This is a genomic window from Bacillus sp. AFS015802 (genome assembly GCF_002561455.1).
GTDB lineage: Bacteria > Bacillota > Bacilli > Bacillales > Bacillaceae_B > Rossellomorea.
In genome coordinates this window covers 169814-227484 of sequence record NZ_NTUP01000066.1, presented here as the reverse complement: position 1 = coordinate 227484, position 57671 = coordinate 169814, and the positions used below count along the sequence as shown (strand labels likewise).

The following is a 57671-nucleotide window of genomic DNA, read 5'->3' as shown; positions in this document are numbered from 1 at the left end:
TGCGCAGGGTCCCCCCCGATTCCATTGCCTCCAGCCCGTTTTTCATGATGTTGATGAGAACCTGCTGGAGCTTGTTCGGATCACCCATGATTGAATGATGGTGCAGGATGTTCGCCTTCAGGATGATGCCTTTTTTGACCGCCAGGGGCATGATGATGTCCGTTGATCGGTTGATCTCATCCCGGATTCCCACTTCCTCCTCGAGCTCAGGGTGGGGCCTCGCAAAGTTCAAGTATTGGTTGATTACCTCAGTGGCCCGGTCGATTTCACTGACAGCCACCTTCGACAGTTCACTGTTGGTGCTGACGTTTGCCGGGTCCTCCTGAATGAGCTGCAGGAACCCCTTCACCGTTGTGAGGGGATTCCGCACTTCATGACTCATGCTCGCTGCCAGGTGACTCACCACCTGCATCTTCTCATATTTGATTGCTTCCAATTGAAGTATGTATATGGTCCGGATCATTTCACACAGGTAAAAGACGAAGAATGTCGAACCGCTCAGGACCGCCGAATAAACCAGGAATGAGTTCGTATAATGGAAGTGAAAGATCAAGGAAGGAACCCACAGTGACAGGATCGAGTAAACAAACGCCAGGAGTGTATACCAATACACCTTCGTTTTCCATGCTTTATTCTCCAATCGCTGACGCATATACATGATGACAATCGCGAATAGAACCGCCATGACCACCGTGACCCATAAACCGGGACCCATCATCGGGACACGGATCGCAATCATCGTGACAGCAAGCCAGGGCAGGACCCGGTTCCCGCCGTAGATGCCTCCAAGTAAAAAGGGAATGAACCGTAAATCATATAAAAACCCATCTTCCAAACGAACGGACATACCGAGACTGAATACCAGTAGAAGGGAACACGCTAAAAAGATCGACAGGGGCTGAATATGAAGCTTATGTACTTTATTTCGGGAAAGATATTGAAAACTTATCAGTAGAATGACTATCAAAATGACAAGAAGATTAAGAAGTAAACCGGTCAACAAATCAAGATGACTCATCGGCATTGCTTCCCTACTTTCCATTATTTTTATAAAATTTACAAAAATCACTTTTCTTTCATTATAACGGAAACGGAGGGATTGAGCCAGAGGGACGGGTACCATGGCTCCTTTCTAAGGGTGGGCCATGGTGCCTGTCCCCGTGCTCCCCTACAACGGCAGGCGGATCACAAACGTCGTCCCCTCACCCTTTTCACTGAACACATCAATCGTCCCCTCGTGCATGAGCACCAACTGCTTCACGATGGAGAGGCCGATGCCGAATTCACCGTATGGATTGTTTGTCCGGGACAGGTCCGCTTTGTAGAATCGGCGCCAGATCGACTTGATTTCATCGGGATCTATGCCGATTCCCGTGTCCTGGATTTGGATGACGGTTTCTTTCTCATCGGAGGAGCCGCTTAGGGTAATCGTTCCACCTGAGGTAAATTGGATGCTATTTTTTGTGATGTTGATCAGAATCTGGATGAGCCGGTCGTAGTCAGCATGTATCATGGCTTCTGAGTCTGCCAGGATTCTGATGTCATTCCCTTTCTCTTCCGCCTGGAAATCAAGCTGCTCCTTGATGACTTCGAAGACATCAAGTAACGGCAGGGTCACTTTCGACAGGACCACCTGATTGGAACGGATTTTTTCATAATCCAGATTCTCGTTCACGAGACGGATGAGCCTCTTCGTCTCCTCGCTGACGAGACCAAAGCTCTTCTCCTTCTGTTCTTCGGGGATCATATCGTTCCGGATGCCCTCGATGACGCCGCGGATCGTCGTGAGCGGGGTTCTCAGTTCATGGGACACATCCGCCATGAACTGCCTTCTCCGATTTTCCAGGGCGTCGATTTCTTCTTTCGATGCCTGAAGTTTCGTGACCATTTCATTAAAGTCTTCGGCCAGATCCCCGATTTCATCAAAGTTGGAGCTTGGGACCGACACATCGTAATGACCTGATGACACCCGTGAAGTGGCCTCCCTTATCCGCTGAATCCGTTTGACATGAAGCTTCGACAGGAACAGGCTGACCAAGATCGAAATCGCGAGTACCAGAAGTGCAATCGACAGAAGGTAGTGATTGATCTCACTCAGCACCTCCCTCGAACCGCTGATCGGTGAAATCAGGATCAGTCCGCCCGTCAACTGATCATTGACGACCCGTGGCATGATGACAAGGGATACCGCCTGGTCAAAGCGGCCGAAATCTTTTTTTAACGGAACGGTTTCACCGCTTTCGATCTTTTGCCACTCTTCCTTGGAAAGCTCGATCCGAGGGTACACCCCACCGCTTGAAAAAGATACCTCTCCCTGGCGGTTGAATGTGATCACGTCGATGTTCCTCGCATGAAGCAGGTTGCTGTATTCGTCGAGATACAGAGGCCTTCTCGGGCTTGGCCGTTCAAGGTCGGATAAAATCTTCTCTCCGTACGTACTCAGTTCCGTGACTTTATTTTCATACACAAGATTTTCGACATAGTGGGAAAACAGGAGGCCGAGGATCGTGAACGCGATGAGGAGGACGCTCGTATGACTGAGCAGCAACTGATAGAGATACCTAAACTTCATCCCCGACCGCCGTCTCATCGAATTTATACCCTACTCCCCACACCGTATGCAGATAGGGCTTATCCTTGCTGCCGATTTTATTTCTCAAACGTTTGATATGGACATCCACTGTCCGCTCGTCCCCATAGAAATCATATCCCCATACCCGTTCAAGAAGCTGTTCCCTCGAGAACACCTGCCGCGGATGCCGGGAAAGAAAATGAAGCAGTTCAAATTCCTTTGGGGTCAGGTTCGTTAAGGGGACCCCATTCAGGAACACTTCACGTGTTTCCTTACTGATCCTGATGTCAGACGTAGCCACATCCTGCGTTCCCGTACTGTTTTTCTCCCCTTGATACCGTCGGGTGACGGCCCGGATCCTTGCCATCAGGGCAAGGGGCGAGAAAGGCTTGGTCACATAATCGTCGGCCCCGAGCTCAAGACCGAGCACCTGATCCGACTCACTATCCTTCGCCGTCAGCATGATGATCGGAACCTGTGACCCTTCCTCCCTGATTTTCCGGCAAATCGTCACGCCGTCCATCCCCGGCAGCATCCAGTCCAGGATGACGAGATCCCACTCCCCTTCCCTGTAACGACGGTACCCTTCAGCCCCGTCGTGGACAAACTCCCCCTGAATATCTTCTTTCGTAAAAAACATCTCAAGCATGCTTGTGACGCTTTGATTATCTTCCACCACCAGCACGTTCATGAACATCGCTCCCTTCTGAGCCATGGGGACAGGTACCGTGGCCCGGCCTGGGACCTGTCCCCCATGGCTCCCTCTCTACATAAAGTATAGTCGTTTTCCCCGATCCGTTCTATGTATTTACTCCCAATGGAAAAACCCCCGCTCACTTGGCGGGGATTCCCTGACTTATAACGCTACACTTTCAGATCCTGCTGTTGTTTCATCACTTCGGTCAGCATCGTACCCTTTTCCATGTCCCGGTCCGTGATGCCCCTTACCTCCCTTTCGGAAAAAGAAGCCTTCTTCCTTATTGAAAGGGAAGAAATCCAGTTTCTTTGCTTCAACCCCATGCTCGGTCATGATTTCCTTCATCAGTTCCCTGGAGGTTTTGCCTTCCGTTTCAAGACCTAATTCTTTCGCCGCTTTCAGTACGGAAGCTTCAAATACCTCCTGCTTCAACACATGACGATCTTTTCCATCTGTCTTGATGCCAAGATCCTTTGCCTGTTTCATGAGAGCGGCTTCTCTTACTTCATCGGCAAGTGCTTCGAGGTCCTTGCCGTCGGTTTCCACTCCCAGTTCTTTGGCTTTTTGTTTCACCAGGGCTTCCCTCACTTCTTGAGCCAATTCCACCTGATCTTTTCCTTCCGCGGAGATCCCCAGTTCCTTCGCTTTGTTGTTCAGCTCCACTTGCCGGATTTCATCCATGACGGCACGATGATCTTTTCCTTCGGTGTCGATTCCCAATGCTTCCGCTCTTTTTTCAAGTTCGGCATCCATGATCGCCTTGGCGAGTTCCCCGGCATCCTTACCTGTGCTGTCGATCCCAAGTTCCCCGGCTTTTTCCTTCAACTGCTCTTCATTCAGGTGGAACTTCCCGTGACCGCCTTGATGCTTGCCGAATACCTGTCCCACCTTTTCACTGACAACCGTCTGGCCCTCTTCTTCCGCGGCAAAAGCCGGAATGGCCCCCGCGATCCCAATCGCCAATACACCGGCCAACGCAAATGTTCTCTTGCTCTTCATTTGATTTCCTCCTTTTATAGGTTGCAGCTGCACTTACAGTATTTCCGGAAAATATGACGAAATCATGAACAAACCATGGCCGGTTTATGAATCTTTCAACAGATTTTCAATCTTATAATCCTCTTTCTTTTCCTGGAGCCACGTTCCATACTCCGTTTGGAGGGCTTGATCAAAGAGGATGTCTTTGATTTCATCTTTATGATCGGCAAGAACCGCTTCCTTCGCTTCTTTTTTGCCCGTTACCTTGATGATATGGTAGCCGAATTCCGTTTTGACCGGCTCACTGATTTCCCCTTTTTTCATGGAGAATGTCTTGTCATCAAACGCCTGCACCATTTCCCCTTTGCCGAAATAACCAAGCTCCCCGCCTGACTCGGCATTCGAGGTATCAGTGGAATATTTCTTGGCAAGCTCGGCAAAATCTCCTCCGTCATCAAGCTTCGCCTTCACTTCATTTGCCGTTTTTTCATCTTTCACTAAAATATGGCTCGCCTCTACCTGTTCTGCCTGAGCAAACGTATCCTTATTCGCTTCAAAGTATTCCTTTATCTGATCATCCGTAATCGTAACCCTGTCCTTCAACAATTTTTCCGTCAGCAGGAACGTCCTGATATTCTCTTTGACACTCTCAAGACTCGTCCCGCTTGAAGCCAGCGCCTCCTTGAATGCCTCATCGCTGTCATACTGTCCTTTGATGTTCTTCAGCTCTTCATCAATCTCACTATCCTTCACCGTGAGATCTTTCTTCTCACTCTCAAGCTTCACAATCTTTTCGGCGATCAATGTATCCAGGGCGCCATCCCCGTACTGATCCACAAGGGTCGTATACAAATCCTCTTTACTGATCGACTCGCTCCCTACCTTCGCCACGACTTCCTCTTTAGAAAAACCAAACACGGCAAGCAGTGAACCGAGAAGGACAATGCCTCCGATGATGCTCCATAATGTGATCGATCGTTTGTTTTTACTCACTTATTCGTACTCCTTTTTCTGTTCAATTTATTGGCAGGTGTTTTGGTACCAGGTACATTTGGGGATGGTTTGTACCTGGTACATCCTGCTCTAATTGTGCCTGGTACAACTCACCCGGTTTGTACCAGGTACACACACATCACACCTTATCCATTCATCATCGCATTACTGGTAAGTGTCAGGCTCACCGTCATTTTTTTCCCGTCACGGTAGATGGTTAAGTCGATTTTATCCCCGACTTTCAAATCACCGTACAGCTGTCTTCTTAAGTCGGCGACATTCTCGACTGATTTGCCGTTCATCGCGGTGATCGCATCGCCTTCTTTGATACCGGCATCAGCGGCTGCGGATGTCGGGTCGATATTGGCAATGACCACTCCGGACTCAACTGATTCCGGGAGATTCGGCAGGTACGAGCGTGGAATATCAGCAAGGTTCTTCATTCCGATTCCGATATACGGCCGCTCCACTTTTCCTGTTTTGATGATTTCGCTGACGATCGGCATGAAGTCCTTGCTTGGAATCGCAAATCCAAGTCCTTCCACACCGGAGTTCGAGATCTTCGCGCTGTTGATCCCGATCAATTCACCCTTGGAGTTCAGGAGAGCCCCTCCGCTGTTACCAGGGTTGATCGCTGCGTCGGTTTGGATGACGTTGAGTTCAGACTCTCCTTCTGACGTTTGAACGGGAATCGTACGGTCGACGGCACTGACGATTCCTTGTGTCACGGTTCTTGATAAGTCCAGTCCAAGGGGGTTCCCGATCGCGATCACCTGTTCACCTGCACGCAGGGCACTTGAGTCCCCGACTTCCAACAGGTTGTCTGCATATTTCCCGTCAATTTTCACGACGGCAAGGTCCGTCAGTGGATCGGCACCGATCAGTTCACCCTCGGTCTTTTCACCGTCATAGAGTGATACTTCAATTTTCGAAGCCCCCTCGATCACATGGTTATTGGTGATGATGAACGCACTGTCCCCTTCTTTTTTAAAAAGAACGCCCGAACCTGTACCGGCCGGAGCCGCCTGTGATGATCCCATGTTGCTCTGCTGCTGATAGTTGACGATTCCAACGATGGACTCTGAGGCATCCTCCACAATACTGGCTACATCCCCACTGCCCGCAGTGGATACGGACGTTGGCGTGATCCCTGAATCCGCTGCCGTGTCTGTCTGTCCTTGATTGGCTGATTGTTGGATACTGTTCTGGGCCAGGTTCTGATAGTAATCCGTTTGAGGCAATACGGTCAGCGTCAGGACCGAACCGATGATTCCGGCACCGACCGTGTTCAGGAATCCACGTCCTTTAAATGTCTTTTTCGGTTTGGGGCTTCTTTGCATACCCTCTTTCGTAACTTCATTCTGATTGACCTCTGTATCATTTATTTCTGTATGATTCAATTCTTCATTATGATTGTTATGTTCCAACATGTTATTTCCTCCTCTATTGATTTTGCCTGTTGAACTTTGCTGTTGATTTCATCTTAAGAGGTAAATATTACGAAACTATTAACAATGTGTGTATAGGTTGGGAAGATTTCTGGTTGAATGAATCGATTTCGTGAACGATGCACCATATCTCTTGGGTTTTTGTCATGGCTTTGTTTTAATTGTAATAAAGTCAAATGGATAAAATGGTGATTGTAATGAAGGAAAAAAACAGAACAGAGCGGACCATAAAGAGGGTACTTCCTAAACGGATGAAGATTCTCTTTATTACCGTGTTTTTTTTATTCAGCGCGCTGATCGTAAGGCTCGGCATGGTTCAGATTGCGAACGGACAGTCTTATGAAAAGGCGGTTGAGAAGAAGGAAAGCCTGACGGTGGATTCTCCCGTTCCGAGAGGGAGCATATATGACCGGAACGGAAAGGTGATTGTCGATAATAAACCACAGCGGGCGATCACCTTTACCCGGACGTCGGATTCGACTCAGAAGGAATTGATGCAGGTGGCCAAGAAGCTGGCTGGGATGATTGACGTCGAGACCGAATCGCTCACGACAAGGGATAAGAAGGATTTCTGGATCCTGATGAATCCATCCAAGGCAGAGAAGAAGGTCTCCCCTTCTGAAGTCGACCGCATCCAGGGTGAGAAGGGGCTTTCAGCGAAAGAAGCCGATCAGAAGATTTATCAACTGAAGCTTGACCGCATCAGTGAAAAGGAATGGTCTTCTTTTACCCAAGAAGAATGTGAAGTGCTCGCCATCTATCAAACTATTTCAAAAGGGTATGCCCTTTCCCCTCAAATCGTGAAGAACAAAGGGGTGACCATCACGGAATATGCACAGGTGAGCGCACATCTCGATCAATTGCCGGGGGTGAACGTCACCACGGATTGGACCAGGGCTTATCCCCTTGATCACACTCTACGTTCCGTGCTTGGAGACGTATCGTCTACCAGGGAAGGGATTCCGAAAGATCTCATCCAAAAATATCTGGCAGAAGGATATAACCGGAATGACCGTGTGGGAACAAGTTACCTGGAATTAAAGTATGAAGACTTATTGAACGGTCAGAAAAAGAAGGTAAAAAACATCATCAAGGATGGGCAGGTCGTCGGGACAAAGGTCATCCAGAAGGGACAGAGCGGCAAGGACCTTGTGCTCAGCATCGATGTTGAACTGCAAAAAGAGATCGAGAAAATCGTACAAGAAGAACTATCGAAACACATCGGTACAAAGGGTTCTCCTTATCTGGACCGTGCCTTTGTCGTCATGATGGACCCTCACACGGGGGAAATCGAGGCGATGGTCGGTCAGAAAGTGAAGGAAATCCATCCAAACGGAAAAATTGAATTTGAGGATTATTCTTTAGGAGCATATACCACTTCCTATGAATCAGGCTCCGTCGTCAAAGGGGCCACCCTTTTGACCGGGTACATGACCAATCACATTGAGCCTGGTGAAATGATCGTGGATGAGCCCCTCTATATTAAAGGAACACCTAAGAAAACGTCATGGTTCAATGTATGGGGACAGCAAACGGGACCGATCAGTGATCTCTATGCCCTGGAGAAATCCTCTAACGCATACATGTGGAAAGTGGCTCTCCGGATTGCCGGGAACCGATATCTCCCTCACGAACCGATTCACCTGAAAGGCGACCCATTCCGTACCTTCAGGGAACATTTCGCCCAAATGGGTCTGGGTGTGCCAACGGGAATCGATCTCCCCGGGGAGTCTCCCGGATATCAGGGAACCGCTGAACATCCGGGACTGCTCCTTGACTTTGCGATCGGGCAATATGACACCTACACACCCATGCAGCTGGCACAATACGTTTCCAGCATCGCCAATGGAGGAGAACGGGTTCAGCCCCATCTGTTAAAAGAAGTACGTGAACCTTCCAACCAGCCGCACCGGTTAGGGAGCGTCGTGTATAAGCAGGAACCAGAGGTGCTGAACCGGATCGATGCATCCCGTAAAGAAATCGAACACGTTCAAAAAGGATTCTACCGGGTCTTTCACGGGGCAGAAGGTACGGCCAATCTGTTCAAGGATGCTCCGTACAATGCAGCCGGGAAATCGGGAACAGCTGAGGCCTTTTACAAAGGACCGGATATGGAGAGTGCCGAACCAACCTACAACACGACTCTTATCGGATATGCACCATTCAACAATCCGGAAATCGCCTTCTCAACCGTCGTCCCATGGTCCCACCAGGAACATGATCCTTACATCAATAAAGTCATTTCCAAACGGGTCATGGATACGTATTTTGAATTAAAAAAGGAAGAGAGCGAATAAATCAAAAGAGAGGCCCCTAAGCAGCATGTGCTTGGGGGCCTCTCTTTTTTGATAGACAACTACTGTAAATCGCTAAGCGTTAAGGTCGTCGTCTTCTGTTCTCCATTCCGGTAGTAGGTCACTTCCACTTTGGAGCCTACTTCCTTTTCGTTATAAAGATATTTCCTCAGGTCACTGACTTTCGTCATTTTCTCACCATCCAGCATGGTAATGACATCATATTGCTGCAAACCAGCTTCTCCTGCAGGTGTACCAGGCTCCGCTTGTCTGACGACGATTCCTTCCTTCACTTCATCAGGAAGATTGAGTGGTTCATCATAGTATTGAGACGGAATCTGCGATAATGAAACCGGTACGATGCCGATGAATGGGCGCTTCACTTCCCCGTACTCCCTCAGATCCTTCAGAGCGGGAAGGGCAATATCCACAGGAATGGCGAATCCGATTCCTTCTACATTTTCCATCGCGATCTTGGAGGAATTGATGCCAATCAGCTCACCATCCATATTAATCAACGCGCCTCCTGAGTTCCCGGGATTAATGGAGGCATCCGTCTGAATCACTTCGGACTGCCAATCCACTGCCCCATCCTTATTGATATCAACAGGCATGGAACGGTCGGCGGCACTGATGACCCCTGCCGTGACAGTCCCGGCCAGGAACCCTAATGGATTCCCGATGGCAATGGCACGTTGACCCGGCTTAAGACTTGATGATTTCCCTATTTCAATCACATCCTTCACTTTCCCCGAATCCACTTCCAGAACCGCCAAATCCAACAGTGCATCGGAACCAAGCAGTTTAGCAGGGATCTTGGACCCATCATTCAACGCGACTTCGAGCTTAGAAGCCCCTTCCACAACGTGATGGTTGGTGACAATGTAAGCCTTATTTCCTTCTTTTTCATAAATGACACCCGAACCAGATCCTGCTGGTTGAGGTTCAGAGCCTTCGAACATATTTCCGCCTTTAAAATTTACCACACTGACGACGGATGGCCGGCTCTTCTCAACCGCTTCTGCAATGGAACCTCCTCCATCAACACCCTCAGCACTAGCCTTCACGGTCGTCGACTTAGAAGTCGCCTCTTCTGTCCCCTCCTTACCGGGGATATTGAAACCTTCAATCACCAGGAACATCACCAGCACGCCAAGAACAAAGGACACAATGGCCGTTCTCACTGGTTTTACCCTTGTCTTCCTTCCCCTCTTGTCATCATTCATTTCGTTCACCATGTATCAACCCTTTCTATACATTTATTCCTTCTTCCAAAATCAGAATAATAGGAATACATAGTTCTTCTTTACCCTTTATTAAGAGAAGATAAAAGTGAAATGGGCATTTTGAAAGCCACGGGGACAGATCCCGTGGCTCACAAATCCATTTTTAAACGGGGACAACGCGCCTGTCCCACTCTCTCTTAAACTCCGTAAGCGACTGCTGACGCTTTTCCCGGTCATCACTCACCGCTCTCAGCGCCACTTCATATAACTCTCCGCTCAGTCTCCATTTTCCCATGGAACGATCCTTCTCGCCGCCAAACAACGCAAAGGCCGTGGCTCCCATCACATACACGTTCGTGATTTCATCAATCGCTGCACCTTCCTGGAATTCTTCAGGCGACATGAAGCGTGATGACCCCCACATCCTGCCCATTGTGTTGATATAGGGGCGTTTAGAATACAGGTCGATATCACAGATCACGGTCTCTTTTTTCACAAAATCATATAAAATACTGCCGTCGTAGAAATCGATGGCCACATACCCTTTCTCCACTGTATGAATGTGAAAGTCGAGGATGGCATGGAAGACGTTCAACCTTGTGCTGTCTGTCATCTGCATGAACTTCTCCCGTGACCGGGGATACATCCTCCCCATGCATTCCCCGTCCGTCCATTCAAAGATGGCGGCAAACCCTTCACCGACTTCCTCGGCCCGGATCAATCTCACTAAATGGGGATGAGCCAGATCTTCATACACGTTCACGGCAGACTTCAACCCGGCGATCGCCTCTTCCGGTTTGCCTTCAAATCGCACGGTCGGGGCACCGGCGAATTTGATGAACCGTCTCTCTTCACCGTCCCTGACCCCGAAACAGATATTGCCCGAGTCCTGATCGTCATAGACTTTAAAGACTTCTCCGTACTTTTTTATAAAAGAGAAATCGAACAGTGCCTTTAATTTATACGGAATGCCATCGATGTACTGAACATAAAAGTCCTCCACATACCACGTCGGCACAGGATTTGTCATCCCGTCAAACCAGCCGATCACTTCCTTCGCCTGCTTCTTCATGACGGCAATTTCCTCTTCACCGAACCTCATCGCCCACGGGATGGAGGACAGCATATTGCTGCTGATGTAAAAGGCCATGAGCTTGAAGAAATCCTCCGGCGGTCTTCCGTTGAAATAGCCATCGAGCTGTCCCGTGGCAAAATGGGGACTCGCCGATGCACTGAAGGCGATGCGGTTGAACTCTTCCCAAGGATCACCGAAATCATGGCGGTTGAAATCGATGATGGAGAGTTCACCAGCTTCGGAAATGACCATATTCCCCACGTGGTAATCACCGTGATGGAAGGTTTGCGGACGGCCGGCGAGGAGATGCCTGTTTGCCTCTATGTATTCTAAGATAAGGTCACCGCTTTCGATCTTGAGGGGACAATCCTGGTACTGCTCTATCTTCTTATCCACTTTTCGATTGAACTTCGTTTCCCACCTTTCCTCCTCTGGAGGCGCAGGTGTGGAGTGGACTTCCCGCAGATAACGGCCCGACTTCAGACCAAGCTCATATTGCTCCGTATCCGTCAGCTTCGGGAGGATCTCCGCAGCATCTTCTCCCTCACACCAGGTAAAAAGGGTATACACTAGTTGGCCATCATCACACATTCCAAATTCCAAAGGCTTCGACATCGGAAGGCCCGATTCAGCCAAACGCTTCATCGCTTCAAATTCGCTCTTCTTACTCTCATATTCGGAGGCGTCCGCCGTCCGGAGCAGCAGCCTTTCTCCTGTTTCTGCTTCCACATAATACTTCTTATCACTCGACCAGCCTTTGGTGATCGGGTCAATCTTTTTAAAAACGAAATTCGTTTTGATCGTATGCATACAGCACCTCCAGTGAGCCACGGGGACAGGTCCCTCGGCCTGTTCAGTTTACCAGATTCATAATCCTAATTTTACCAGAAGGGAGTTCGACTTGGGAACGGTAAAGAGGGATATTAGAAGGATATATTTGGGTATGTTAAAATAATCCAAGAATTGAATTTTTTACAAGAGATGGGAGCAGTAACAATGAAGAGAAGGAACATGTTTACCACGGTGACCTTATCCGCTATGTTATTCGCGGGAATGTCCGCCTGTAGCCAATCTTCCGGAGAGGATGCTGCCAATCAGCCTGAATCGGAGGCAGTTCCCGCAAGCACAGAGAAGGATGACTCATCCGTATCGGATATCAATGAAAAGGACCAAACAGAAGAACCATCCGCAGAAAAGAATGACACAGACAGCTCAGAACAGGATACTCCAGTCAAAAAAGCAGAAGGTAAACAAACCTACATAGAAAAACTGGACAACATCCAAAAAGAACTCGATGCCATGCCGGAAAAGAAGGATTCAGATAAAGGCGTCACCAACGCCATGAAAAGCTACTACGGAGTATCTTACGAAAAATATGATGATGCCTTGAATGAGATGTATGCCCTGTTGAAAAAAGAGCTTTCGCCAGAGGTCATGGCGGAACTACAAACGGAACAAGTGAAATGGATTAACCTGAAAGAAGAAAAGGCAGAGAAGGAAAGACTGAAGTATGAGGGTGGCACGTTTGAATATGTCGCTTGGTACATCTCGTTGTATGAGTCGACGAAGGCTCGGTGCTATGAATTGGTGGAGGAGTATATGACGGATTAAATGAAGTAAGTTTATGGAGGGAAGTTTCGGGACTTCCCTCTTTCTATTGGACATTCAGATTTTCTTTGTTGATCCGTTCACTGTGCATACTTAGAACCGCCCCCTTGTTCAACTGTCCTAAAGGGACGGCTTCCTCTTTTCCGCCAGGTTTAATAATGCATCAAGCTTTTGGCTGATGTGGATGGTTTGTTGACTATTTATACCGCTCTGCTTAACGGACTGTCTTAACTGTTCTTTCATTTCTTCTATCTGCTCATAAATGGCAGGGCGTTCACTAATCATGTGGATCCTCCAGCTTCTACTTATAAGACTGCTTCATGCAACCCTCTCCTCTGAATGTATGGGATATCCCCCGGTCATCCATCCTGTTAATGAGAAGCGGCTTCAAGCAACCTATCACTAGTATAATTCCCTGAACTTATTTAAGTAAATTTAATCAAATTTAACATATAATAAAGAAAAACTTAATGGAGTGTTTAACTGATATGAATATGGACCAAATCAAGTACATCTTAGAGGTCACGAAAGAACGTTCCATAACAAGGGCTGCCAAGAAGCTGCATTTATCCCCTTCTGCTGTCAGCCAGTCGATCACTCAGCTGGAACGGGAACTCGGCGTCACAATTTTCAACCGCTCTAGGCAAGGAACGGTGCCCACTCGAGATGGCAAAAAGATCATCCATACGGGAATCGATATTCTGGAGAAGCTCGAGGAACTGCAAACTGAACTTTCGGAAACCCCTCCCTCGACTTCTTTGAAAATAGGGTGCGGGCCCTCCATGACATATGTTTTGTACGATGCTTTCGTGCTCTTCAATCAGGAACATCCTTATGTAGAGATTGAAATCATTGAGATGGATCAGGATGAAGTATGGGAAGCGTTTTCCTGCAGGGACGTTGATCTCGCTTTCTCCCCGTTTACGAAGGAAGAATTACGGAAGCAGTCTTTGCGTGAATCCATTGGCTATGAACGCTTATACACAGGTGAGGCATGTGCGTGTGTCAGCAAGCACTCCCCTCTTTACCATAAGGAATTCCTCTTGGAAGAAGATATCCGCAACGAGAAGATCGTGATCTATAACTCCAAGCGGGCCAAAGCCCTGAACGAGCAGTATATCAAGGATTCTTCCATCCTCTTCACATCAAATAATATTGAAGTATTGAAGAAAGCCGTCCTTGACGGGCAGGCGATCTGCATCATCTATGATTTCACCTTTAAGAATCACCAGGACGTCCTGAATGGAAACCTGGCGATTATCCCTTTGAGAAAGGAACACGTCACCGGGTACGATTTCTGGGCTATGTATCCCAAGAAGCCTTCCCTTTCCAAAGAAGGCCGACAGTTTACCAAGATCGTCAGAGAGTTGATCCAACGGTAAAAAAACAGCCGCACATCACCCATGAGTGACTGCGGCCGTTTTCACGTTCACGCTTCCTTTTTCGGAAGCACAAGAACCGTCTCCGTGCTCCTAATACTCTTTCTTGATGTCTTTCGTGCTTCTGGTCGTATCGATCGGGCGGACTCTACTCTCAATTTCTGCTCTCTTGGATTCGAGGAAAGGAGGCAGTGACAACTTTTCTCCCAGCGTCTCGTACGGTTCATCCCCCATGAAACCAGGGCCATCGGTGGCAAATTCAAACAGGATATGAGGAGAAACTCTGACATAAAGGGATTCAAAGAAGAATCGATTCACGTAGCCTGATGTGTGGAATCCCATCCCCTCGATCCGGTCAATCCATTGGTTCAGCTCCTCGCGGTCAGCGACGCGGAAGGCAACGTGATGGACTGTCCCATATCCTTGTTGGGACTGTGGCATAGAAGTATCATGCTCAACTATAACCTGCGCCCCATTACCTCCTTCACCTGCCTCGAATAGGTGGGATTTGCCCTCACTTCCAATTTCCCTGAATAGAAGGACTTCCTCCAGCATCCCTTTAAAGAAATCGAATTCCCTGATCCGGATGAAGACCGGGCCCAGACCCGTGATGGCGTACTCCAGTGGAATCGGTCCATCCTGCCACGGAGTACCGGATGGGACTCCGTTGTTTCCTTCATCTGATATCAATTGATACTGCTGATCATCAAAGTCTGTGAACGACAGTGTTTTCTTATTGAATTGAACGCGGATACCGGAATGATCGATATTCAGCCGATCGAATCTCTTTACCCAGTAATCCAGTGCTTCATCACTTGGAACACGGAAGGAAGTCTTTGAGATTTCATTCGTTCCATGAGTTCCTTTCGGGATGTTCGGGAAATCGAAAAATGTCATATCAGTTCCCGCACTTCCCTTATCGTCGGCAAAGAACAGATGGTACGTCTGGATGTCATCTTGATTCACCGTTTTTTTCACAAGGCGCATCCCGAGCACATAAGTGAAGAACTCATATATTTTCTCGGCACTGCTTGCGATGGCCGTAACATGATGGATCCCTTTTAATTCATTCATCTAACATTCTCCTTTTTCAATTATTTGACCGTGACGAACGCATACACAATAAAGAAGCAGGCAAGTTCAATGAAGACCACGGTTTCTTCAACGGGCAGAAAGAAGCTTCCTGACCATAGCAGCGCAATCAAACTCAACAATGTGATAAAATGCTTCATGCCAAGGCGTGTCTGTGGATGCCTGTATTTATGAAAGACAGACGTCGTCCCGATAAAGTATAGAAACGTGGCGCCAAACGTCAGTGAAACAAATAGCTCTTTATTCAGGGAATAGAGGAAACCTACCTGGATCATGGCAGCGATGACGCTCATTGACATGAAGATGACCAAATGACCGTAGATGATCAACTGCCCGGACGTTTTACTTTCTTTATCGATCTTCTTCTCCATATTCTCAAAGTACTGCCACCACATGGCCATCACCAGGGTGAAAGAAATGAAAAGCACAAACAGCCCTTTTCCAAGATCCCCCGCTCCATTCACGATGGCAACGATACTGACAATGAACTCCCCAAACAAGATGATGGTGAGAAGACCGAATCTCTCCAATAAATGAGGCGTATGGATCGGGACCCTCTTCAGATGCTTCCGCCCAATTATAGGAATGAGAATATCGATCGCGATTCCCATATACAGCACAAAATATCTGAACCAACCATCAAACAGGATCGATCCGAGGGAAATCATCCCCCCTATCAGGAACCCGAATCCCAAATACCTTGCCAGGGCTTTCCGATTTCCTGCTTCCATTCTCGCTGTCATCAAGTATTGAATGGCGGTCACAAACCGGATTCCTAAATACCCTATCAAAAAAGGAAGGAAATAGGCATCGAAATCAACGGAAAGACTGGCAGTCATGAGTATGACGAACATCATCTGGACCGTCATCCAAATCCGGTCTTTCACCGAATCCTCTCCATACCGGTTAATGTAAAGAGTCTGCCCGACCCACGCCCACCAAATCGGGATGAAGATCAGGATAAATTTCATGAAGTATTCCGGGTGGATATGCCCATCTTCAACATGCACCAATGTATGCGTCACGGTGGCAATGGCCGCGACGAAAATCAAGTCATTAAATAATTCAATCCAATTGACTTTTTTATGGGGCACTTAGGATCCCTTCCCTTTATACAATTCCACAAATTCCGTGAATCCATGAATGAAGCCTTGAAGGTGGGTAAGGGTGCGCTCATCCTCGAGCTTCATGGTCTCATGATTGATCTTCTTATGCACCTCTCCCACCAACACTTTCGGGGCACTCATCACGTTGACATTCATCGCAACAAGGGTCTGACGCAGCTGCATTTGGGATAACCCTGTCCCCCCGCTTCCCGGTGTCGCACCCGCCACGGCCGCCGGCATCCCATTCAGGACTGCTTTCCTCGGTGGACGGGACGCCCAGTCCAGTGCATTCTTCAAGCCGCCCGGGATCCCCGAGTTGTACTCGGGGGTGATGATCAATACTCCATCCGCTTCCCTCAGTTGGTCCCTGAATGCAACGACCTCTTCAGGATCGCCTTCCTTTTCAAGATCTTCGTTGAATAAAGGCAAGGTGCCGATCTCCATGAAAGTCATCTCCCATTGGTCTTTTGCTTCTTCTTCAATCGCCTGAAGGAGTTTCTTGTTAAAGGAATCCTTTCGCAGGCTCCCGCACACGGCGGCGATTTTTAGACGTTGGTTCATCATTCTCTCTCCCTGTCATTTCTATTTTTCCACCACTTGGTCGCTTCCTTGAACTCCGATTTCATCAATTCGTGGCCGTGATCGGTGATATGCATGGACACATCCGCACCCAGACGTGTAAGATGAGCCTTCAATTGAAACGCCTCTCCCGGCAGAGTGACCTGGTCCACGGCCCCTGCGGTCATGAGGATTCTCATGCCCTCCAAGTGACTATCTTCAAATGCCCTCAAGGGGTGACTTGGATGAAACAGCATGGCGCTTCTGAACAGATCAGGCCGATGCAGCAGCAGGCTCGTCGCCATATTAGCTCCATTTGAATACCCGATGAGATGGAAGCTTTCCACCTCATACTCTGCCGCCGCTTTTTCCAGAAAATCAAGGATTTCCGGTGTTTTTTCAAGTAGGGAGGCTTCATCCATTTTCCCGTCTTTTGTACGGGCAAAATAGCGGAACTGTCCATTTTCGATGATCTCTCCCCTCAACCCGAGGACAGATAGGGACGGATCCACTTGACCTGCTATAGGCAGCAAGTCGGTTTCCCTTCCCCCGGTTCCGTGTAAAAGCAGAAAGGTCTGCCGGGACTCTTCACTTCTATGAAAAAAGTGCTTCATATCATTCACTCCTTCCTTTTATGGTAGAAGGTAATGGCTTTAAATGGGCTTCGATTTCTTTCCGGCGATCTTCTAGGAAAGTCGGCAGGGATAATCGTTCCCCAAGCTCATGGATCGGTTCATCCTGATCAAATCCCGGACCGTCGGTGGCAAGCTCGAACAGGATGCCATTCGGTTCCGTGACATAAAGGGACTTGAAATAATAACGATCCACGAATCCCGATGTCTTAAAGCCGTCCGCTTCAAGATGCCGGACCCACTCCAAGAGCTCCTCCTCCGTATCGACCCGGAAGGCTACATGATGAACGCTTCCCCGGCCCTGCCTTTCATCCGGGAGATCTTTCCGCTGTTGGACATGAAGTTCCGATCCATTGCCGCCTTCCCCTGTTTCGAAGACATGTACAAGGCGGGAAGGTTTCTCATCCGTCCTGTATTCCCCGGATGGCCTGTACCCCATTAGCTCCGTGAGCACCTGCACGGTCGGTTCCAGATATCGGACCGAGAGCATCACCGGACCAAGACCCGTAATCCCATATTCTTCAGGGATACCGGCTCCCGTCCACGCTTTGCCGGGGGCTGTCCCTTTGTTATTCTGATCAGAGACCAGGACCATTTCATGATCCTCTGAATCCCGGAAAGGCAGGACGGCATGTCCGAAACGCTCGGTGATCGGATTATACCGGACACCCAATTCCTCAAAGCGATTCTTCCAATACTCGAGGGCATCGTCGGTCTTCACCCGAAACGACATGCCGGAAATGCTGTTTGTACCAGGATGCTTCCTTGCCATATTCGGGATTTCAAAGAAGCTCAGCCCCGTTCCGGGATTCCCCTTTTCATCCCCGTAGAACAGATGATAATAAGAGGGGTTATCCTGATTGACGGTTTTCTTCACTAACCTGAGTCCCAGGATCCTCGTGTAGAAATCGAGGTTCTGCCTGGCATTTGCCGTCAAGGATGAAACGTGATGGATTCCTTTCAATTTCATGGTAACAACCTCCCTTAGGTTCTTCTATGATTTGACAATCCGCGTCCTTTGTTTCTAAACTGAATATACAAACCGTTTAGGAGAATCTAACGATGGACAACGAACGCGATCACAATACTTCGAAAAAAAATAAGCGACTGGGACTCATGATCTGGTTTCGCCTTTCCCGGGTCTACAATCACAGTATTCGCCGGAATAACGAGCATCTGAAAGAATGGGGCCTCACAAGCGCTCAGTTTGATATCCTGATCCAAGTGGGCATCCATGAGGAAATCACCCAGAAAGAGCTCGGCGAGAAACTGTTTGTCACGAAAGGGAACATCACCCAGCTCCTTGGAAAAATGGAGAAACTCGGTTGGATCAAGCGCCACCAGGATTGGAAAACGAAAACGATCTCACTCACCGATAAAGGACAACACCTCTATGATGAGGTAGTACCTGATCAAGAAGAATTTCAGGCCTCCCAATTTTATGGCCTCGACCCAGAAGAACAGCTGCAATTAATTGATTTGTTAAAAAAAGTACAAAAACATATGGAAACTCATACTGATAAAAACTAGAACGGCATGGACACTTGTCATCGTGCGGTTCTTTTTTTTGACCAGATGTAGATGATTCGTCTGGATGTTTGTTCTTACACCATCAGTTTATAACTAAACTGATAGACTGTCAATAAGAAGGTATCCGCTTCATATGGGTACATCACTTCGGATCTATTCCCGTTCTGCTACCATTATATAGTGAATCTTTATTCATGTATATTTAAGTATTTTTAATGTTTGTTAAGGAATCTTTAATACGTACAAACAGAGGAGATATCAGATATCACGACAATCTCCTGAATGTGAGGAATCTGGGGTCTCTGTCCATAGAAGATATGATTAAACTTTGTATAGCCACTGTGTTCTTTCAGTGTTCGGCATCAATGACATTTCCTGTCATTGCATTAGGTCGGTTTTTGTACAGCAAAAACGAGGTCCGTCCCTCTCATCAGGAGAACCCCGTAATGTCTTTTATTTTTAAAAAGATCTTTCTGTTATATAAAAAACAAACATCTCATCTCATTTTCATCATGTAAATTGAAAAAAATCCCCAAATCAAGTAAGCTCAGGGATTTTCTGAAGTCTTGCCAGACTCACGGATAGTATGGACAGTCTGTACTTGTAATATTCTTCACTTCTAAAGGTAAATCTAAAGAATTCCCACATATTCTCTATGCGGGATGGAGATATTAATCCATGTGCTTATTCAAGTTTCATGAAAGGCGGCACAAGATGAATATCAGGAGGATGATTATGGGAATTTTAAGTGGAAACCCTCAAGAAGAGCCGATGCACTATGGTGAAGTATTTGGAAGTTGGAGCTATGTACTGACTGCGAAAGCAGCAGTGGCAGGATACCAGATGCAATTGAATCACGCTGGTGATGACGATTTAAAGAAATTACTGAAAGATGCCATAGAAGCAGGACAAGAACAAATCAAACAAGTGGAAAAGCTTCTAAAGGAAAACGGGATTGGACTGCCTCCTACCCCACCTGAGCCTCCACACGCATGCCTTGATGATATCCCGACAGGAGCCCGCATGCCGGATCCTGCCATTGCAGCAGCCCTTTCAGCCGATGTCGCTTCTGGCCTAGTTGCATGCAGCACCGTCATGGGACAAAGCATCCGGGAAGATGTCGCGATGATGTTCGGGCAGTTTCATATGCAGAAAGCCCAAATGGGTGCAAAAGTATTAAAGATGAATAAAGAAAAGGGATGGTTAATCCCTCCGCCCCTTCACAAAAACAAGAGTGAACATTGTGAATAAATCGTGAGACACAAAAAAGATCCCCAGGTTGTCAGGACACCTGTGGATCTTTTTTACGTACAGGTCATTTCATCATCGGGGGCATCCGTACAGTGTCATGCACATATGTCGGGGCAGGGGAGTTTCTTTATATAATACTAAACCTTATTAAAATAAGATGTCTTCACCCAAAAGTAAAATAAGCGGAGAATTTCCCGTTATATACAGAATGGAGGATGTTTGGGGATAAAATAAGCGGAGGATTTCCGCTTACGCCAAGAAAAATGACCCATTTTGGTCGTTTTGAAGTTAATAGCCGGAATTTTTCCGTCTATTTCAGCTTTTTTTCATTGTAATGACTAGTTAAGCGGAATTTTTCCGTCTATTTATCAGCTCTGTTATTTAACTTGATTTCCCAACCGAAGAGTGCGGCCCCTCTTGAACTTAGCTCCTGCAATCAGCAGCTTTTTATTCACTAGATTTTAACAATTAATAGAAAATGACCAAAGTCTTGCCCTCTTTTTCCCTTTCTGGTCCGTCATAAGAATTATGTCAATTGTAGAACCCTGATACATAAAGAAAAAGACGTATACCCGTTCATACGTCTTTTTCCTGTATCTTTTAAAACCCTTTCCTCTATGGTTTCAAAATCACTTTGATACAGTCATCTTCTTTTTCGTTAAACATATGGTATCCTTTCGCCGCTTCATCGAGTTTCAGGGTGTGGGTGATGATGGACGTGGAATCGATTTCCCCTTTGACGATTTGGTCATAAAGAGGCTCCATGTAAGCCCGGGCATGGGACTGACCCATTTTTAGTGTAATATTCCGGGCAAAGAAGGCACCCAGTGGGAACATGTTGTACAGACCTCCGTACACCCCGGTCAATTGAACGGTTCCACATTTACGGACGGCCTTGGTGGCAATCTGGATCGGGCCGAGTGTCCCTCCCTGCAGTTTTAATTTCTGCTCCATGTATTCAAGGGGCGATTTCTTTCCGTCCATACCCACACAATCAATGACGACATCGGCGCCGCCTTTGGTCAGCTCTTTGAGGGTCTCCCCCATATCATCATATTGGGTAAAATCAAAGGTTTCGGTTTGATTCATTTTCTTGGAGTGACGCAGGCGGTAATCAAAGTAATCCACGGCAATGACTCGCTCCGCCCCTTTTTTCCAGGCAAACTGCTGGGCCATCAAGCCGACGGGACCGCAGCCAAGGACGATGACCGTATCCCCTTTTTTCACCCCGGCGTTCTCTACGCTCCAATAAGCCGTCGGGAGAACATCGGATAACAGGAGAATGTCTTCATCTGGCAGTTCACAGTTTTCCGGTACAAGGAACGGAGTATAGTTTCCATACGGAACCCGAAGGTACTCAGCCTGTCCGCCTGGATAATTTCCGAATTTCTCCGAATAACCGAGCAGTCCGCCTGAGTCGTAATGAGGATTGGAGTTGTCACATTGACTCTCTTGGTGATTGTGACAATACGGACACGTCCCACATGCTACCGTAAACGGGATAATGACCCGATCCCCCTTCTTCACCTTCGTGACGTCATTCCCGACTTCCTCCACGATGCCCATCGGTTCATGGCCGATGACATATCCGATGGGAAGGGGAAAGTTCCCTTTGTATAAGTGTAAATCCGAACCGCAAATGGCGGTGGATGTGATCTTAACGATGACATCTTCTGCATCTTGAATTCGGGGGTCTTCTACTTTTTTGACGGCAATGGCGTTCTTCCCTTGATACGTGACAGCTTTCATACTATTCCTCCTTTTTTTAATTACTGAAGATGCTTAGGCGGGGGATTGACGGAGCCCTGATCCTGAATTTCCTTGAAGATGTCTTCCCCTCCCACTTCTTGAGTGACGGGTCTTTTAGTGGATGGCTCGACATGAAGCATGTTGATCAATCGGTCGACCTGTGCCTGAAGCTGACTAAAATCCTTCATCGTCACCGGCTTTGCCTGTGGCATCAATTCCACGCCCACCTGTCCATTTGGTTCAAGTGTCGCCCACTTCACATCCGTGATTTTACTGACTCCCTGCTGCCTTAACTTCATCTCAAGCTGATCTACGGTCATACGAAGCTTTTTAAAATTCTTTTCCTGGACGACCCCATTTTCAATCAGGATCTTCGATTTCCCTGTAATAAATTGTTCCACGCGATCTGACTTCACCTGAAGATATTCCATGATCATTAAGGTGAAGACAAGAATCAGACCCACACCGATCGTGGTCCAGATGTTCTTCCCTGCAACCGGTTGAATGAGCAATGAACCAATCCCGATCATGATCACGGTCTGTGCCAGGGTCATTTGGGAGATGGACTTCCTCCCTGCTATCCTTAATAATAAAGTGCCTGCCAATACAATGAGTACGGCTTTCCACATCCAATCAAAATCCATACACTTTTTACTCCTTTCTTTTCACTATTTTTCTAACGTCTACGATTAAGTCATTAATGCGGTCGTCGATCAGGCGGCAGCGCCATTTCATCAAAATGGTCGACCAGCTCTTTTAAAGCGACTTTCAGTTCTGTTCCTGCCATAGCGGGCCCGTGACCCGTAATGGCCATGCTCGGTTGCAAATCGGATAAGGCCGTCACCGAACCTTTAGCAGCTTCCCAATCCGACGTAAAATACCGCGGGGGACCACTGATCTCCTTCTTTTGAAGCATCACCTTGTAAAGTGACTCCTGCTTCACCGTGACAAAGGCGTCCCCGGCGATCAACAGACCGTCAGTGTCCCTATAGAAGGATATATGCCCCGGCGTATGCCCGGGTGTATGGATCCATTTCCACCCTTTCATAAAGGGGACCTCTCCCTCTGCCGGCAGCACCTGCAGCCATGTTGAGACATCGATTCCGTGATGGGGGTAAAGGGGAGACAACTCACTGACCAATCCTCCGTCCGCCGAAGGATTTCCCTTTGGGTAGTCCTCTTTACCGTTAAGATAGGGGATTTCCAGTTGGTGTGCATAGACGGGAACATCCCATTCCTCGAGTAACGGCTCAAGGGATCCGACATGATCGAAATGGCCGTGAGTCAACAGGATCGCCTGAGGTTTTCCGGAATGACCCAAACGTTCTTCAGCCGCTTCCATGATTTGTTCCTTGGAGTGAGGCATACCGCAGTCAATCAGCACCCATTCTTCACTCCCGGGTTCTCCATAGAAACAGACATTCACAATTTGATCGGTCCAGTAATAGAGGTCCTTGCTTATTTCCTTGCCTACGCCATTGTTTACACTGACGAACGGCAGGTGAGTGTCTGAGAAATCGTTGTCTAAAGGTTTCATGCCTTTCCTTCCTTTGCAGTAGATTTGTCGGGCTTAATGAAGAACAGTACGAGCAGAAACATAATGATCCCAAGTAGACCTGCCCCTATAAAACTTGCATTCAGGAGTGATTTCATGACCACAGCCATCAAAGGTGGTCCTGCCGCTACCCCGATAAACCTTGAGGAACTGTAGAAAGAAGAGATGGTTCCCCGCTCCTCTTTCTCAATATTTTCAGTGATCAGTGCATCCATCGCAGGAAGCAGGGCACCAATGGATAGACCGAGAACGCTCGAAACGACCAGGAGAAGGACCAATCGCTGATCCACCCACCCGATACAGGCAACACTGCTGCTCATGAGTATGAGGCTTACGGTCATGATCCTTTTCATCACCTTCAGATCCCCTTTGATCTTTCTTCCGGAGATAAACGACGCGATACAAAGGGCCAATAATGGGATGGCCAGCACAAAGCCTTTTTTCACCCCATATAAGTCATGCACCTTCTCAAGTGAATCCGAAAGAAAAAACAAGACGCCGAATAAAACGAGCATGATATAGATTCCTACAAGGAACACGGTAAAGATCCATTTCCCTTCCTGCTTGAAAATCTTCTTCGTCTTCTGGATGAATTCAGATAATGCGACGGGCTCCTCTTTCTTCTTTGGTACCTTCACAAAAAACAACACGAGGAGGATCGATACAAAACTGAATACTGAAATTGAGAAAAAAGGAAGATACCATAAATACGCAGCAAATAAAGCCCCCAATATGGGACTTAACACTTTACCGAATGTATTGGACGTTTCAATCAGCCCGAGACAGGAGCTCGTTTTTTCATCATCATCTTTATACAGGTCCCCGACAAGAGGTAAAATGATCGGCGCTGCGCCGGCTGCTCCGATCCCTTGAAGAACCCGTCCAATGATGATCCACGTAAACGGATCATCCATTTTCCACGAAGCAAACCCTGAAACCACCCCCCCAAGCAAGGCAATCAAAAGGCTCGGTAGAATAATGATTTTCCTCCCAAATCGATCAGACAGATAGCCTGCGACCGGTATGAGGAAAATAGAAGCAATCGAGTAACTCGTGATGATCATACTCGTTTGAAAAGAGCTGATGCCTACTTTTTTTTCGAATACAGGCAGTACAGGGATCAACATGGAATTCCCAAGGGTCATCACCAAAGGGATCGAAGCCATACTGACCACACACCAATTGCTAACTTTCGCACATTGCTGTTTCACCTAATCATCCTTTTAACTGATGTATTATTTAGTCAGTATGTGATGACAAGCCCATCATCATCCTCTTGAAAATATTGAATTATATCCAATTAGTGGAATCATCCGCTTTTCAACAGGCACTCTGTTCGGACGGAAAGAATAATCATCCCCCTTATTCCTAAAACTAAGGCCAATCGCATTCATTCCCAAAGAGGTGAAACCCCGTATGGATCCAACGGAACTGACATCAAACGAATTACTTACCATCATAAGCGCCATCGTCCTCGGAACATTGGCCAGGGTCATCACGATTAAAGAAGATTTCAGGCAGTACCCAAGCTATCCGAATGGCTACCTGATTCAGATCATCACGGGATTTGTCGCGGCGGCCCTCGGAGCAGTGGCGATACCGGCATTACTGAGTAAAAATTTCGTTGCCGTGACATTCCTCACCCTTGCCCTCCAGCAATTCAGGGATGTCCGCAAAATGGAGAAGGAAAGTTTAAGCGACTTGGAAGAAACGGAATTCACCTACCGGGGGAAGGCATACATAGACGGCATTGCGAAAACCTTCGAAGCAAGAAACTATCTTGCCTTTATCGTGGCACTCATCACATCTCTCACCATCTCTGTTCTTCATAATGCTCTCCATGTAGACAGCGTTCTCTTATGTATCGCAGGTGGTGCACTAGTGGGATTTGCCCTTTTGTACTATTTACAGCGGTTCACAAAAGGCAAGACGATCGGGGACATTGCAGAGGTCAAGGAAGGAAAGGTGACCGTTAAACAGTCTTCCCTCTATGTTGATGATATGTATGTCAGCAATCTCCTTGGCACAGATAACGCCGAAAAGCTGTTCACCGAAGAAGGGATGGCGGTCGTCATCTATCCGAAAGAAAATCACTTCCGGATCAGCCTCGACAACTTCGGTCAGCGTCAGGCTGCACTCTTTGAAGCGTGCCGGGCATTGGGCGTTAAACGTTATCAATTTACGAGGAAGGATTATGAGGATGGGAAAGTCATGATCACCCTTGTTCCCATTAAGCGGGACATCGATGCCTTCATTGAAGCCGTGAAGAAATGTCCACTGCTTGAAAGCACAAAAAAATCCCATGCCGTGATGAAAACCAACTTGAAAGGGTGATGACATATGGGCAGGGAAGGTTCAATGAAACCGCCTTATCAGATCTTGGCATACTTAACTTCGGAGCGTGAAAGAGTCATCAGCGGGGGTCCGCTACTCTTATACAGCAATGATGGTGATGAATTAAAGCAGATGACGGTTGATATTGCCAAAGGATTGAAGGCTGACGTCGTCCAGTTAACAAATGGGGATTTCATGGTGATCAGGGTATAGGAGGACAGGAGACAAAGAAAGATCCGGGGACCGCGTTCCCCGGATCTTTCTTTACTCCACCACCCCAGTCCGGATGATCACAAAATCGATGTTGACGTTCACTTTGATGTCCTTGAACAGATCATGCCACTCTTCATCAGTCAGATTGGAATGGATCGCTTTCGTTCGATATTCTTCACCAAAACCAAAGACATCCGAGGATTTGGACTGCGAGTAGCCGATGAGATCCTCAATTTCGTTGGTAATTTTTTTGCTCAGCTTCTTTTCGATTATTGCCAGGTTTTCGTTTTTCTTTAAATCAACATTTCGGTTGATCTCCTGCAAGCGCGCATTGATTTGGATATTCAGGTCGAATTCCAGGGATTTCGGATCGACAAGTTTGATCTCGCTTTTACTTTTGATCGTATCCAAGGCGACGGCGATATCAGATGAGGGCGGCTCGGAAGGCAGAAGGGCTTGATTCTCCCCGTTTTTGAAGGTGATTTCAAAATTTCCCGCCTTAAACCGGTCACTCACCAACTTGACATAAAAACTGTCCCTCGGGGGTATCCTGCCCACCATCCTATCCCCCTTAAATAAGGCCATGCCCGTAATATTGATCATATCATCCTCTACTTTTAATAAGGGCAATACGGGATCGACCCCAACGGAATAATAATCATGCAGGGTTTCGTGGAGAGTCGGGGAAGGGATCACCTCTCCCTTTATATTTTGTTCGATTTCTTTATACACGTATTGCCCGGCATCAGAGAATTGGGCATACTTATGCTTTAAGAGCTCACCTGCACTCCCTTCCACCACAGCCAGGAAAGTGAGATCACTGATTGAATGATCACGGGAGAGCGTATCGGCCAGGTTGATCAAGCCGTCTTCTGCCAGGTCCTCCCCATACAGAGCCACACGAAGCTGCCCTGATTCCAGCTTTTTGGGGGATTTTAAATTAATTTCTATCCTCGCCCCTTTACTAGTTAACGAGTCACTTGAAAGGACATTGGTACTATCCATGGATTGGGGATCTGTCTCCAGAATCAGGGTAGTCGTATGAATCTCCCCGTCTTCCTTTTTGTCATAACCCACAGTCGTAACCATGCCGATCTTCTCAAGGGTGCTGGATTCTGCACAAGAAGAAAGAAAGAGAAGCAGGACTAGGGATGGAACCATGATGAAAAGTTTCTTCATGACTTCACCTCTTTTCTAAAGACTTTTTTCTTCAGCCATACGAGAAGATACAAGAAGACAGGGTAACAAAAGACAACGATGAAGGAGACTTGGGCAGAATAATTATTCAGTTTGTTTATTTGTTCTCTTGTCACAAACAGCTGTACACAGCCGAAAAGGGTAACAGCGACAATCCAAATAATCATCTTCTTTCCTTCCTTTCCCAGTATACGGGCAATTCCCCTTGAGGCCGACCACAAATACAACATGAGATTCGGAAGGATGATAAGCATCCAGAAGGTGATCGCCACGTATTCAAACCTCTCGATAAAAGGCAGCCGCACAATTTTGAACAGAGATAAAGTCCCCCAGATGGTCCTTTCCAGCTGCCCGCCGCTGAAATAGCTAAGGGAAATAACCATGACGGCCAGATACAGGAGAGTTGTGTACAATAAGCCGATCTGCATATACTTTTGAGCTTTCCTTTTTTCTTTAATAAAAGGATAAAAAGAGTAAATGAGTTCAAACCCTACAACGGTGAAGGTCATGGAATAGGCACCTCTTAGGATCTCGGTCGCATTAGACTCCAAGATCGGAAGAAGATTGGACCAATGACTGAATTGAATCGGATATCCCAGCAGGCTAAGAAGCCAAAAAGACAGAAACACACTGAAGAACGAAGCGCCTGCAATGATTCGAAAGCCCCCAAGTACCCCATATAACACCAGCATCATGAGAGTCATGCTGACGAACCAGGTAGGCACTTCCGGAAACACCCAAGCCTGCAACACTTCAATATAATTTCGAATGACCACCAGAAAGGCACCCAAACAATAAAATACGTAAAGGACGTTCATACAAGTCCCTAGCCATCTCCCATACACATCCCGTTGGATTCCATATATATCTGAGCTCTCATAGTAATTAAGGGTCTTGATCATCACAAAGCCAATGAAACTGGTCACAAGACCCGATAGAATGATGGATATCCAGGCATCATGCCCTGCCTCCACATAAATGATCCGTTGAAACCCTTGTACCCCGACACCCAACTGAATCGAGTGAATGATGAACATGACCATGAACGCATTGATGAGTGATTGTGGTTGTGGGTGAACATGAATATTCATAGCGCCCTCCCTTCTCCTTCGCGGGACTATTCTTCTCCTTCGTATTTCTCTGAATCCAAAGGTCTTGCCTGATATGGACGTTTCGACGTAAATGTAAGAGGCAGCCTGATAACACTATCCGCCCAATCTCTAATCCGGACAGGATAGAACGGTGCGAGAAAAGGGCTTCCAAGGCTTGTCTGCCTCAAGAGATGGATCAGTAAAAAGCAAAAAGAGAACATGATGCCATAAAACCCCCAAAACCCCGCCAATACAATGATCGGGAACCGGACGATCCGGATGACATTCCCCATCATAAAGCTTGGTGTGGTAAAGGAAGCAAGTGCCCCAAGTGCGACGATGATAATCAGGATGTTACTGGTGAACCCCGCTTGAACAGCAGCCGTCCCGATGACAATACCTCCTACGATACCCATCGTCTGCCCCACCTTCGTCGGCAGCCGTGCTCCCGCTTCCCTTAGTAATTCGATGATGAATTCCAATAACAATGCTTCAATGATCGGTGGAAAAGGGACCCTTGAACGGGATTCACTTAAGGGAATCAGAAGGGGCTGGGGAATGATCTCATAGTGGAATGTCAACGAAGCGACATAAACGGCCGTAAAAAAGACCGACAGCATCATCGCCATAAACCGGAGAATTCTAAAGAAAGAAGCAACCTGCCACTTGACATTCTGATCCTCCATGCTTTGAAAGAATTCAACAAATGATTGGGGGCATCCGATCACGAGGGAACTCCCATCCACCAGGATGACGACCTTTCCGTTCAAGAGCCAGGAACAGGCACGATCCGGCCGCTCCGTTAAAATCATTTGAGGGAAAATGCTCAAGCCGTTATCCTCGATCAATTGCATTAAAAGGGAACTATCCAATACCCCATCTATCTTTATGTTGGAAATTCGCTGGGTCACGGTTTGAACCATTTGTTCCGAGGCAATGCCCTCTATGTATAAAAGGGAAATCGTCGTTTGGGTCTGCTTCCCTAATTTCAAGGACTTATTACATAAATGAGGATTCACGAGATACCTGCGGATGAGAGAAACATTCGTGGATAAGCTCTCATTGAATCCCAGCTGCGGTCCGATTACGATGGATTCATTTTCAGGCTTGGACAAGGAACGGCTGTCCCCGGAACGGATATTCACGGCCAATACACTTGGATACCCCTCTATGTGAACCAAGACCGCCCCATTCAAAAGAGACATGACAGACGGATTCACCGATAGATGCCTCTCTATATTCCCTACATTAATGTTCTCTTCCATTTCCTCTGGGGTACACGCTTCCCCCTTCAGCTGGCTGATGATGTCCCGGTTCAGCATCGTTTTATCAATGAGCATATCGAAATAAATGAAGGTCACACCTGACCTTGGACTCATCATGACGAGATCGGAACTTTCATGGAGGACGTCTTTTATTTCTCTGGTAAATGTATCACCGGAGCTTGAGATAGGAATGTCTGTTTTTTCCTTACTGGTTTCACCGGGACCTCTTTGTTTCTTGTTAAAAAACATACTTAGCCCCCTCCCATTATGTAGTAGTACCATCCTTGTCTGTTCGGGATGAAATTATACCCTTGGGGTGTGAATGTTCTGTCCATAAGAAAAAACCCGGCATGTTTGCCGGGTTTACCTAGAGGAGATTCTGCTTTAACCTCCTTTTATTATTGACGGGCACCTGTCATTCTTTTCTCATTACCGCCAATACTCTTGATGATCCTGAATATATTGTTAAATCTCAATTGGTTTCTTCTTCATGATCTGTTCATACTCATGAGTGATTCCTTTTGCCAGTCCTAATTTAGTCGGAATATGGATCCCGAAGATAACATTCACAAAGTCTTTTATTCAAATCCCGGATAAGAATAGTCACAGATTTCCCAGAATAGTTCCAGTCGTTTTCAGATACTAACAAAAAATGGATTGGAGTGATACCACATATGAAGTCCAATAGTCCCATCGTCCTCTGGATGCTGCTTGTCAGCACGGTATGATCATCTTTATTCAGTACGGTAATGGTCAGCAAACTGAATCAAATCAATGGAAGGTTAAAATAATGACGGAGGGGATTAGTTGAAGTATCACTGTGATTTTCTCCGGGTAAGCTTCATGTCCCCTCAGGGAAGTATATTCTAAAAGTGGTCCCGATTCCTTTCTCACTCTCCACCTTTATTTCTCCTTTCATCCGTTTCACAATCTGATAGCACACTGTCAGCCCAAGTCCCGTCCCCTTTACCTTCGTGGAATAATAGGGTCTCCCCAGAACCTTGAGCTGTTCCGGAGACATGCCGGTGCCATTATCTTGAATCAGGATCATCATCCGGCCGTCTCGATGACGACTCGCGGCTGCTGTTATTTCCCCATTTTCTTTTACCGCCTCGATGGCATTCTTCAGTAGATTGAGGAGGACTTGCTTTACCTCCAGCTTCATCCCCTGGATCATCAGGTCTTTCTCTATCTGTTTAGTGATCCTGATGCTGTTCATCACCGCGTATGTAGACATGACGTCAACGGATTCATCCATGGTATCGGACAGACTGAACATCTCGTATTCCTCTGTCTGGGGCTTCGCGAGGGATAGGTATTGATTGATGACGTCTTGTGCGTGATCCAGTTCCTGAATCGATATATCGATAAAACTCTTTTGTTGATCGGTCAACGTTTCTCTCTGCAGGAGCTGCATGAACCCCCTGACCGTTGTCATCGGATTCCGGATTTCGTGTGCGACAGAAGCTGCTAGCTCGCTGACGACATTAAACTTTTCGGCTTTGATGAGCTCTTTTTTAATCCTGACTTGCTCCAGTCGATTTTCAATCAGGTAAATGGAGAGGATGAGCGTAATCCATATGATCAACGTCGAGCTTGCCATAAATAGGAGCTGCTCTTTTTCGTCATTCTGGAGTAAATAAATGGATCTTGTCACAGGGATGAACAAATAAAAACCTGAAATCAGGATCATTTTTTTCAACGGGGTTAACCGTCTATACCATGCAGAAATGGGGAGCAGCAACATGCTATAGATCGCATAATTCATAAGCAAAAACAACCAAACATGATCGGTAAACAAACCGATCAAAAGCATTGCGAAAAACGTGCTAAACCCCACTCTCTTTCCCCCATAGAGAAAAGCGAGAATGATTGGGATCACTTTAAAATCGTATACGTATCCACTAGAGTAAACCAAAGGGAAAGTCATGGTAAATACTAATACAGCACTATTCATCACGATAAACGTAAAGGTGAACCCTCTTGTGCCCCTGTCCGATTCGCTCATGAACATTTGAGAGACAAGAATCGCAAATAGTATAAATACCACATGTAAAATTAAATGATGGACAGTCTCTAACATACGGGATCTCCTTTAGGAAAAGCGTTTATTCCTAACCCTTCGACATTTTCCCGGGAAATACCTCCCATTTCTTGTGAATGTTCGACAAAAGTGGAGAATGGCAGAAGCAGAGGGACGGACCTCTGCTTTTACAAATGTTCTTTCAGCGTTTGCTGTAATGTTCCCTTTATCTCTACCAGATTGTCAAATTCGATACCTGAATCCACTATATTTCTGACAAGTCCTACCCGCAGCCCTGTGAGGATCGCTTTGCACCCCATCATACTGATTCCGTATAGAATCTTTTTAAATTGAAAAATGACATCCACTTCCATTTCGGCAGTACCCGATAAATCGATAATAAGAGTTTGAATCTTCTTCGAACTGATTTCCATCAACACTTTTTCTTCCAATGCATTGACGCGATAAGAATCGATCATTCCTATTAAAGGCAGCACCGCAATGGAGTCATCAATTGGGATGATCGGTGCTGATAGATTTTCCACCAGTATTTTCTGCGACAATAGCTGTTCATCTTTGTAATCCGAGTAACGAATAAAGAAATTATTCAGGAATTGGTCCACGTTGTCATTAATTCTTTTTTCCAAGTCAAAGAATGTCTTTCGTTGAGATTCAGTCTCTTCATTCTGTTTATCATATTGATAAAGGAAATACCATAATGTTCTCCTGATGGCATGGACCCATTCCAGCTTAAATGCAAGTGTAAGAGAATGCTGTGCCCAGGCAACTCCCTCCACTTTCGCAAATTCAATCAGCTCTTCTTCTCTGTTTTCAACGATATAATGAGACACCATTTCCGCATTCTTTAACAAATCTATGTTTCCTTTTTCAAGAATATCATTGATTTTGCTGCTGACATTTACAGCTTCAGATAAGAGTTTCTGTTGAAAATCCTCTCTATTCGCCTTAAGGAAATCCGTTACACGTTCCTTATTCAGGTAGTGGTTACTCATCATGACTCGCTCCTTTTTTATCTGAATATATCCCTTATTCGATTATAGAAAAAAAAATCCTTCTATAAAGAGGGGGAATTTTAAAAAGAAGCAGAGGGACAGTTCTGGTGCTTCCCCTTTGGAAGCAGGATAACCGTCCCCTTGCTCCCTCCTAATTCAATGAAAGCTGTCCCCCCTTCTCACCTAAAAGCATTCCTGCCGTTACGATGGCGCATAGTGCTAAGACAACCAGTATCATAAAGACGGTGTGTAAGCTTTCCTCCAACACATGGCCGCTTAATTGATCGCTCAGCCACAAGCCGGAAACCGCGATCCCGATGGACTGGCCAAGGTTTCGCATCAGATTGAACGTCCCCATTGCGGCACCCCGGACCTTCCATTCAACAGAAGACTGGACAGCGACCGTGAAGGCTGTAAGGGACAACCCGAATCCAAAGCCGATCATGGCTGTGACGATCATCATCAACGGAACGATCGTATTCTCATTAAATAAAACCAATCCCAGACATCCCGCCGCAATGACGGAAATCCCCATGACGGTGATTCTTCCGATGGACGTTTTGGCCATCAGCTTTCCAGACAGCACCGCAGCGAGGGGCCAGGTAATCGACATCGGCAGCATCGTCACTCCGGACAGGGTCGCATTCAAGCCGGTGACCCCCTGGACCCATAAAGGGATATAGAAGGTAATCGCAACGAGAATGAAGCCCAGCAGAAAGCCCGCAATCGTCGAAATCGTGATAAAGCGAATTTTAAATAGCGAAAGGGGGAGCATCGGCTCTTCCACCCTGGATTCGATCCAAAGAAACAAACTAATTCCAACAGCAGCCACAATGAGTAAAGTGAGTATTCCACCCGTCACATGATTTTGTTCCTTCAGGAGTGTCAAAGCATATAGAAAAGCGGTGATACTGACGGCAAAAGTGAAAATTCCACTGTAGTCTATTTTTCGTTTCTTCTTTTCTATGTTTTCCTTTAACGACGTCCACAATAGGAAAAGCGATACGATACCAAACGGTAGATTCATATAAAAAATCCAATGCCATGAAACCGTATCGACAATAAACCCGCCTGCAAGGGGACCCGCTATGCCGGCTATTCCCCAGACGCTGCTCATCCATCCTTGCATCTTGGCCCGCATCTCAAATGTAAATACATCGCCTATGATCGTAAACGGCAAGGTCGTGAGTGCCCCTGCTCCAATTCCCTGAATCAATCGGAACAGAACGAGCTGTTCCATGGATTGTGATAATCCCGAGAGCATGGAGCCGGCCAGAAAAATACTGACCCCGATGGTAAACATGATCTTTCTTCCGAATAAATCAGCCAGTTTCCCGAAGACGGGCGTACTGATGACAATGGCTAATAGATAGACAGAGATGACCCACGTATACAGCTCACTTCCACCCAGATCCTCCACAATCTTCGGCATCGCCGTGCTGACGATCGTTCCTTCGATAGCCGTGAGGAACGTGGCAATTAATAGTGCAAAAACAACAGACTTTTGTTTGGTTTCTTGATTCATTTTGTCTGACCCTTTCTTGTATGTATATTCCGGACTACTGAAAATCTCACTTTCTATCTTACCACTTAAATGACGGAGAGACAGATGATAGAATTCGAGGGAAGTTGAACTCTCTTTTTTGGAAGCAGGAGAACCGGCCCCACGCTTCCCTTAAAAGAAACGGTGCCTGACCACATGGTATCGTTAGTCAGGCACCGTTTTGTCTTGGAGAAGCCTTTCCTATCCAGCCACATCCCCAAATTGACTATTATACAGTTCCGCATAAAAACCTTTCTGTCTGAGCAGTTCAGCATGCGATCCCTGTTCAATCACAGACCCTTGATCCATGACGAGAATCAGGTCCGCATCTTTAATAGTAGAAAGTCGATGCGCGATGACAAAGCTTGTTCGGCCTTCCATCAACCGGTTCATGGCCTGTTGGATCAGAAGCTCGGTCCGGGTATCAACACTTGAGGTCGCTTCATCCAGGATCATGATCGGGGGATCGGCGAGGATCGCCCGTGCAATGGTGATGAGCTGTTTCTGCCCTTGCGAGATATTCGATGCTTCCTCATTCAGGACCGTCTCATAGCCTTCCGGAAGCGCACGGATGAAGTGATCGGCATGAGCCATCTCGGACGCCCGCATGATTTCCTCTTCCGTCGCCCCCGTCTTACCATAGGCGATATTCTCCCTGATCGTTCCCTTAAAGAGCCACGTATCCTGCAGCACCATTCCGAAGCTTCTTCTCAGTTCACTTCGAGGGACGGACCTTGTATCCACGCCATCGATCTTGATTTTACCATTATTCAATTCGTAAAAACGCATTAACAGATTGATCAGAGTCGTTTTACCTGCTCCTGTCGGTCCCACGATGGCAACCGTCTGGCCAGGGTTCACATGAATGTTCATGTCGTTGATCAATAGATTTTCACCGTAACCGAAGTCCACGTGTTCAAACTCAACCTCCCCTTTCGGACGGGAAAGATGAGCGACGGTTTCTTCTTTCACTTCCTCATCCTCATCCAACAGCTCAAATACCCGTTCCGCCGCTGCCACCGTTGACTGGATGATGTTGGCGATGTTCGCCGTCTGGGTGATCGGCTGGGTGAACTGGCGTGTATAGGTGATGAACGCCTGGATGTCCCCGATGGAAATCGCGCGGTTCGTGACGAGGATCCCCCCAACCACACTGATCAGCACATAGCTGATGTTTCCGATGAACATCATGATGGGCATGATGATACCGGAGATGAACTGGGCTTTGCTGCCTGCTTCATACAGTTCATCGTTCACCGAATCGAACTGGACACCTGCCTTCTTTTCATGACCGAATGCTTTCACGACCTGATGTCCGGTGAACATTTCTTCAATATGGCCGTTCAGTTGACCGAGGGTACGCTGCTGATCGGCAAAGTGCTTCTGTGACCGTTTCAAGATCGGGCGAATCGCAAAAATGGATACCGGTAAGCTGACCACAGAAATCAGCGTCAACAAGGGACTGATCGACAGCATCATGATAATGATCCCGACAATCGTCACGATCGATGTGATGAACTGGGTCAGACTTTGCTGAAGCGTACTGCTGATCGTATCGATATCATTCGTCATCCGGCTCAGGGTCTCCCCGTTCGCACGTCCGTCGTAATACTTCAGGGGAAGCTTCTCGATCTTTTGATTCACGTCTTCCCTTAAGTCATAGGCCGTCAGCTGGGCGACGCTTGACATGATATATTGCTGAATAAAATTAAACACACTGCTGAATACATAAAGTCCGGCAAGCAGCAGCAGGATCTCCCCGATTTTTTCAAAGTCGATTCCTGCACCCGGCACTCCTTTGAACTTCGCATAGGCGCCTTCGAATAATTCCGTGATGGCGTTCCCCATGATCTTCGGACCGACGATGGCAAAAACAGTGCTTAAAACGGCGGCGAAGAGAACAGCGATCAAGCGGCCACTGCGCGGCTTTAAATAACCGATGAGACGCCTGAGCGTAGCCTTGAAATTCTTTGGCTTCTGCCCCATCATCATCATATTTCCGCCGCCTGGTCCGAAGCCTCCGTGACCTCCGCCTCTTTGAGGTTTACGTTCCTTACTCATGCCGATTCCTCCTCTGAAAGCTGTGATGCGACGATTTCCTGATACACCTCATTGCTGGCAAGCAGTTCCTGGTGGGTACCGATCCCGGCTACTCTTCCTTTCTCGAGCACGATGATCCGGTCGGCATCGACGACTGTGCTGACCCGTTGAGCGACGATGAGCACCGTGGCGTCTCCGGTTTCTTTTTTCAAAGTGCTACGGAGCACTGCATCCGTCTTATAATCAAGGGCTGAGAAGCTGTCGTCAAAGAGATAGATATCCGGTTTCCGGACCAGGGCTCTTGCAATCGACAGGCGCTGTTTCTGACCTCCGGAAAGATTGGATCCGCCCTGCTCGATTTCTGCCTCGAATCCCCCATCCATCCGGCTGACGAATTCTTCCGCCTGAGCGATCCGGGCGGCCTCCGCCACTTCTTCATCCGTGGCATCTTCTTTCCCGAAGCGGATATTTTCCGCGATCGTTCCCGTAAAGAGCGTCGCTTTCTGAGGGACAAGTCCAAGCTTCGAACGGATTTCCTCTTGTGAAGCATCCCTGATATCCACGCCATTGACCCGGATGGTCCCACTTGCCACTTCATAAAAGCGGGGAATCAGGTTGATGAGTGTCGTTTTCCCCGAACCGGTCCCGCCAATGATGGCCGTCGTTTCACTTGGATGTGCGGTAAAACTGACATCCGACAGGGCAGGCTCTTCGGCACCGGGATAATGGAACGTAACCGAATCGAATTCCAGCGTCCCTTCCTGAACGTCCGCTCTCTTTGTTCCTTTATCTTCAAAAGAAGGCTTCATTTCGAGTACCTTGTTGATCCGTTTGGCTGATACGTCGGCACGTGGGACCATGACGAACATCATCGACGCCATGACCAGGGCAAACATGATCTGCATGACATATTGAATGAAGGCCATCAAATCCCCGATCTGCATCCCGCCGTTATCGATGCGGATTCCGCCGAACCAGATGACGGCAACGACGGTCATGTTCATGACGAGCATCATGACAGGCATCATAAACGCCATGATTTTATTTACTTTAATGGACACATCGGTCAGTTCTTTGTTCGTATGCTTCAAGCGCTCCTTCTCTTCCGGTTCACGGTTGAAGGCGCGGATGACCCGGATGCCGGTCAGGTTCTCACGAAGCACGAGATTCAATTGATCCAGCTTCTTCTGGACCGTTTTAAATAGCGGAATTCCTTTATACAAAATCAACAGGATCGATCCGACCAATACCGGCATCGTCAAGATAATGACCAGAGATAGCTTTGCATCCATCAACACGGCCATAATGATCCCGCCGACCAACATGATCGGTGCACTGATGATCATTCGTAGCATCATGATGACAACCTGTTGCACCTGGGTGATATCGTTCGTCGTTCTCGTAATCAAAGAAGCCGTTCCCACTTCATCGAATTCCTGGAGCGAGAATTTTTCAATATGATAGAAAAGCTTCCGGCGCACATCGCGTCCCAAGCCGATGGCCGCTTTCGAAGAGTAGTAACTCGCTACGATGGAAGCGACCGCACCAAGAGCGGAAACGACGAGCATGAATCCGCCAATCTTCCATATATACGGGATATCCCCGACGACGACTCCTTTGTCAATGATGTCAGACATGAGCGTCGGTAAATAAAGGGTCGACATGGATTGGATGAAGATCAATGCAAAAATCCCCACGACCATCCATTTATACGCCGATAAGTGTTTCAAGAGCTTGATCATGTGGCATCCTCCTCTTTTGCTTTCTCATCAAAAAAGTCGGCAATCCGCTCATGTGCCAGCAACAGTCCGGCAAACTCTTCTTCCGACAGGGTCTCGACCGCCCCGGCCGTCAACTGATGAATGCTGCCTTCCTGTTTGTGAATGCCTTTTAACATCGTCTCCCCTTGACTGCTCAGGGAGAGGAGCATTTCCCTTCGATTATCCTCCACCTGCTGCCGGTGAAGATACCCTGCCTGAACAAGCCCATCGACGGCTTGACTGAGCGTACTTTTCGGCAGGAACGTTTTCTCTCCAACCGTCTTTTGAGTCATCTCCTTCTCAGTGGCAATGGTGACTAAAATCGTATATTGCGGGACGGATAATCCATTGTCTGAAGCCGTCTTCTGGACGAACCGCATCATGATCTTATTCACCCTTGAAAAGGAACGCAATAATTGCAGCGCTGGAGTGATCTCTTGATTTCCCATGGATATACCCTCACTTCTAATTGTTTATATGGTTAATAGTTCATAATGGAACTATATTAGTTTATTCCTTTTGCTTGAGATAGTCAAAGGGAGGGAATCGACAAAATGTGGAAGAGCGCGGAGGTCCGTCCCTCACCTTTTACCATGGTCGAATCATATACTTTTCTATAGAAGGAGGCGAAACGAATGAATCCTGGTAACGAGGGAGAACGGAAAGGCTTGAATGGAAAAGCGGTGGCATCTTTCTTATTGGGTATCGTATCCATTGTAATCGTGATTTTTCCTTTAGCAGGAGCGGTCCTCGGTGTGGTGGGTATCCTATTGGGGCTGATGGCCAGACATGAGTTGAAGCGGACTGGTCAGGAGGGACGGAAGATGGCCATTGCGGGGATTGTGTTTAGTGGAATCGGCATCTTGTTTTCAATCTGTTGGGTGGTTATGGCGTATATGACGTTTTCGAGTGTGATTTCTTCTTAAAATGGCCTCTGAGTCGAGTAATCTTTTTTTAAAATAAAAAACAGTGCCTGACCAACGATAGTTTCACAAGTATCGTTAGTCAGGCACTTATGATTTTCATTCAAGAGCATAACCCGGCCTTAAGGAATAGAAATCAGCCGGGACAAGGGACCTGTCCCCGTGGCTCAGTTGAGTATGATAAAGTTATTATTGTTCGATTTTCATTTGAAGTTCGTGATCTTTCACTTTTGCTTGAGGGAGTAGGATTTTTTCAAAATTAAATGCATCTAAATCCTTACCTTTCTTCACCTTGTTAGGTAGGTCCGGATTAGCTAACGCACTTGTCCCAAGCGTTACCAGGTCAGCTTGATGTGCTTCCAGTAATGCATCCGCCTTACCAGGATCGCCCAATTGGCCGTTAGCAAGAACAGGTAGCTTTCCAAAATCCTTGGCTGCCTGAGCCAGCGTTTTGGTGTTCTCCCCGAATGCAGGAGCGGTGGCGTCTTGGTCCGTAACATGTATATAGTCTAAAGAGCTGCTGCCTAATTGAGAAAAAATATAGTTTGCCTCGGCCTCTCCTTCAGCCCATTTATGATCGGGATCAGATACCTTGATTTGGGATATACGAATGCCGACCATGTAATCAGGACCGACTGCTTGTCGAATCCCTTTAATGACTTCCAGTACAATACGCAATCGGTTTTCTTTAGAGCCACCATATTGATCTTCACGATGGTTTAGATAATCCGTTAAGAATTGATCCAATAAATACCCATTTGCCCCATGGATTTCTACCCCGTCAAAACCTGCTTCTTTCGCCCGGATGGCACTTTGGACGAAAGCTCCTTTCACTTCTTCAATATCTTCTTCCGTCATGGCTTTAGGTGTCTGAAATGGACCAGAGCCACCGTAGAAGCCCAATTGTTCACCCTTTGGAGGAATAGCTGAAGGAGCAATGGTCTCATCTGTATAGGAATTCCCTTGACTTTGACCACCTGCATGCATAAGTTGTGCAATCATGATCGAATCGTGGTTATGAACGGCATCTACCACTTGTTTCCACGCCTGCACATGCTCATCTTTGGCGAGACCGGGTTGATCATGATAGCCCTGACTATAGCTCTCATCGAGATAGATCCCCTCAGAAATGATGGCACTAAACCCACCTTTAGCGAAGCGCTCATAATATTCCTTCATGGTTTCATTGGCACGGCCATCTTTCTCCGCGCTGATTCGTGTCATGGGTGCAACCACATACCTGTTACGAAAGGTATGTTCTTTCACTTCGGTTTTTGAAAATAAGTGCTTATAGTCCATTGAAAACATCCTTTCTTTTATACTTACAATATCATGTTAAAAATCTTTAATTCAAGATATTTGCTTTGAGTAGTGGAAGGACAAGTCCCTTGGCCCATATTGGGTTGATGGGGACGATCCTTGAGCGGAATCCATAGTCATCCTTCCGCCTTCTCATACCTTTGAAATGGTGCATGTCCAACATTCATGCGGGATTTTGGGTAAGCGTGCTGCCCTGGCAAAAGTCATGCTTGATTTACGTGAAATCGGGCGAGGAAATTTTCTTTATTAGTGAGTAAAAAAGCCTGCCCCAGTTTCAAGTTCAGGCACAAAACAAAACGACGGGGGCAGGGCTCTAAAGTTGGGCCAGGGAACCCGTCCCCATGGCTTACCTTCTTCTCACTTCAGTTTCACTGGTGAATGTAAATCAGGAACGTCCCGGTAGGATCGATAGGAGACAATCGTCTTTCCATGCAGTGATCCATCCAGTTGTAAGATACGACCTGCCCTGGTTTCCAGGTAGAAATGATACTCGTTTAGGTCAAGGGTGAAAAAGGTATAGGTGTTGCCGAGAAGATGCTTCGTGATCTCTTGTGTATCGGGGTGCTCCTGAATGAAATCCGCCAGCTCCTGAACGGAAGATGAAGGGATATCTGCTATCGAATAGTACGTCTCTTTCATATTATCCCGCAGCTTACTCATGGCGGCCCGGGCCTTATCCTTTAACTTTCTGCCGTCTAATTCCATACGTCCACTCCTCTTGAGGTTCTCTTTAGAAGAATCCCCAATATGTCATAGAATTAACCGATAGGGCCACGGGGACAGGTCCCCCGGCCCATTTTCAAAACGGGTCAAGGAACCTGTCCCCGTACCTCCTAGCCCTGCGCTTTCATATACGCTCTATAACGCCACTTAGAAATAAAATAGGTTGTCAAAAATAAAAAGATCCCGACTTTATTAAAAAGGAAATACACGCCTACTACATCTCCGACAGAATCACGCGGATACATACCGCTCAGGAGTAATGTTGGGAAAACAGTGAACAGCATGACCAGATAATGAACGATTATTTTTCTTAAAAAACTCCATTGTCTTATTTCATAAATCACGCTTGCAAGCCCTAAGAAAAAGACAATCACACCATAAAAAAAGAAATGGCTCGACATAGCTGCTGAGCCTTGAAACATAAACCATAGCGAAATGATATGGAAAAAACCAAATGGGATGACTCCTCTAATCAAACCTTTTTTCAATAATTTCATTGGACGTTCCTTTCTTTTGAGAACCATGGGGTGAGAACCATGGGGTCAGGTCCCCCGGTTCATTTTAAAATTGAGCCAAGGGACCTGTCCCCCTGGCCCACTCACCTATCCATTAATCTTTTCAATCAACTCCGCAACCTCTTCATCCTTACCCACATCAATCGAAACCTTCTCCGCACCGTCCACAATCTTCTGCGTATACTCCTCCATGGATTCCTCTATCTGTCCACTAGTCGGCCAGTGTGACGGAACATCGTACACATTGATCGTGCCGTCCCCATTGCCGCTGTATGTGACCATGCCATCAGCACTCGCTTTGCCGCTCAATACGATGACGTCTTCCGGATAAGCGACGCTGGTATCATCATACGGATTCAGCTGCTCACCAGCTGAAAGATGCTGAACGTTCAGTTCGCCCACTTCATGATTCCCGATGACTTGCAGCCAGACGCGGGCGTATTCGACTTTATCTGAAGGATAGGACGCGAGTGGATCCTCCGTGACTTCCAGCTCTTCATCCTGCCCCTCGTCTTGTCCCTGAGAAGTTATCTCTCCCAAATCCACCGAATCGATTTCCTCACCGGCCGCTTCTTCGCTTTTCTTTTCCGGCTGGGCCTGCTCCACCACCTGAACATTCCCTCCACTGCAGGCCATTAACAGAAGGGTCAGAGCTGCGATCATACTGAGTAACAATCGCGTCTTCATTTACCGTTCCTCCCTTTCCGGATGATTCAACACTCGTTCAATAAAGGCAGCTTTCCCGGCAGAATACGCTTCACGGTCATTTGGAAATTGCCTCGCCAGACGTTTTTTCAAGTCGGCGTATTCATCTCTTAAACGAGAATTTTCATTTAATCGATCACGGAACATCCGCTGCTTGTCCCATCGCGGTTCTCCTTCGAGCATGAGGTGCAGATGGGCAACACGCTTATCATCCTTCACCTTGATGAAGAACCTCCTCCACGGCCGATTATCCAGCTCAATCGGGACATAATGCCATCCATCCCCCGCAAGCTTTCCGGCGATGTTTTCCACTTCGTTAAAGGACGGAATCTTCGCCATCACGTCGATGATCGGTTTCGCAGGAAGATCGCGGACCGAGGTGCTTCCGACATGCTCGACTTCTTTTACACCGAATGGGCCCAATGAGTGTAAAAGCTCCCTCACTTCCGCTCTTCCCCCATGGATCCAGTCCGGGTTCGGTTGTTCAATTTCAATCGATTCCACAGCCCATTTTGGCCAATTGTTCTCTCCCATCATTCAGACACACCCTTCTCAAGTTCAATCTCATCCCGAATCGGAATCCCGTCATTCCCGATCAACGGGATTTCAGGCTTGATTTGTCTTGCTTTCTCCACAGCGAACCTGTGGATATGTGAAATCATGAAACCCCTCTTTTGGTAAAATTTCAGGGCCTGTAAATTGTCATTCGTCGTAATCAGGGTGATCCGCTTGCAGCGATTTCCGGCAGCCACCTGTTCCACCTTTTTCATAAGGGCTGTGCCGATGCCCTGTCGTTCTTCCAAACTATCAAGTGAAATAATCTCGCATTCTTCACCCTTGACCACATATGTAATCAAACCGATGATCACGTTATCTTCGGTCAAAACGGCAAACCCGTCTAATGCAGCACAATCATAAATTCCGCTCGAAATCACCATCTCCCGGCTTCCCCAATGCACATGAAAAAAGTCGTCAATCTGTTCTTTCGGTAACTCACTCAGCGATACGATATTCATCCTTTTCTCCCCTTTGTCCCAAGGCACTCTACTGGAAGATACCACAGATTTAATTGTAAAAAAAGGAAAATAAAAGAAAACGATATGGTAAAATGAATAGAATAGGTGCCGTTTTACTTGATCAATCTTAATAGAAGGAGCCATGGGCATTTTGAAAAAATTACGAATCTTAACGGTAATCATCGCGGCGTTGTTCATCGCTGGCTGTAACGGGGATCTGACGGACGGGGATAAACGGATCACCCAGCAGATCGATGACGCCATTTCTCAATACATCGTTCAGCACTCTGCCAACGCCTATGCCCCTGCGGAAAAGCAATTTGAAGTCCATAAAGTCTATGGAACCAGTGAAGCAGACGGAGTTCTGAACGTCTATATGTGGTCGTACTACGCTGGATTTAATAGAGCCACCGGATCCGATCCCCAGTCGGGACATTCGTTACCGGCCGTGATCCGCTTAAGCCAGACAGATGAATCGTATTCTGTGATCGAGTACATAGAACCGAAAGATGGCAGTATGTACGAGCCCTCCCTGAAAAAAATGTTTCCCGGCGAATACGTCAAATCCGCTCTGCGGGACAGCGGGAATATAGGAGATTTGCAACAAAAAATGGACAAGAAAGTACAAAAATGGATCGAACAACAAGACAAAGAATCTTAAGGGGGATCACAAGCATGGAACTCACGCTTAGAAGAAGAACCGGGGAAGATATCAATGAATTCATTACGTGGACGTATGAAGGGATCTATTCATTTTATGATAACAACAGCCAACAGGAAAAAATCGAAGGATTAAGGGAAAGCGTTCATTTGGAGAGAGCCTTTTCCGTCGTCGATGAAGACGGGAACCTCATCGGAAATTGTGAATTTTATGATGTAGAAGAAGACGGGAAAGAATTGCTGGTCCTCGGGGTGCAAATGAAGCCCTCTTTGACAGGGAATGGATACGGTTCGTCCTTTGTCAAAGCCATCATCGATCAAGGAAGAGATCGGCTCAAGTTCACCCACTTGGAGCTGGCCGTCGCCGATTTTAATAAACGGGCCATCAGGACGTATGAAAAAGAAGGATTCAGGGAGAGAGGCGAATTTTCGAATGAAATAAGGGGTCAGGAGTATCGGTTTGTGATTATGGCTAGGGATTTTTAAGTCATGGGACCCTGGCACAAATCAAGGAGGTGAATCCTTTGAAACACATCTCGATCATCTGGTTATGCCTGATGTGTGTAGGATTGGCTGGTTGCAGGATCATCCTTTCTGAAGAACCTGCAACAATTTCTTCTTCATTTTCCCTGGATGCACACGTCTATCTTAAACGCACCAAGGTCCTCATTCGAACAGAAACCACCCTTCCACCAGAGACACCGCTACTCATCTCGATTCAACCATACTCGGAGGATCAACCACTTAGGAAGATACAAACCTATAAAGTAGAACCTCAACCTGAGGAGGTCACAGCTAAAGCCGCCTACGTGGATCAAGAAGGAAAAGTTGAACCTGTTGTGATGGACAGACCTGACCCCTCAAAGCGATACAGAATTAAAATCGTTGCCGGGAAAATGGTGAAGTATATGAATCTCATGAAAATCGAAGATCCCGATGGTATCGGTGCCAACCTCACCTTCTTATCGGTTGAAGAAATCAAGGAGCGTTATCAGACGCCTGTTAAGGTAAAAAAGTAAACAGGGAGTGATGTCGTTGAAATATATAAAATATATCATGGTGTGTGTAATGGTCTTCCTCCTAGCAGGATGCCAATCCAATGAACACAATCAGGTGGAAGTAAAGATGAAGAGTGAGGAAGAACTGAAGAAAATCGCGAATACCTACACCTATGACGATTATAAAAGGGTTTTCGATGACGTCATATCCGAAGCAGAAGGACTGGAGAAAAACGAAAAACTAAACAAATGGATCATCCGGATTTTAGCCGCTGAAAAACTATCCTATCAAACCGATCTAACGGAAGATCAAGTTGTACAACTAGCTGAAAAAGCGATGAAGGAAGATAACGTCTGGAAATCCATTGCACAAGAGGAATACGGCATTTCTGCGACGGAAAAAGAAGTGGACACCTATATTCAGACAGGACCAGATACGAGTGATCTCCCCCAGCACAGGGCTTTTGCCGATGCTTTGGCGTTATCCCTGAAAGAGCTGAATCATGAGTTTGATTACGATATTTACGAAAAGGAAGTCATGTGGTTGAAGCTCGTCCCCCAATTGAAAAAGAAATACGATAGTACGGATAACAATACACTAGTCGAGGAATATGAAGAAGAAGTCAAAAAACAGGTTCATTGAACAAGAAAGGAGTTCCCGAAATGATGAAACGACTAACGTTAAGTCTCGTCATCCTGCTGTATTCATTAGCCGGTTGCTCCAATAGTGAACACGTGATGGAAATTGAGCATAAAGAAAAAGCCGGGTCATTATTTATTCAAAAAGTCGAAAACAATACATCCACTGAAGAGTTGACCAAGGTGGTACAGGATCAAGATCAAATCAAGGAGGTATTGACGAAGATAGAAGGTCTTAAAGTTGAAAAGATCAGTTCGGACAAGATGATGGATAAGATGAAGTCAACGGACACGTATATGTTCGTCTTTTCTGAAGGCAAAGAAATGGAAGCGGGTAAAGCTGCTCCGTTCGCCTTTCATGTTTTGGAAGATGGGACCTTTCTTTTTCCCTATAGTGGATTTGATGCCCCGCAAGAGCCACTTATAACGGTGGACAAACATGAGGAACGACTAGATGAATTGAAACAGTTGTTGGGGATTAAATTCTAGAAGGGGATCATGCAAGATTAATTTCTTGTTGTCACAATGATGAAGATGAGAACACCGATGGGTAGTAATGCCGATAGGGATGCCAATATAAAGAGAAATTGAGTCAGATCTTTGTATTTCCCCTGATTTGGGGCATTGAACACGCCATATACGCAAAGAGCAAACAAGCCGATCGTCATCATGAAAGTCATCCATAAAGAAGGACTCGTGTTCATGTCCACACCCTCTTCCCACTCATTTACCTTTCCATTCCCTTTGTTGAACGGAATAAACTCTTTTTCCATGGTATTTAAACCATGGGGTCTGGCCCATGGCTTTTTGTAAAAACGGGTCAAGGGACCTGTCCCTCCGGCTTAAATCTTATTTTCATAAAAGACCACCCCAAAAAACGTCCCACGGCAAGCCAAAGAGGACGTTTTTCACTGTATTCTCCATCTAAATAGCCTCTCTCAAAAAAATTGCCATTCCACCTCATGCCTGAAAAGGGTATAGAGTCGAGATTCATGCGGGATTTGAAATAATCGTGCGGAACATCAAATAATCATGCGGCTTTCAAAATAATCGTGCGAGATTCAAATAAAATCATGCGAGAAATTCACTAATCATGCCTCCGTGTCAATGAATACGAGGGACGGACCTTCAGAAACCCTTTATCCAATGGATTATTCCCGAATACAGAGGTCCGTCCCTCAAGCTGCCCCGGATCACTTCACATCCAGCACCTTCGCTTTCACCCAAGTCCGGCCGAATAATCCCGTATATACGAGGACGGTACCGAGAATGACGATGAATCCGATGTACACACTCATCATCGTCGGCATCAAAAACGCACCGATGATGATGGTGGATCGTGCGACAAGGTCCGCTCCGCTGAAGGACAGGTTGGAAAATGCGGAGTAGGATCCCCGTTTGTCGCTCGGGATCATGTTCGCCTGTTCTGCGTTGCGGATCGGAGAATAGATCAGTTCCCCCATCGTCGCAATCAGGTTGAAGGCAATTAGGATGTACCACGTATTGGCGGATGTTACCGTAACATAGCCGATGCCATACAGGATCAACCCGATCAATAGGGCATGCTTTTTATTCAGCGTGTCTGTGTAGCGGTTGATGATGAACGTCAGGCAAACAACGAGCATCATGTTCTCGATGTTCAGGATACTGAGCATTCGGACCCCGACGATGTCGAAACTCCCGATACTCACGGCCTCAAAGGTTTCCGCCAGGCGGATCCCGATATAGCTGTTCAACGAGAATTCCGCTGCGAAGATGAACGTGGATCCTGCCACCACTTTCACGAATGCTGAATCCCGGAAGGCAATCCGGTAATTGTTGACGAGATCGACGAACACATTCTCGTGCTTTTTCTGAAGCTGATCCTTGAAGTTGTCCTGAAGCCAGATTCCATAGGCAATGGGAATTGTCGTCGACGTGAAAGTCAGCATCATGAAAAGCTCGGTCTGATGGTTCAAGTACAGCAGTCCCCCGAGGGCAGCCCCGATCGCCATACTCAAATTGACGAGCCAGTAATCCAAGGCGTAGACCGCTTTCCGGTTCTCCGGCGTCGTCGAATCGATGATGATCGCATGCATCGCCGGCCGTCCCAGGCTGCTCGTGATGATGAACCCGATATACGCACCTGCGAACAGCAGGATTAGATTATTTTCTGGAAAAAGACTGACGGTCATAACCAAAAAGAACAGTGCATTCAGCCACGATGTCGTCAGCAGGACTTTTTTTCGGGGAAAACGGTCGGATATATATCCCCCGACGAGATTCACGAAAAATCCGATCACTACGGTCCCGATCAGGAAAACCCCAGCCCAGATTTTATTCAGTTCCTGCGCAAAGAACAGCGCCATGAACGGCATGACGGCGGATGAGACGGCACGATTGAAGAATGATGTGATCATCCGCACTTTTATGTTTTGAGGTAATTCCTTCCACTTCATGTTGTTCCCCCTCCTCTATTTACTGTATAGTAAACTAGACGGAACATTATAAAAATAGACACTTTTTAAATTGATGTCCCCTTTTAGGAGGAAAGCATATGGAGAACAAATTACTCACCCTGTGGAGGTACTACCCCTCAGGCAGCATCCGGGTGGAAGAAATCTCTGAAACCCTGCAGTTAAGCCATAAACAGACTTCCCGCTATTTGAAAAAATGGGACCAGGAAGGCTGGATTGCCTTCACTCCCGGCCGCGGACGTGGGAATGTATCGACCCTCCAATGGAAGAAAGATGTGGAGGAAGTGTTTGAAGAAGAAGTCGTGAGGCTGATGGATGAAGAACCGATTGACGAAAGCAGCAAGTATCTCATGTACAACTGGTCCACTGACAGCAAGATGAGATTGATGACGCACTTTCACAGTAAGCTCGGGTTTGTGAAGGAATCGAAGGATAAACTGATCGTGCCGAAGCGCTATCCCTTTTTCTCCATCCACCCGCTGGAGGCGGCCGACGTGATGAGCGCCCATCTCGTAGCAAACGTCTTCAACCGCCTTGTCTCGATCACGGAAGAAGGAAACATCCTTCCGGAACTCGCTCATAGCTGGGATGTTTCCCCTCGTAAACTGCGACTCTATTTAAAAAAGGATGTCCGCTTTCACGACGGATCGATTTTGACGGCAAAGGATGTCATCCACTGTCTCGAGCAGCTCAGGACCTGCCACCATTATCGGGAACTATGGAAACCCGTTGAAAGAATCGAGGTCAAAGCCCCTCTCATCATCAACATCCACTACCCCGGGGGCTGCAGCTACATCCTCCCCATGCTCAGTATGATGTACGCCAGTATCTACAAAGAAACCAAGGGACGGACCTTGGGGACGGGATGCTTCTTCCTCGAGGAGAATACCGATTCGAAGACGACTCTCGCTGCCTTTAAAGAGCACTTCCAGGAGAGGCCGCTGCTTGATGCCGTTGAATTCGTCCAGGTGCCGATAGACTTCAAGGGGATCTATCATTCTCATATCGGGGAGAATCAAACTACCTCCATTGAAGTCGAGAGTGACTCAGGATTCGGGATTGTCGTCATGAATGCCGTACCGGGACGGAATTCACAGATTCAAAGGAAAGACGTCCGGGATTATCTGCACTGGGTGATTACGAAGAACCGCCACACCCTCCGTGACCTCGATCCCCGCCTGACACCGAACGGGAAAAGCATTCTCGTCGGGCAGGATCAAGGCATGACGATTACGGAAGTGGACCGTCCCCTGTTCACGGAACCCCTCGTGATCCGCTCTGCCAATCACACAGCGAAGACAACCGAGTGGCTTGTGGAGATGTTTGAAAAAGAAGGGGTTCCCGTTGACGTGCAGTGGTTTTCCTTCGCCGACACCTTGACGAGGCAGCCGGAGACCTTGAATGTGGACCTTTTCGTACACGGTGAGATCTTTGAATCGAACCAGGATTTTTCGTTTTATCATTTTCTGAAGAACGGTTATTCTCCTCTTCATGGACTTTTTGAAAAAGAAAGCCATTGGAATCAGCTTCTGGACGAATATCGGCATACGCCGTTTGAGGACTGGACATCGTTGAATATGAACTTGGAGAACATGTTAATGAAAGAATCAATCATGATTCCACTCTATTATGAGAAACGCTATATTCCTTTTTCGACTGATATTATGAATATCGAAATCAAGCATTTCGGGTATGTGGACTTTTCGAAGCTGTGGGTGCGGCCGGAGGTGTGAGCCGGGGGGAGAGCCGGGGGGGACAGGTCCCTTGGCCCGTTTCATTTATTCGGCCCTCTCCCCCATGAAACTCTTCTCAACCTATCGCTCCATCTGTTATGCTATCAAAAAAGTAAAAATATCAAAGGAGTCACCATGATTTCATTCTTCCTCACATTAAAACGGCTGGTCCAAGCTTTATGGCAGGCCTTTAAATTAAAAAACTTCCAGGTCCTCTTTACAATGGTCCTGGTAATGTTAATCTCAGGCACCATTTTCTATGTGAAGCAGGAGGGCCTGTCGGTGATTGACGCCCTTTATTTTTGCGTAGTGACATTAAGCACCATCGGGCATCCCACCTTCGAACCTCAAACGACTTTCGGTAAGATATTCACGATGATTTACATTTTTGGTGGCAACGGGGTGTTCATTGGCATGATCGGATATGTGGCGTATGCCATGATTCAAAAACCGGAAAAGTTGAAAAGGAATGCTGAAAGGGATTAGCATTCCTGGGGAGGTCTTTTATGAATACCTTATCGAAATTAAAGAACTTTGCCAAAATCATAAAGCAGGATCTGATTGTGCTTTATCTATCCTATAAAGATCCAAGAACCCCTCTCCATGCGAAGATCCTGGCCATGTGCGTAGTCGCCTATGCGTTCAGTCCCATTGATCTGATCCCGGATTTCATTCCGGTCCTCGGGTATCTGGATGATTTGATTCTGGTTCCCCTCGGCATCTTCTTCACCTTGAAATTAATCCCGTCCGACGTGCTCGAGGAGAAACGGGAACAGGCAAGACATATGGTGAAGAGCGACAAACCTAAGAACTGGTTTGCCGGAGCTGTTTTTATCCTCATTTGGATTCTATTGGCTGTGTGGATAGGGAAACGGCTGGTTGGATAGTGTTTTGCAGATAAAAAGGCAATGGCGAATCATCCAGCCATTGCCTTTCCCTTTATAAGATCTTCCCCCGAACTTACTCAAGCTCAAGTGTCACCCCATCCCCATTCTTCTCATCGGCTTTCATGATATCGACGGTTTGGACATACCCTTTCACCGCTTCATCCCCGTGGGTCATGGAATTCTCGGAATCGGCTTCCTTTAACACCTGAAGTCCGGCCAGTTCATCCAGGTCGCCGGCTTGTTCAATTAATTGCTGCTTGATTTCTTCTCCCTGTCCTTCTGGTTCAAAGGTCAATTCAAATCGGTAGCGGGTCGATAAATCCGGTCGATTGAATGTCTTGGTTTCAATAACACCGCCTTCTTCAACCGATGCCCCGATTCCTACAGAATTGGCTGACACTTCATTCAAGGTTCCGGCATTATCATCCTCTATCTCTTTAACCGTAGCATTTCCTTTATAAGGGATAAGCTTAACCTCCAGAAAGGACTCAGCGGGAAGATCCGTCTCCCCTGATATCACCATATTCTCCCCATCCAACGTAAGAGTGGCATCAATCTTGAACGCAGGTTCCTCAGGCTCTTCCTGTACGACTTCCTCCTGCTCCTGTACCTCCGCTTTCTGCCGGTGTTCTTTTTGAGCTTCCTTTTGCTCCGCATTTTGGGCGAAAGGATCAAAGACGACCCGGCAGGCGGAGAGGAACAGACAGGATAAAACGAGCAAAACAAAAACAAATCTATTTCGACACATTCCGTTATCACCTTCGACAATATTTTCTGAATAGTGTTTACTATTGCATGTCATTATTGTAGCATGTATATTGTAAAAATTGTAATTTTTCCTAAAGTTAGGAAGTGAAGTTTCTATGAATAAAGCATTACGTACGCCCTTTCATTTTGTGATTGTGTTCATCGGTTTGTTTCTACTCAGCGGCATCAGCGCTTTATTGGATTATGATACAGAGCTTGTCATCAATGTGGGGGCATATGGTCTGAGGTTATGGCAGACGATTCTTGAACTCGCCTCTCCCTCTTCCATCATCGTCCTGTGGGGCGCAGAGGATAAACAATACGGCATGTTCGACATATTTCTCATTACTTACCCTTATTCGTTCATCATTTTATTCATCTCCTTTTTGGTCGCCATCCTGATTTCAGTTATCGTAAGTTACGTCATGATGCTTATGCCGAGGAAGCTATTCCGCGCTTCGGAAAAAGTGGTCAACATCCTCGACGGAATACCGGATGTTTTCCTTGTTGTGTTGTTCCAGCTGTTCATCATTTGGCTGTTCAAAAAAACGGACTTCCTGTTATTCGATATCTATACGACCGGGGAAGAACAGATTTATATGCTGCCCGTCATTTGCCTCTCGTTTCTGCCTGTGGTGTTTTTAGTCAAACAATTCTTATTCCAATTGAAGGAAGAGGAAAGTAAGCCTTATGTAGAGTTTTCCTTTTCGAAAGGGTTCAAAAAGAGCTATACGATCTGGTTTCATGTGTTCCGGAATGTGTGGATCCACTTCTTCCTCCATTTGAAGCCGATTTTTCTGCTCATGCTCTCGAATCTGCTTGTCATCGAGATTTTATTCAATATAAAAGGCTTCATGACGGTCCTGCTCAGAACGGCGACCTCATCATCGCCTGCCTTTTTCATTGGGATGCTTCTCATTTTCGTCCCCTTCTACATTGTATTTACCGTCGGTTCCCTACTGTTGAAGAAATGGCTGAAAGGAGGCGAATATCATGTCTAGGTCGCTCTTTAAACGATTGGCTTTTCCGGTGTTGATCATCGTCAGTCTCCTTGCGGCAAGCTTTCTGATTCCCGTTCTGAACCCTGACTATGATAAAATCACCCAATACTTAATGGATGAAAATAATAAAGTGACGGCTGCACCACCATTCACGCCTGAAGAAATGCCGCTGCTCGGAAGTGACCGGCTGGGCCGGAATTTTCTGCTGCTCCTGATCGCCGGGGCAAAATTCACGATCTTTGCGGCCCTTTTCATCGCGGCCCTCCGGATGATCTTTGGCTTCGGGTTCGCCCTTCTTTATACCTTCCTGCCGGGATCCTTCACCCGGGTATTAAAAGGATTGGGAGAGGCATTTCAATATCTCCCTCTTGCCATTGTTGTGTTCGGACTGCTGGCCCCACTGGAGGGGGCTTTCCAGGGAGACGCCCTCCCATCCGGCCGATACTTCTTCATCCAGCTGGTGGGGATCGCGGCCATCACCATTCCTTCTCTTGGAATCTATCTGGGAGAGGAAATGAAGCTCTTTATGAAGCAGGAATTTGTCGACGTATCGAAAACCATGGGGGCGAATCGTTTTCATCTCATTCGGAAACATCTCCTCCCACAGTTTCTGCGTCATTCAATCGTCTTATTTTCCGAGCAGGTGTCACAGGCCCTTTCCCTGCTCATTCAGCTCGGCATCATCTTAATGGCCCTCGGCGGCATGAAAGTAGCCGAATTCGCCATCGGTCCCTTTGAACCCAGTAATCCGGTCTATTTTTCAGAAACGAATGAATGGGCAGCCACCATCAGTATGAACATCCAACAAGTCTTCTCGACACCGTTGCTTGTGGTCGTTCCATTAATCCTGTTCTCCATCCTCATCCTCTGCATCAATTCCATCAGCTCTACGTTAAAGAGGGCGTTGATTGATAGTGATGTGCCTGTGAAGGAAAAGCTGAAAGAAGAGAAGACATCAGGAAAACAGGTTGTGCGCTCGGAGGAGTTGTTTACGTTTAAGGGGTGAAGCACGGGGACGGTTCCCGTGCTTCTTTTTTAGGGGAAGCAGAACCGTTCCCATGCTATCTCAAATGAAACGGCAATATCTCAACGATCGATACTCCCCCTCCTCATCCCCATAAACAGACTGTTCACTCTCATACAAAAACCCTCTCGCCTCGTAAAAAGGAATCCCCTTTTGATTTCCTTTTTGCACAGACACCCACTGCTTTTCCGCTTGGAATTCTTCCTTCTGCTGCCGGGTGATGGCCTCTAACAAGAGTGTCCCGATCCCTTCATTGCGCCTCGCTGGATCCAGGTATAAAACAAACAGCTCTCCATCAGTCTCACTAATCATCCCTCCTCCCCCGGCGCCAAGGACTTCACCGTTTTCAACCGCGACAAAATAACCGCCCCAATACCGGTCCGATGCGGTCACTTCTTTCAGGATCCGCTCTTCGTTATAAAACTCTTCTATCACTCTCTGAATATATTCCTTCTCATAGATGTCCCTGTACGTTGCCCAATACCCCTCTGAACAGACTTTCTGAATGCCTTTTACATTGCTCTGGTTTGCTTTCTGAATTTGTATCATGACCCATCCTCCATTATCACTTTGATAAAAGCTGAACGATTGTATCGGTTTGCTTCTGATCGATTTTGTAATCATGATTACGGCTATCACTCGATATCAACGTTTCATTGACGTCGAAACCTTCGTGAACATATAATATTTCTTCCGTATCTTGATAGACAAGCTTCAGTTTGTATGTAGGCTCTTCGGCAAGCTTATATTGCGTATGGGTGATTTTGTTCGACCGATTAAGGATTCCCGTGACAGTGGAGATGATCTCCGGATCGGTAACCGGCTTCACGTCATCAAACGATTCATCATATGGTTGGATCGTCATGCTTTTCACTCCAGAAAAGCCGTTGTACAACATGGAATAGCTTATCCATCCAACTAAAATGACAAAAAGGACAATCAGTATGATTTTTTTCATGGCTCACCCACTCCTTATATCCAATTATTTCAAATCCCCTCTGTCAAATCCACTTATTTCTTCATCTAGTCATTACGTCTTACCATCCTCTTGAATCTGAAGGAGGAAAAACGGAAGTTGGCAAAAGATAGGAAGAATAGACTAAAGAATTGGTTTATGGGGATTGTCTTTATTTTGATTTGGATCTTACTTGCAGTATGGGTTTGGAAGATGGCAACGGGGCTCATAAATAACTAAATCTTATTAGTAATCATAATATAATCATATTTTACTTATGAACTATCGAGGGATAATATGGAATTACCACAAAGCAGGGGGAGATACGATGATCCTAGGTCTACACCACGTTCAAATCACTATTCCAAAAGGCTCTGAAAAAGAAGGGAAAGACTTCTATTGCGGCATTCTCCGTTTACCTGAAGTCGAAAAACCCGACTCACTAAAAGGTCGGGGTGGATTTTGGCTGAAAGTTGGGGACAGAGAGGTTCACGTCGGCACAGAAGACGGGTTTGACCGTTCCCAAACAAAAGCCCATTTGGCTTATCAGGTCGATGACATTTCAGCATGGAGAAGCGTGTTGGAGAAGAATAACATTCAAATCCTTGAAGGGATACCGATCCCCGGATTTGAGCGTTTTGAGTTCAGGGATCCTTTCGGAAATCGGGTGGAAATGATTCAGGCGCTATAAGAATTGCGGGGACGGTTCTCCTGATTCCATTCACATCAAAATTGAAGGCCGAACCGTCCCTCATCTACCCCATTTACAAATTCCCACTATTTCCCGACTGCCTTTTTGTTTATTTCTATTCCATTTGGATATTGAATAATAAGATATCAAATGAGAGAAATGAGGTAGTGAGAAATGAGAGAAAATCATGATCAATCTAGTGGAAAGCAAAAGCAGGTAAAAGGAGATTTGAAGAAAGGCTTAGGCAAACTGACAAACGACGATTCTAAAATTGCAGAAGGCGAACGCGACAAGGATAAAGGGAAGGTTCAAGAAAAGGTTGGAGATGTGAAAGAATCCCTTAAGAAAAGTTGGTAACTGCAAACAGGAAGCACGGGGACGATCCCCGTGCTTCCTTTCAGCTCGAATACGAAACAACAGAACCGCCCACCTACAAATACTTCTTCAGCTCTTCCTTCACCCCATCACTCGCAAAAGCAGCCTCTACACTATTCATATAAATCTCCCGATAATCCCCCTCACTCATCGCGAATTCACCCCAGACTAGCTCACATTCCTTCGTCATCGTGGTATCGGATACTGTCCGGTTATCGGTATTAATGGTAATCTTGATTCCATCTTTATGAAAATCGTATAGCGGGTGATCACGGAACTGTTTGACGGCTTTCGTCTGAACATTACTCGTCGGACAGATTTCAAGCACAATCCCCTTATCCTTTACAACCTGATATGCTTCCGGACAGTTTGTAATATAGACACCGTGCCCGATGCGTTCTGCCCCCAGCCATTCAACCGCTTCAAGGACATTTCTTCCGACTCCCGTTTCACCGGCGTGAATGGTGACTCGGTATCCATACTCCCTCGCGAGGGCGATAGGTTCAACGAACTTCCTGCAGAATCCTTCTTCTTCAGACGCACATAAATCAATGGCAACGACTCCGTGTCCCAGGAAGCTTTTCCCCTTTTCAACAACCTCAAATGCGCTTTCAGGAGACATCGTTCTCATACAGCACAAAATGATGTTTCCTTTAATATCAAATTGCTCTTCTGCTTCTTTCATTCCTTCGATGACACTTCCGATGATCTCTTCCACCGCTAATCCTTTCTGAGTGTGAAGTAGCGGGGCGAACCGGACCTCTATATATTTCACATTTTCTGCCGCTGCATCTTCATACAGCTCAAAGGTGATTCTCTTTAAGTTTTCTTTCGACTGCATCACGGCATTGGGAATAGAGAATTTCTCCAAGTATTCATCCAATGATTCACAGTCTAACGGGGCAATGAGTTCCCCTCTCATCTCTTCCCTATCATATGAAGGAATATCGATGCCGTCCTTCTTGGCTAAATCAATAATCGTTTCGGGTCTGACACTCCCATCCAGATGGCAGTGCAGTTCAATTTTGGGCATTGTTGAATAGTTCATGTTGGACCTCCTCAATTTTTCATAAAAAAAATCCTGATTACGAAGNNCTTCGTAATCAGGATTTTTTGGTTCCTGGTAGAGACCTCCAAACCATATTATTGGAGTTATACGAATGTGAAAATGGTATTTGGTTTTTTATAACGATAATAAAATTTTCATGGAAAGTCAAGGGGAGCACGGCGAGGCCCTTGGGCTTCATAGCAAACCCGTCCCCTACTACCACGAGCCAAGGGACCTGTCCCTATGGCACATATCACTCCACTTCCACCACCACACAACCATAAAAATCTCCATCTTCTATCTTCTGATTCGCCTCCGCAATGTCATCCAGCCCATACGTCTCCGCAATCCGGTGCTGCAGCCGATTATTCCGAAGTGCCTCCGTAATATCCTCAATCGCATCCTGCTTCGCACGTTCCGGCATGGCATACACGATGATCATGCGCAGCGTCAAGTCCATAAACATCATGTCTCTGAAAGGCAATGTCGGTTCAGGAACAACCGTTGAGGAGTACGTCGCGATCACTCCACCGATGCGGATCAGCTCCAGTACCCTGGGTAAATTCGCCCCAAATTCAACATCGATCACCCGATCCATCTTGACTCCGCCTGTAAACTTGAGCACCTCATCGACCATTCCATCGCTTCGATGGTCCACGACATAATCAGCTCCTGCTTCCAAACAGTGCCGACGGGCTGTCTCGTTGCTCGCGGTCGAAATCACTTTTGCCCCTGCCTGCTTAGCCCATTGAATCGCATAGTGACCGACCCGGCCGGCACCCCCTGTGATCAACAGCCACTGCCCCTCTACAGGACCATCCGAGAACACACTGCGATGCGCGGTCATGGCCGGAATCCCCAGGCAAGCCCCTTCCACAAAGCTTGTGTTTTCAGGAAGAGGAACGGCCCGTTTACTTTCAATGGATACATACTCTGCGGCCGTACCGTGAAGACGTCCATACTGGGCCTGATACACCCAGACCCGTTCCCCGATACGGGAATGAGGGACACCCTCCCCTACCGCTTCAATGAT

Annotated in this window: 60 protein-coding genes, 1 pseudogene and 1 riboswitch (2 of these 62 running past the window's edge); of the genes and pseudogenes, 20 read left to right on the top strand and 41 right to left on the bottom strand. The window is 46.8% G+C overall.

Annotated features, from left to right (window positions below; translation table 11 throughout):
* The 6 genes from CN378_RS18445 to CN378_RS18420 form a co-directional block, all read right to left on the bottom strand.
* A protein-coding gene (locus CN378_RS18445) for a sensor histidine kinase (protein ID WP_179884974.1) crosses the window boundary here: on the bottom strand, positions 1-1018 show its 5' portion. It extends 299 nt beyond the left edge of the window; only the first 1018 of its 1317 coding nucleotides appear in the window; its start codon is at positions 1016-1018; its stop codon lies beyond the left edge, outside the window.
* A 150-nt stretch (positions 1019-1168) separates the two neighbouring features.
* Positions 1169-2572: a sensor histidine kinase gene (locus tag CN378_RS18440; RefSeq protein ID WP_098353956.1), complete on the bottom strand. Its 1404-nt coding sequence runs from the start codon at positions 2570-2572 to the stop codon at positions 1169-1171.
* Positions 2562-3263 carry a response regulator transcription factor gene (locus CN378_RS18435; protein WP_098354278.1) on the bottom strand — a complete coding sequence of 234 codons (702 nt, stop codon included), beginning with the start codon at positions 3261-3263 and terminating at the stop codon, positions 2562-2564. The genes CN378_RS18440 and CN378_RS18435 overlap by 11 nt, the downstream gene beginning before the upstream one ends.
* Positions 3264-3428: 165 nt before the next feature.
* On the bottom strand, positions 3429-4268 hold the full coding sequence (locus CN378_RS18430) for a hypothetical protein (RefSeq protein ID WP_098353955.1): 840 nt from the start codon (positions 4266-4268) through the stop codon (positions 3429-3431).
* A gap of 84 nt (positions 4269-4352) precedes the next feature.
* Positions 4353-5240 (bottom strand): peptidylprolyl isomerase, encoded by an 888-nt coding sequence (locus tag CN378_RS18425; protein ID WP_098353954.1) that lies wholly within the window; start codon positions 5238-5240, stop codon positions 4353-4355.
* 146 nt (positions 5241-5386) lie between these two features.
* Positions 5387-6670: a S1C family serine protease gene (locus CN378_RS18420; RefSeq protein ID WP_098353953.1), complete on the bottom strand. Its 1284-nt coding sequence runs from the start codon at positions 6668-6670 to the stop codon at positions 5387-5389.
* 215 nt (positions 6671-6885) lie between these two features.
* Between CN378_RS18420 and CN378_RS18415 the strand changes: the two genes are divergently transcribed.
* A complete protein-coding gene (locus tag CN378_RS18415) occupies positions 6886-8985 on the top strand; it encodes a peptidoglycan D,D-transpeptidase FtsI family protein (RefSeq protein WP_098353952.1) in 2100 nt (699 codons plus the stop codon).
* A gap of 59 nt (positions 8986-9044) precedes the next feature.
* On the opposite strand, the gene CN378_RS18410 is transcribed toward CN378_RS18415, so the two are convergent.
* The 3 genes and pseudogenes from CN378_RS18410 to CN378_RS23025 all read right to left on the bottom strand — a co-directional run.
* Positions 9045-10220, bottom strand: a complete 1176-nt coding sequence (locus CN378_RS18410; protein ID WP_098353951.1) for a S1C family serine protease — start codon at positions 10218-10220, stop codon at positions 9045-9047.
* Positions 10221-10371: 151 nt separating this feature from the next.
* Positions 10372-11211: a serine/threonine-protein kinase gene (locus tag CN378_RS23030; protein ID WP_257141219.1), complete on the bottom strand. Its 840-nt coding sequence runs from the start codon at positions 11209-11211 to the stop codon at positions 10372-10374.
* Between the two features lie 168 nt (positions 11212-11379).
* Positions 11380-12093 (bottom strand): annotated as a pseudogene (locus tag CN378_RS23025) (aminoglycoside phosphotransferase family protein); the annotation flags it as partial.
* 186 nt (positions 12094-12279) lie between these two features.
* Here CN378_RS23025 and CN378_RS18400 point away from each other — a divergent pair.
* Entirely contained in the window at positions 12280-12894 is a 615-nt protein-coding gene (locus CN378_RS18400) for a lysozyme inhibitor LprI family protein (RefSeq protein ID WP_098353949.1), read from the top strand.
* A gap of 117 nt (positions 12895-13011) precedes the next feature.
* Here CN378_RS18400 and CN378_RS18395 read toward each other — a convergent pair whose 3' ends face one another.
* Positions 13012-13176 (bottom strand): aspartyl-phosphate phosphatase Spo0E family protein, encoded by a 165-nt coding sequence (locus CN378_RS18395; RefSeq protein WP_098353948.1) that lies wholly within the window; start codon positions 13174-13176, stop codon positions 13012-13014.
* A gap of 203 nt (positions 13177-13379) precedes the next feature.
* Here CN378_RS18395 and CN378_RS18390 point away from each other — a divergent pair, with 203 nt between their 5' ends.
* The gene (locus CN378_RS18390) at positions 13380-14273 is read left to right on the top strand and encodes a LysR family transcriptional regulator (RefSeq protein WP_179884973.1); all 894 of its coding nucleotides are present in this window, start codon (positions 13380-13382) and stop codon (positions 14271-14273) included.
* A gap of 90 nt (positions 14274-14363) precedes the next feature.
* On the opposite strand, the gene CN378_RS18385 is transcribed toward CN378_RS18390, so the two are convergent.
* The 5 genes from CN378_RS18385 to CN378_RS18365 are packed head-to-tail and all read right to left on the bottom strand — an operon-like array spanning position 14364 to position 18628.
* Entirely contained in the window at positions 14364-15344 is a 981-nt protein-coding gene (locus CN378_RS18385) for a ring-cleaving dioxygenase (protein ID WP_098353946.1), read from the bottom strand.
* Positions 15345-15364: 20 nt separating this feature from the next.
* Positions 15365-16456: a low temperature requirement protein A gene (locus tag CN378_RS18380; protein ID WP_098353945.1), complete on the bottom strand. Its 1092-nt coding sequence runs from the start codon at positions 16454-16456 to the stop codon at positions 15365-15367.
* Positions 16457-17029, bottom strand: coding sequence for an NADPH-dependent FMN reductase (locus CN378_RS18375; RefSeq protein ID WP_179884972.1), 573 nt, complete (start codon positions 17027-17029; stop codon positions 16457-16459).
* Positions 17029-17640, bottom strand: coding sequence for an alpha/beta hydrolase (locus CN378_RS18370; RefSeq protein WP_098353943.1), 612 nt, complete (start codon positions 17638-17640; stop codon positions 17029-17031). Before CN378_RS18370 ends, CN378_RS18375 begins: the two co-directional genes overlap by 1 nt.
* Position 17641: 1 nt before the next feature.
* Positions 17642-18628: a ring-cleaving dioxygenase gene (locus CN378_RS18365; RefSeq protein ID WP_098353942.1), complete on the bottom strand. Its 987-nt coding sequence runs from the start codon at positions 18626-18628 to the stop codon at positions 17642-17644.
* Between the two features lie 92 nt (positions 18629-18720).
* Here CN378_RS18365 and CN378_RS18360 point away from each other — a divergent pair, with 92 nt between their 5' ends.
* A complete protein-coding gene (locus CN378_RS18360) occupies positions 18721-19188 on the top strand; it encodes a MarR family winged helix-turn-helix transcriptional regulator (RefSeq protein WP_098353941.1) in 468 nt (155 codons plus the stop codon).
* Between the two features lie 735 nt (positions 19189-19923).
* Complete coding sequence (locus tag CN378_RS18355; RefSeq protein ID WP_098353940.1) at positions 19924-20439, top strand: DUF3231 family protein; 516 nt, start codon at positions 19924-19926, stop codon at positions 20437-20439.
* Positions 20440-21054: 615 nt separating this feature from the next.
* Here CN378_RS18355 and CN378_RS18350 read toward each other — a convergent pair.
* From CN378_RS18350 to CN378_RS18335, 4 genes are read right to left on the bottom strand one after another with little or no spacing between them, the layout of a single operon-like run.
* A complete protein-coding gene (locus tag CN378_RS18350; RefSeq protein WP_098353939.1) occupies positions 21055-22188 on the bottom strand; it encodes a zinc-dependent alcohol dehydrogenase in 1134 nt (377 codons plus the stop codon).
* 20 nt (positions 22189-22208) lie between these two features.
* A complete protein-coding gene (locus CN378_RS18345; protein ID WP_098353938.1) occupies positions 22209-22832 on the bottom strand; it encodes a DUF421 domain-containing protein in 624 nt (207 codons plus the stop codon).
* Between the two features lie 53 nt (positions 22833-22885).
* On the bottom strand, positions 22886-23725 hold the full coding sequence (locus CN378_RS18340) for an MBL fold metallo-hydrolase (protein WP_098353937.1): 840 nt from the start codon (positions 23723-23725) through the stop codon (positions 22886-22888).
* The gene (locus tag CN378_RS18335; RefSeq protein ID WP_098353936.1) at positions 23722-24909 is read right to left on the bottom strand and encodes an MFS transporter; all 1188 of its coding nucleotides are present in this window, start codon (positions 24907-24909) and stop codon (positions 23722-23724) included. Before CN378_RS18335 ends, CN378_RS18340 begins: the two co-directional genes overlap by 4 nt.
* A 250-nt stretch (positions 24910-25159) precedes the next feature.
* On the opposite strand from CN378_RS18335, the gene CN378_RS18330 reads away from it, so the two are divergent.
* Positions 25160-26077, top strand: coding sequence for a YIEGIA family protein (locus CN378_RS18330; protein WP_098353935.1), 918 nt, complete (start codon positions 25160-25162; stop codon positions 26075-26077).
* A gap of 6 nt (positions 26078-26083) precedes the next feature.
* The gene (locus CN378_RS18325) at positions 26084-26290 is read left to right on the top strand and encodes a capping complex subunit for YIEGIA (RefSeq protein WP_098353934.1); all 207 of its coding nucleotides are present in this window, start codon (positions 26084-26086) and stop codon (positions 26288-26290) included.
* Positions 26291-26341: 51 nt separating this feature from the next.
* On the opposite strand, the gene CN378_RS18320 is transcribed toward CN378_RS18325, so the two are convergent.
* From CN378_RS18320 to CN378_RS18280, 9 genes are all read right to left on the bottom strand, one after another.
* Positions 26342-27469 (bottom strand): Ger(x)C family spore germination protein, encoded by a 1128-nt coding sequence (locus CN378_RS18320; protein ID WP_098353933.1) that lies wholly within the window; start codon positions 27467-27469, stop codon positions 26342-26344.
* Complete coding sequence (locus CN378_RS18315; RefSeq protein WP_098353932.1) at positions 27466-28578, bottom strand: GerAB/ArcD/ProY family transporter; 1113 nt, start codon at positions 28576-28578, stop codon at positions 27466-27468. Before CN378_RS18315 ends, CN378_RS18320 begins: the two co-directional genes overlap by 4 nt.
* A 26-nt stretch (positions 28579-28604) precedes the next feature.
* On the bottom strand, positions 28605-30092 hold the full coding sequence (locus CN378_RS18310) for a spore germination protein (protein ID WP_098353931.1): 1488 nt from the start codon (positions 30090-30092) through the stop codon (positions 28605-28607).
* A gap of 592 nt (positions 30093-30684) precedes the next feature.
* Complete coding sequence (locus tag CN378_RS18305; protein ID WP_098353930.1) at positions 30685-31926, bottom strand: ATP-binding protein; 1242 nt, start codon at positions 31924-31926, stop codon at positions 30685-30687.
* 128 nt (positions 31927-32054) lie between these two features.
* Positions 32055-32879: an STAS domain-containing protein gene (locus tag CN378_RS18300; RefSeq protein ID WP_098353929.1), complete on the bottom strand. Its 825-nt coding sequence runs from the start codon at positions 32877-32879 to the stop codon at positions 32055-32057.
* A 151-nt stretch (positions 32880-33030) separates the two neighbouring features.
* Positions 33031-34404 (bottom strand): MDR family MFS transporter, encoded by a 1374-nt coding sequence (locus tag CN378_RS18295; RefSeq protein ID WP_098353928.1) that lies wholly within the window; start codon positions 34402-34404, stop codon positions 33031-33033.
* A 219-nt stretch (positions 34405-34623) separates the two neighbouring features.
* Entirely contained in the window at positions 34624-36483 is a 1860-nt protein-coding gene (locus CN378_RS18290; RefSeq protein ID WP_098353927.1) for an ABC transporter ATP-binding protein, read from the bottom strand.
* On the bottom strand, positions 36480-38204 hold the full coding sequence (locus CN378_RS18285) for an ABC transporter ATP-binding protein (RefSeq protein WP_098353926.1): 1725 nt from the start codon (positions 38202-38204) through the stop codon (positions 36480-36482). Before CN378_RS18285 ends, CN378_RS18290 begins: the two co-directional genes overlap by 4 nt.
* The gene (locus CN378_RS18280) at positions 38201-38671 is read right to left on the bottom strand and encodes a MarR family winged helix-turn-helix transcriptional regulator (RefSeq protein ID WP_098353925.1); all 471 of its coding nucleotides are present in this window, start codon (positions 38669-38671) and stop codon (positions 38201-38203) included. Before CN378_RS18280 ends, CN378_RS18285 begins: the two co-directional genes overlap by 4 nt.
* 186 nt (positions 38672-38857) lie before the next feature.
* Between CN378_RS18280 and CN378_RS18275 the strand changes: the two genes are divergently transcribed.
* Complete coding sequence (locus tag CN378_RS18275; RefSeq protein WP_098353924.1) at positions 38858-39148, top strand: DUF4190 domain-containing protein; 291 nt, start codon at positions 38858-38860, stop codon at positions 39146-39148.
* A gap of 186 nt (positions 39149-39334) precedes the next feature.
* On the opposite strand, the gene CN378_RS18270 is transcribed toward CN378_RS18275, so the two are convergent.
* The 6 genes from CN378_RS18270 to CN378_RS18245 form a co-directional block, all read right to left on the bottom strand.
* Positions 39335-40444 carry an oxidoreductase gene (locus tag CN378_RS18270; RefSeq protein ID WP_098353923.1) on the bottom strand — a complete coding sequence of 370 codons (1110 nt, stop codon included), beginning with the start codon at positions 40442-40444 and terminating at the stop codon, positions 39335-39337.
* Positions 40445-40822: 378 nt separating this feature from the next.
* Positions 40823-41170: a hypothetical protein gene (locus CN378_RS18265; RefSeq protein WP_098353922.1), complete on the bottom strand. Its 348-nt coding sequence runs from the start codon at positions 41168-41170 to the stop codon at positions 40823-40825.
* A gap of 128 nt (positions 41171-41298) precedes the next feature.
* Positions 41299-41685 carry a DUF3021 family protein gene (locus tag CN378_RS18260; RefSeq protein WP_179884971.1) on the bottom strand — a complete coding sequence of 129 codons (387 nt, stop codon included), beginning with the start codon at positions 41683-41685 and terminating at the stop codon, positions 41299-41301.
* A gap of 105 nt (positions 41686-41790) precedes the next feature.
* The gene (locus CN378_RS18255) at positions 41791-42390 is read right to left on the bottom strand and encodes a hypothetical protein (protein WP_098353920.1); all 600 of its coding nucleotides are present in this window, start codon (positions 42388-42390) and stop codon (positions 41791-41793) included.
* A complete protein-coding gene (locus CN378_RS18250; RefSeq protein ID WP_257141200.1) occupies positions 42391-42945 on the bottom strand; it encodes a GrpB family protein in 555 nt (184 codons plus the stop codon).
* A complete protein-coding gene (locus CN378_RS18245; protein ID WP_098353919.1) occupies positions 42942-43424 on the bottom strand; it encodes a GNAT family N-acetyltransferase in 483 nt (160 codons plus the stop codon). Before CN378_RS18245 ends, CN378_RS18250 begins: the two co-directional genes overlap by 4 nt.
* A gap of 151 nt (positions 43425-43575) precedes the next feature.
* On the opposite strand from CN378_RS18245, the gene CN378_RS18240 reads away from it, so the two are divergent.
* Genes CN378_RS18240 through CN378_RS18220 form a run of 5 tightly spaced genes read left to right on the top strand, consistent with a single transcriptional unit; the run spans position 43576 to position 46210 of the window.
* The gene (locus CN378_RS18240; RefSeq protein ID WP_142323631.1) at positions 43576-44085 is read left to right on the top strand and encodes a hypothetical protein; all 510 of its coding nucleotides are present in this window, start codon (positions 43576-43578) and stop codon (positions 44083-44085) included.
* Between the two features lie 14 nt (positions 44086-44099).
* Positions 44100-44570, top strand: a complete 471-nt coding sequence (locus tag CN378_RS18235) for a GNAT family N-acetyltransferase (RefSeq protein ID WP_098353917.1) — start codon at positions 44100-44102, stop codon at positions 44568-44570.
* Positions 44571-44608: 38 nt separating this feature from the next.
* Positions 44609-45103 (top strand): hypothetical protein, encoded by a 495-nt coding sequence (locus tag CN378_RS18230; protein ID WP_098353916.1) that lies wholly within the window; start codon positions 44609-44611, stop codon positions 45101-45103.
* A 16-nt stretch (positions 45104-45119) separates the two neighbouring features.
* Positions 45120-45725, top strand: coding sequence for a putative periplasmic lipoprotein (locus tag CN378_RS18225; protein ID WP_142323630.1), 606 nt, complete (start codon positions 45120-45122; stop codon positions 45723-45725).
* Positions 45726-45745: 20 nt separating this feature from the next.
* Positions 45746-46210, top strand: a complete 465-nt coding sequence (locus CN378_RS18220) for a hypothetical protein (RefSeq protein ID WP_098353914.1) — start codon at positions 45746-45748, stop codon at positions 46208-46210.
* Positions 46211-46227: 17 nt separating this feature from the next.
* Here CN378_RS18220 and CN378_RS18215 read toward each other — a convergent pair whose 3' ends face one another.
* Positions 46228-46545 carry a hypothetical protein gene (locus CN378_RS18215; RefSeq protein ID WP_098353913.1) on the bottom strand — a complete coding sequence of 106 codons (318 nt, stop codon included), beginning with the start codon at positions 46543-46545 and terminating at the stop codon, positions 46228-46230.
* 369 nt (positions 46546-46914) lie between these two features.
* A complete protein-coding gene (locus CN378_RS18210; protein WP_098353912.1) occupies positions 46915-48159 on the bottom strand; it encodes an MDR family MFS transporter in 1245 nt (414 codons plus the stop codon).
* Positions 48160-48257: 98 nt separating this feature from the next.
* Between CN378_RS18210 and CN378_RS18205 the strand changes: the two genes are divergently transcribed.
* From CN378_RS18205 to CN378_RS18195, 3 genes are all read left to right on the top strand, one after another.
* Positions 48258-49910 carry an ABC transporter substrate-binding protein gene (locus CN378_RS18205; protein WP_098353911.1) on the top strand — a complete coding sequence of 551 codons (1653 nt, stop codon included), beginning with the start codon at positions 48258-48260 and terminating at the stop codon, positions 49908-49910.
* Positions 49911-50045: 135 nt separating this feature from the next.
* Positions 50046-50396: a potassium channel family protein gene (locus CN378_RS18200; protein WP_098353910.1), complete on the top strand. Its 351-nt coding sequence runs from the start codon at positions 50046-50048 to the stop codon at positions 50394-50396.
* A 20-nt stretch (positions 50397-50416) separates the two neighbouring features.
* Positions 50417-50797 carry a YkvA family protein gene (locus tag CN378_RS18195; protein WP_098353909.1) on the top strand — a complete coding sequence of 127 codons (381 nt, stop codon included), beginning with the start codon at positions 50417-50419 and terminating at the stop codon, positions 50795-50797.
* Positions 50798-50870: 73 nt separating this feature from the next.
* Here the strand turns inward: CN378_RS18195 and CN378_RS18190 are convergent, their stop codons facing one another.
* Complete coding sequence (locus tag CN378_RS18190) at positions 50871-51545, bottom strand: hypothetical protein (protein WP_098353908.1); 675 nt, start codon at positions 51543-51545, stop codon at positions 50871-50873.
* A gap of 115 nt (positions 51546-51660) precedes the next feature.
* Here CN378_RS18190 and CN378_RS18185 point away from each other — a divergent pair, with 115 nt between their 5' ends.
* Positions 51661-52545, top strand: a complete 885-nt coding sequence (locus CN378_RS18185) for an ABC transporter permease subunit (RefSeq protein WP_098353907.1) — start codon at positions 51661-51663, stop codon at positions 52543-52545.
* Positions 52538-53551, top strand: a complete 1014-nt coding sequence (locus tag CN378_RS18180; protein WP_098353906.1) for a hypothetical protein — start codon at positions 52538-52540, stop codon at positions 53549-53551. The genes CN378_RS18185 and CN378_RS18180 overlap by 8 nt, the downstream gene beginning before the upstream one ends.
* Before the next feature lie 60 nt (positions 53552-53611).
* On the opposite strand, the gene CN378_RS18175 is transcribed toward CN378_RS18180, so the two are convergent.
* The gene (locus CN378_RS18175; RefSeq protein WP_098353905.1) at positions 53612-54118 is read right to left on the bottom strand and encodes a GNAT family N-acetyltransferase; all 507 of its coding nucleotides are present in this window, start codon (positions 54116-54118) and stop codon (positions 53612-53614) included.
* A gap of 16 nt (positions 54119-54134) precedes the next feature.
* Positions 54135-54527 (bottom strand): hypothetical protein, encoded by a 393-nt coding sequence (locus CN378_RS18170; RefSeq protein ID WP_098353904.1) that lies wholly within the window; start codon positions 54525-54527, stop codon positions 54135-54137.
* 325 nt (positions 54528-54852) lie between these two features.
* Between CN378_RS18170 and CN378_RS18165 the strand changes: the two genes are divergently transcribed.
* Together CN378_RS18165 and CN378_RS18160 are read left to right on the top strand one after the other, a co-directional pair.
* Complete coding sequence (locus CN378_RS18165) at positions 54853-55215, top strand: VOC family protein (protein WP_098353903.1); 363 nt, start codon at positions 54853-54855, stop codon at positions 55213-55215.
* A gap of 174 nt (positions 55216-55389) precedes the next feature.
* On the top strand, positions 55390-55572 hold the full coding sequence (locus CN378_RS18160; protein WP_098353902.1) for a CsbD family protein: 183 nt from the start codon (positions 55390-55392) through the stop codon (positions 55570-55572).
* Between the two features lie 73 nt (positions 55573-55645).
* Here CN378_RS18160 and add read toward each other — a convergent pair whose 3' ends face one another.
* Together add and CN378_RS18150 are read right to left on the bottom strand one after the other, a co-directional pair.
* Positions 55646-56638 (bottom strand): adenosine deaminase, encoded by a 993-nt coding sequence (gene add, locus CN378_RS18155; protein WP_098353901.1) that lies wholly within the window; start codon positions 56636-56638, stop codon positions 55646-55648.
* 32 nt (positions 56639-56670) lie between these two features.
* Positions 56671-56770, bottom strand: a riboswitch (purine riboswitch).
* Positions 56771-56891: 121 nt separating this feature from the next.
* Positions 56892-57671 carry the 3' portion of an NADPH:quinone reductase gene (locus tag CN378_RS18150; protein WP_098353900.1) on the bottom strand. 207 nt of this gene lie beyond the right edge of the window, so the window shows 780 of its 987 coding nt (coding positions 208-987); its start codon lies beyond the right edge, outside the window — the gene reads right to left on this strand; its stop codon occupies positions 56892-56894.

Coding starts and splice junctions, on each gene's coding strand:
- CN378_RS18440 (WP_098353956.1), bottom strand. CDS start 2,572: ATGAAGTTTAGGTATCTCTATCAGTTGCTGCTCAGTCATACGAGCGTC.
- CN378_RS18435 (WP_098354278.1), bottom strand. CDS start 3,263: ATGAACGTGCTGGTGGTGGAAGATAATCAAAGCGTCACAAGCATGCTT.
- CN378_RS18430 (WP_098353955.1), bottom strand. CDS start 4,268: ATGAAGAGCAAGAGAACATTTGCGTTGGCCGGTGTATTGGCGATTGGG.
- CN378_RS18420 (WP_098353953.1), bottom strand. CDS start 6,670: ATGTTGGAACATAACAATCATAATGAAGAATTGAATCATACAGAAATA.
- CN378_RS18415 (WP_098353952.1), top strand. CDS start 6,886: ATGAAGGAAAAAAACAGAACAGAGCGGACCATAAAGAGGGTACTTCCT.
- CN378_RS18410 (WP_098353951.1), bottom strand. CDS start 10,220: ATGGTGAACGAAATGAATGATGACAAGAGGGGAAGGAAGACAAGGGTA.
- CN378_RS18400 (WP_098353949.1), top strand. CDS start 12,280: ATGAAGAGAAGGAACATGTTTACCACGGTGACCTTATCCGCTATGTTA.
- CN378_RS18395 (WP_098353948.1), bottom strand. CDS start 13,176: ATGATTAGTGAACGCCCTGCCATTTATGAGCAGATAGAAGAAATGAAA.
- CN378_RS18390 (WP_179884973.1), top strand. CDS start 13,380: ATGAATATGGACCAAATCAAGTACATCTTAGAGGTCACGAAAGAACGT.
- CN378_RS18385 (WP_098353946.1), bottom strand. CDS start 15,344: ATGAATGAATTAAAAGGGATCCATCATGTTACGGCCATCGCAAGCAGT.
- CN378_RS18375 (WP_179884972.1), bottom strand. CDS start 17,029: ATGAACCAACGTCTAAAAATCGCCGCCGTGTGCGGGAGCCTGCGAAAG.
- CN378_RS18370 (WP_098353943.1), bottom strand. CDS start 17,640: ATGAAGCACTTTTTTCATAGAAGTGAAGAGTCCCGGCAGACCTTTCTG.
- CN378_RS18365 (WP_098353942.1), bottom strand. CDS start 18,628: ATGAAATTGAAAGGAATCCATCACGTTTCATCCTTGACGGCAAATGCC.
- CN378_RS18360 (WP_098353941.1), top strand. CDS start 18,721: ATGGACAACGAACGCGATCACAATACTTCGAAAAAAAATAAGCGACTG.
- CN378_RS18355 (WP_098353940.1), top strand. CDS start 19,924: ATGGGAATTTTAAGTGGAAACCCTCAAGAAGAGCCGATGCACTATGGT.
- CN378_RS18350 (WP_098353939.1), bottom strand. CDS start 22,188: ATGAAAGCTGTCACGTATCAAGGGAAGAACGCCATTGCCGTCAAAAAA.
- CN378_RS18345 (WP_098353938.1), bottom strand. CDS start 22,832: ATGGATTTTGATTGGATGTGGAAAGCCGTACTCATTGTATTGGCAGGC.
- CN378_RS18340 (WP_098353937.1), bottom strand. CDS start 23,725: ATGAAACCTTTAGACAACGATTTCTCAGACACTCACCTGCCGTTCGTC.
- CN378_RS18335 (WP_098353936.1), bottom strand. CDS start 24,909: ATGGCTTCGATCCCTTTGGTGATGACCCTTGGGAATTCCATGTTGATC.
- CN378_RS18330 (WP_098353935.1), top strand. CDS start 25,160: ATGGATCCAACGGAACTGACATCAAACGAATTACTTACCATCATAAGC.
- CN378_RS18325 (WP_098353934.1), top strand. CDS start 26,084: ATGGGCAGGGAAGGTTCAATGAAACCGCCTTATCAGATCTTGGCATAC.
- CN378_RS18320 (WP_098353933.1), bottom strand. CDS start 27,469: ATGAAGAAACTTTTCATCATGGTTCCATCCCTAGTCCTGCTTCTCTTT.
- CN378_RS18315 (WP_098353932.1), bottom strand. CDS start 28,578: ATGAATATTCATGTTCACCCACAACCACAATCACTCATCAATGCGTTC.
- CN378_RS18310 (WP_098353931.1), bottom strand. CDS start 30,092: ATGTTTTTTAACAAGAAACAAAGAGGTCCCGGTGAAACCAGTAAGGAA.
- CN378_RS18305 (WP_098353930.1), bottom strand. CDS start 31,926: ATGTTAGAGACTGTCCATCATTTAATTTTACATGTGGTATTTATACTA.
- CN378_RS18300 (WP_098353929.1), bottom strand. CDS start 32,879: ATGAGTAACCACTACCTGAATAAGGAACGTGTAACGGATTTCCTTAAG.
- CN378_RS18295 (WP_098353928.1), bottom strand. CDS start 34,404: ATGAATCAAGAAACCAAACAAAAGTCTGTTGTTTTTGCACTATTAATT.
- CN378_RS18290 (WP_098353927.1), bottom strand. CDS start 36,483: ATGAGTAAGGAACGTAAACCTCAAAGAGGCGGAGGTCACGGAGGCTTC.
- CN378_RS18285 (WP_098353926.1), bottom strand. CDS start 38,204: ATGATCAAGCTCTTGAAACACTTATCGGCGTATAAATGGATGGTCGTG.
- CN378_RS18280 (WP_098353925.1), bottom strand. CDS start 38,671: ATGGGAAATCAAGAGATCACTCCAGCGCTGCAATTATTGCGTTCCTTT.
- CN378_RS18275 (WP_098353924.1), top strand. CDS start 38,858: ATGAATCCTGGTAACGAGGGAGAACGGAAAGGCTTGAATGGAAAAGCG.
- CN378_RS18270 (WP_098353923.1), bottom strand. CDS start 40,444: ATGGACTATAAGCACTTATTTTCAAAAACCGAAGTGAAAGAACATACC.
- CN378_RS18265 (WP_098353922.1), bottom strand. CDS start 41,170: ATGGAATTAGACGGCAGAAAGTTAAAGGATAAGGCCCGGGCCGCCATG.
- CN378_RS18260 (WP_179884971.1), bottom strand. CDS start 41,685: ATGAAATTATTGAAAAAAGGTTTGATTAGAGGAGTCATCCCATTTGGT.
- CN378_RS18255 (WP_098353920.1), bottom strand. CDS start 42,390: ATGAAGACGCGATTGTTACTCAGTATGATCGCAGCTCTGACCCTTCTG.
- CN378_RS18250 (WP_257141200.1), bottom strand. CDS start 42,945: ATGATGGGAGAGAACAATTGGCCAAAATGGGCTGTGGAATCGATTGAA.
- CN378_RS18245 (WP_098353919.1), bottom strand. CDS start 43,424: ATGAATATCGTATCGCTGAGTGAGTTACCGAAAGAACAGATTGACGAC.
- CN378_RS18235 (WP_098353917.1), top strand. CDS start 44,100: ATGGAACTCACGCTTAGAAGAAGAACCGGGGAAGATATCAATGAATTC.
- CN378_RS18220 (WP_098353914.1), top strand. CDS start 45,746: ATGATGAAACGACTAACGTTAAGTCTCGTCATCCTGCTGTATTCATTA.
- CN378_RS18210 (WP_098353912.1), bottom strand. CDS start 48,159: ATGAAGTGGAAGGAATTACCTCAAAACATAAAAGTGCGGATGATCACA.
- CN378_RS18205 (WP_098353911.1), top strand. CDS start 48,258: ATGGAGAACAAATTACTCACCCTGTGGAGGTACTACCCCTCAGGCAGC.
- CN378_RS18200 (WP_098353910.1), top strand. CDS start 50,046: ATGATTTCATTCTTCCTCACATTAAAACGGCTGGTCCAAGCTTTATGG.
- CN378_RS18195 (WP_098353909.1), top strand. CDS start 50,417: ATGAATACCTTATCGAAATTAAAGAACTTTGCCAAAATCATAAAGCAG.
- CN378_RS18190 (WP_098353908.1), bottom strand. CDS start 51,545: ATGTGTCGAAATAGATTTGTTTTTGTTTTGCTCGTTTTATCCTGTCTG.
- CN378_RS18185 (WP_098353907.1), top strand. CDS start 51,661: ATGAATAAAGCATTACGTACGCCCTTTCATTTTGTGATTGTGTTCATC.
- CN378_RS18180 (WP_098353906.1), top strand. CDS start 52,538: ATGTCTAGGTCGCTCTTTAAACGATTGGCTTTTCCGGTGTTGATCATC.
- CN378_RS18175 (WP_098353905.1), bottom strand. CDS start 54,118: ATGATACAAATTCAGAAAGCAAACCAGAGCAATGTAAAAGGCATTCAG.
- CN378_RS18170 (WP_098353904.1), bottom strand. CDS start 54,527: ATGAAAAAAATCATACTGATTGTCCTTTTTGTCATTTTAGTTGGATGG.
- CN378_RS18165 (WP_098353903.1), top strand. CDS start 54,853: ATGATCCTAGGTCTACACCACGTTCAAATCACTATTCCAAAAGGCTCT.
- CN378_RS18160 (WP_098353902.1), top strand. CDS start 55,390: ATGAGAGAAAATCATGATCAATCTAGTGGAAAGCAAAAGCAGGTAAAA.
- add (WP_098353901.1), bottom strand. CDS start 56,638: ATGAACTATTCAACAATGCCCAAAATTGAACTGCACTGCCATCTGGAT.